Below are 55,963 nucleotides of genomic sequence, written 5' to 3'. Positions count from 1 at the left end.
CCGGAGGCGAGCGCCGCGGCGTGCGCGCCGATCGCGACGAGCGACTTCCCGGTGCCGGTGGGCGTCGAGAGGATCAGGTTGGAGCCGGAGGCGATCTCGAGCATGGACTCGTCCTGCGCCGGGTAGAGCGGGAGGCCGCGCGACTCCGCCCACTCGGTGAAGGCCAGGTAGACCGCGTCGTCGTCGACGCGCCCGTCCGCGTCGGGCGTCGGCATCCGGTCGAGCAGCGTCGAGGTCATCCCCCCATCCTCCCAGCCCGCGGCCCGTCGCTCAGGTGCGATCCGTCACGGACGGCCCGTGCGCCCCCGCGTCACGGGCCGCGGGTGACGGATCGGTCCGCCGGAGCGAGGGCCCCGTCGACGAGTCCGACGACGCGGTCGGCATCGGCCAGCACGGAGGGGTCGTGCGAGACGCAGACCACGGTCGCGCCGCGGTCCGCCTCCGCGCGCAGGACCGACCGGATCCGCTCCGCGCTCGCCGAGTCGAGGCCGGTGGTGGGCTCGTCCAGGAGCAGCAGGCCGGCCCCGCGGGCGAGCCCCTGGGCGAGGAGCGCCCGCTGCCGCTGACCGCCGGAGAGCACCGCGAAGGGCTCCCGGGCGAGCGCGACGATCTCCATCCGCTCGAGCGCGGTGGCGATCGCGTCCGCCGCGCGCGCGTCGCTGCGGCGGAGGCGGCCGAGCCGACCCCAGGTGCCCACCGCGACCACGTCGCGCACCGTCACCGGGAGGCGGTCCGGGATCGACGCCCGCTGCGGCACGAAGGCGATCGCTCCGGTGACGTCCCGCGTGCCGGACGTCAGTGGACGCACTCCCGCGATCACCTCCAGGAGCGTCGACTTGCCGGCGCCGTTCGGCCCGGCGATCACGGTGAGCGAGCGCGCGGCGACGTCGAGATCGACCCCCGCGAGAGCGCGGCGGGAGCCGAAGTCGACGTGAGCGCCTCGGAGGCGGACCGGGGGCTCGGGCAGGGGTGAGACGTCCATCCCGACGAGCGTACAGGAGTGATAACTGTTCTCATTATCGTGTACGGTCGGGCACCATGCCCAGCCTCCTCGCCGGAATCCTCGAGCCGTTCGCTCTCGACTTCCTCCAGCGCGCCCTCCTCGGCGGCGTCCTCGTCGCGGTCCTCTGCGGCGTCGTCGGCACCTGGGTGGTCCTCCGCGGGATGGCCTTCCTCGGCGAGGCGCTCGCCCACGGGATGCTCCCCGGCGTCGCCCTCGCGACGGTGCTCGGCGCGCCCGTCCTCGTGGGCGGCGCAGCCAGCGCGGTGCTGATGAGCCTCGGCATCGCGGCCCTGCAGCGGCGCGGACGACTGTCCTACGACACCAGCATCGGCCTGCTCTTCGTCGCCATGCTGGCGCTGGGGGTCATCGTGATCTCGCACTCGGGCAGCTTCGCCACGGACGCGACCTCGATCCTCTTCGGCGACATCCTCGCGATCACTCCCGTCGACATCGGGCTGCTCGCCGCCGCCGCCGGAGTCGGCCTCCTCGTCGCAGCGGCCTTCCACCGCCCGCTCGTCGCCCTGGCGCTGGATCCGCGCATCGCCGCGGTGCTCGGCCTCGGTCCGCGCTCGGCTCAGGCCGCGCTGGTCGGCCTGGTGACCCTCGCCGTCGTCGCCTCCTACCAGGCGGTCGGCTCGCTCCTCGTCGTCGGGCTCCTGCTGGCTCCCGCGGTGGCCGCCGGGCACTGGACCACCCGCATCCCGACCCGGATGCTGCTCGCGTCGATCCTCGGCGCGGCCTCCGTGCTCGTCGGCCTGCTCGTCTCCTGGCACGCGGCCACGGCCGCGGGCGCCTCGGTCGCCGGCACGGCCATCGCGGTCGCCGCGGTGTCCTGGGCGGTCCGCTCGGCCGCGTCGGCCCTCGCGTCCCGGTCGGGCCCTCAGCCGGTCGCCGCATGAGGCCCTGCCGGCACCGCTCCTCCCCCGCTCACCCTCGAAAGGACTCCGTGCACTCCCGAACCACCGCCTCCACCGTCCTCCTGGGCGCTCTCGCGCTGGGCCTGGCCGCCTGCTCGACCGATGCCTCCGCGCCGGCCGCGGACGACACGGGCTCCGGCCACGGCGCCGTCGCGAACGCCGCCGAGCTCGCCGAGCCGCGCCTGGGGCTGACGACGATCGACCCGTCGGGCGCCGTGTCGCACCTCGACCTCCTCGACGAGACGGTCACCGGCCTCGGCACCATCGGCGCACCGAGCGCGATGACGACCGACGGCCGCTACCTCTTCGCCCAGACCGATGCGGGCGTCGAGATCGTCGACAGCGGCGTGTGGACCTGGGACCACGTGGACCACTTCCACTACTACCGCGCGGACCCCCGCCTGATCGGCACGGTCGAGGGCTCCGGGACGGCCGTCGTCGCCACGACGAACCTCTCGACCACCGGCGGAACCGGACTCTTCTTCCCCGACACCGGCGAGGCGGTCCTCCTCGACACCGAGGCGCTGTCGAAGGGCGCGATCGTCGAGCGGTTCCGGAAGGACGTCGAGCCCGGACCCGGGATGGTCGTGCCCGTCGGCTCGTCCGCACTGGTGACCGAGGGGTCCGGATCCGGAGCGGCCGTCGCCGGCTACGACTCGGACGGCGAGCCGACGGGCCTCCGCGAGGCCTGCCCCGACCCCGCCGGGACGATCACCACCCGCGTCGGCGCCGTCATCGGCTGCTCCGACGGCGCACTCCTGGCGTCGATCGAGGACGAGGAGCTCATCGTCGAGCGGATCCCCTACCCCGCCGGCACCACCGCGCCACCCGCCGCCTCCTTCGACAACCGCGAGGGCCGCCCCACGGTCGCCGGCCTCGCCGGGGACGCGGGCATCTGGCTCCTCGACACCCGGGAGCGCTCCTGGAGCCTCCTCCCCTCTCCCGCCCCGCTGGCGCAGGTCACCGCGGTGGACGACGCGGACGAGACCGTCCTCGCCCTCGCCGCCGACGGCCGCGTGCTGGTGCTCGACGGCTCCGACGGTGCGGTCCTCGCCGAGACCGCGCCACTCGTCGCGGACACGACCGCGGACGGCTCGCGGCCCGTCCTGATCGCCGACCAGCAGCGGGCCTACCTCAGCGCGCCCGCCGAGCGGAAGCTGCACGAGATCGACTACGCGGACGGCGCGCGCCTCGCCCGCACCTTCGAGACCGCCACCGAGCCGGCCTTCACGGCGGAGACGGGCCGATGAGGCGCCGCTGGGCCGTCGCGTCCGCCGCGGCGGTCCTGCTCCTGTCGGGCTGCACGTCCGCGGAGGAGGACGAGAGGCCCCTCGTCATCGTCTCCACCAACATCCTCGGCGACGTCGTGGGCGAGCTCGTCGGCGACGAGGCGCAGGTCGTCACGCTGATGAAGCCCGACGCCGACCCGCACTCGTTCGAGATCTCGGCGCAGGAAGCGGCGCGCCTGCGCTCCGCCGACCTCGTCGTCTCGAACGGGCTCGGACTCGAGGAGGGCCTGCAGCAGCACCTCGACGAGGCCTCCGGTGAGGACGTCCCCGCGTTCGTCGCCGGCGACGCCGTCGACGTCCTCGACTACAGCGAGGGCGACGCGGAGGGGAGCCCGGACTCGCACTTCTGGACGGACCCCGGCCGGATGATCGACGTCGTCGACTCCCTCGGGCCCGTGCTCGCCGCGCTCGACGGCGTCGATCCGGCCGCCGTCCGGGACCGGACGGCCGGCTACCGCGCCGAGCTCGAGCGGCTCGACTCCGAGATGGCCGCGGCGTTCGCCGCGATCCCCGCCGAGCGCCGCGCCCTCGTCACCAACCACCACGTCTTCGGGTACCTCGCCGACCGCTTCGACTTCGACGTCGTCGGCGCCGTCATCCCGGGAGGCACGACCCTCGCGGCGCCGTCCGCCTCCGACCTCGCCGATCTCGTCGACGCGGTCGAGCAGACCGGCGTCCCCACGATCTTCGCGGAGTCCTCGTCTCCCGACCGCCTGGTCCAGGCGCTCGCGAGCGAGGCCGACATCCGCGTGGAGGTGGTCGAGCTGTTCACGGAGTCCCTGACGGGGCCCGAGGGCGGCGCTCCCGACTACCTCGCCATGATGCGCGTCAACACGCAGCGCATCGCCACCGGGCTCTCCCCGTGAGCCCTCCGATCCACCACCAGGAAGAAGAAGCACCCATGCAGAATCAGCACGTCCGGCGGGCGGGCCTCGGCCTGATCGCCGCCTGCTCGATCACGGTCCTCGCGGCCTGCTCGTCGAGCTCGACCCCGGCCGCCGAGTCCTCCGCGTCCACCGCGCCGGCCACCGAGGCCGCGGCGGCCGCCGGCGCCCGCGTCGCCGTCGCCTACGAGGGCGGCATCCTCGTCCTCGACGGCGAGACCCTCGAGACCGTCGCGGACCTGGACTCCGAGGAGTTCACCCGCCTCAACCCCGCCGGCGACGACCGCCACGTCATGGTCACCATGAGCGAGGGGTTCCAGCTCCTCGACACCGCCGCCGGCACCAGCGGCGAGCCGGAGCTGACGGACATCGTCTTCCCCGCGGACACCCCGGGCCACGTCGTCCGGCACGCCGGGAAGACCGTCCTCTACGCCGACGGCACGAGCGACACGACCGTCCTCGAGACCGCCGACCTGGCGTCCTCGGACGGGATGCCCGGGACCGAGACCATCCCGGGAGTCGAGGCGCACCACGGCGTCTCTATCGTCCTCGAGGACGGCACCTTCCTCACCACGGTCGGTGACGCCGACGGGCGCACCGGCATCGAGGTGCGCGACGCCTCCGGCGCTGTGACGGCCACGAACGACCAGTGCCCCGGTGTCCACGGAGAGGGCACGGCCGAGAACGAGGTCGTCGTCTTCGGCTGCGAGAACGGCGCCCTGGTCTACGACGGCGGCGAGATCACGAAGCTCGAGGCGCCGGACCAGCCGTACGGCCGCATGGGCAACGCCTGGGTCAGCGAGACCAGCCCGATCATCGTCGGCGACTACAAGGACGACCGCGACGCCGAGGGCTACCTCCTGCACCGCGTGGCGCTGATCGACACCGAGGCGAAGACCCTCGACGTCGTCGACCTGCCCGAGGGCGTCGAGTACACCTTCCGCGGCGTCGCCCGCGGCCCCGACGACCTGGCGTACATGATCGCCTCGGACGGCGCGGTCCACGTCCTCGACCCCGAGACCGGCGAGCTGACCGCCTCCTACCCCGTCGTCGACGCCTGGGAGAGCCCGGTCGAGTGGCAGGACCCGCACCCCGCGATCACGGTCGCCGGGGACATCGCCTACGTGACCGACCCGGCCGCCGACAGCATCCACGCCGTCGACCTCACCACGGGAGAGGTCGTCGCCACGGGCGAGCTCGACGTCACGCCGAACGAGATCGCCGTCGCCGCGAGCTGACCATCGGCACGGAGGAGGGGCGCGGGGCCGTGGGCTCCGCGCCCCTCCTGTTCACCTCGAGGGGCCAGGATCTCCGCATGACGACCGACTTCGATCTCGACCAGGTGGTGCGCGACGTGACCGCGAACGTGCGCAAGAAGTTCCCCGACCACTCCGAGGAGCAGGTCGCGCCGCTCGTGCGCGAGGAGCTCGCGGACCTGCAGGACCGGCCCGTGCAGGACTACCTGACGGTGCTCACGGAGCGAGCGGTCAAGCGCCGCCTCAAGCGCGAGGCGCGCGGGGAGTAGACCGGGTCAGGCGAGCGCCCGCTCGATCGACGCCCGCAGCGCCGGAGCCGGCCGGAGCGCACCCGCCTCCTCCGCTTCGAGGAGCGCCTGCGCGTCCGCCGGGCTGTGCTCGCGGTACCAGCGGTCGACCGGGACGCCGTGCCCGGGCCGGCTCAGCACCTCGACGGCGTCGCCCGCCTCCACCGATCCGCGGTGCAGCACCCGCAGGTACGCGCCGGTACGCCCCTCGTCGGCGAAGCGCTTCACCCACTGGTGCTCTCCGAGGGCCCGCTGGAACGTCGCACACGGCGTCCGCGGCATCGTCACCTCGACCTCGACCGCCTCGCCGATCCGCCAGCGCTCGCCGATCACGGCTCCGCTCACGTCGAGGCCCGCGATCCGCAGGTTCTCGCCGAACATCCCCGCGGCCACCGGCCGCCCCAGGCGCTCCGCCCACCAGAGCGCGTCCTCGTCGGAGTAGGCGTAGAGCGCCTTGTCGAGGCCGCCGTGGTGCGCGCGATCGGCCTGCACGTCGCCGTAGAGGCCCAAGTCGCGCACTCCGACGGGACCCTCGACCGGCCGCTTGTCGATCGCGGTCACGCCGACCGTGCCGGAGTCGGGCAGGAGGCGGGCGACGCGGCACACGGCGAGCAGGCGGGGCATGCCGCCATGGTGCCAGCACTAGGCTCGCCGCGTGCGCGACGCGACCGCTCCTCCCCGGCTCGACCCCCTCCTCCTCGACGGCCTCGCCGAGGGGTACGCCGGGGACACGGGCGCCCGGGAGCACGCCGAAGGACTGCGCTTCGCCGGCACCGACCTCACCGGCGCCGATCTCACCGCGGCCTCCTTCAGCGAGTGCGTGCTGGAGGGAGTGGTCCTGGACGGCGCCCAGCTGCGGGCCGCGTCGATCGCGGAGTCGCGGCTCGAGCGGCTGGACGTCCCCGGGCTCTCGGCGCCGCGGAGCCGGCTCCGATCCGTCGAGCTGCTCGCCTCGCGGCTGGGCTCGGCCGAGCTCTACGAGAGCACCTGGGAGCAGGTGCGCGTGGCCGACTGCAAGCTCGGCTACCTGAACCTCCGCGGAGCCGCGGTGCGCGACGTGCTGCTCGAGCGCTGCACGATCGACGAGCTCGACCTGGCGGGTGCGACCGGCACGCGGCTGCGCCTGGTCGACTGCGACGTCCGCTCCCTCGATCTCTCCCGGGCCCGGATCGAGCACCTCGATCTGCGCGGCGCCGAGCTGCACGTGCTCACCGGGCTGGACGGCCTCCGCGGCGCCACCCTCTCCGAGCTGCAGCTCAGCCTGCTGCTGCCGCTGTTCGCGGAGCACTTCGGGGTGCGGGTGGGCTGAGCCGCCGGTCCGCCTAGCGCCGGCGGGCGATCAGCCGCGTCAGAGCGCGGCGGCCGAGGAGGAACACGGCCAGCACGACGGCCGTCACGATCACGAAGCTCCACTGCACGCCCTGCCCGGAGGCGATCCGCAGGAGCATCCCGCCCGCGACGGTCACCGCCCAGACGACGAGCCCGGCGGGCACGATCCGGTCCGGGGAGCGCCACGAGCGCGTGACGACCCAGCCGAGCAGGAGCGCCGCCAGGAACGGCCAGAGCGTGGTGAGCAGGCCGATCAGCGCCGACCCCTCGTCGTGGCTCCCGCGGCCGATCAGCACGAAGACCAGGACGAGCACGGCGTCGAGGGCGAGGCCGAGGCCCGCGTGCCGGGTCATGCGGGCTCCGTCACGAAGTCGATGAGCTGCTCGACCCGGCCCAGCAGCGCCGGCTCCAGGTCCTGGAAGGTGCGCACCCGGCCGAGGATGCGCTGCCAGGCGCGCGCGATGTCGGCCTGCTCCTCGTGCGGCCAGCCGAGCGCCTCGCAGATCCCGTGCTTCCACTCGGTTCCGCGAGGGATCTCGGGCCAGCGCTCCAGGCCGATCCGGCCGGGCTTCACGGCCTGCCAGACGTCGATGTAGGGGTGGCCGACGACGAGGACGTGGGCGCCGTGCGGACCGGCGGCGACCTGCTCGGCGATCCGCGACTCCTTCGAGCCGCGCACCAGGTGGTCGACGAGCACGCCGATGCGGCGCCCCGGACCGGGCCGGAACTCGCGCACCAGCTCGTCGAGGTTGTCGACGCCCTCGATGTACTCGACGACGACGCCCTCGACCCGCAGGTCGTGGCCCCAGACCTTCTCGACCAGCTCGGCGTCGTGCCGGCCCTCGACGTAGATGCGGCTGGGCAGGGCGACCCGCGCCTTCGCGTCGGCGACGTGGAAGGAGCCGGAGGCGGAGCGCGCGCGACCGAGGCCGGCGTCGCGCTTCAGCCCGGGCGCCTTGAGCGACACGGGCTTCCCCTCGAGGAGGAACCCGGGCCCCAGCGGGAACACGCGGACCTTGCCGAACCGGTCCTCCAGCCGCACCATCCGCAGCTCCACGCCGAGCACGGCACCCACGAAGCCGGAGGCGACCTCCTCGACCACCAGATCGCGCTCGGCCTCGACCACCGCCACCTCGACCCTGCCGCGGGCGCGCCAGTCGCCGGCGAGCACGTCCTGCCCGTACCTGTCCTCGTCCATCGCACCGAGGGTAGCCGGAGGCGCGCGGGGCGCCGCGCGGACACGGCGCATGCGCCTCTGCTTACATGAGCAGATGACCGAGGACCTCGAACCCGCCGCCGAGCTCTTCAAGGTGCTGTCCTCCTCCTCCCGGCTGCGCCTGCTCCGGGCCCTCGCCGAGGAGACGTCGACGGTCGGGCGGCTGGCCGAGGTGACCGGGCTCTCGCAGCCGCTGGTCTCGCAGCACCTGCGGATGCTCCGCACCGCCGGGCTGGTCGCGGTCGAGCGCGTGGGCCGCGAGGCGCACTACTCCGTCGCCGACACCCACGTCACGCACATCGTCGACGACGCTGTCCGGCACGCCCTGGAGGGGTGACCTCCGTCCTTGTCGGGAACGATGATCGCTCTCGATTAGGCGCATCCATTGCAATGCGTTTATGGATCTGGTCGACTGGAGCCCGTCGCGTCCGCGGCCCCCGCATCCGGAAAGGCAGCACCATGAGCACCACCGATCGCCACGCCGAGCACCCCGTCACCGAGCACGGGCACGGCGAGGGCTGCGGCCACCCGGCCGTGCAGCACGAGGACCACGTCGACTACGTCCACGGCACGCACCACCACGCCCTGCACGGCGACCACTACGACGAGCACGAGTCGGAGGCCGAGCACTCGACCGCCGACCACGAGCACGGCGACGCCTGCGGCCACGAGACCGTGCAGCACGACGACCACGTGGACTTCGTCCACGACGGCCACAAGCACGCCGCTCACGCCGGCCACTACGACGAGCACTGAGGCCGTGCGCGACGGGAGGGCTCGCACCCTCCCGTCGGCGCTCAGCCCTGACGGGCCTTGAAGCGCGGGTTCAGCTTGTTGATCACGAAGACGCGGCCCCGGCGGCGGACCACCTGCGAGCCGGGCTGCGCCTTCATCGACCTGAGGGAGTTGCGGACCTTCACGGATGCTCCTGTCGTTAATGAGAACTGTTATCGATAGAGTAGCGGTCCATGGAGCCCCACCACCCCGCACCCCCCGTCCTCGCCGTCACCCTCGTCAGCGCGACCGACCCCCAGGACGCCGGGCGGACCGCCGCACTCCTCGCCGGCAGGCCCGAGTCCCGGATCGCCTTCGAGGTCGATCCGCCCGGCGCCGACGGTCCCGCTCTCGCCGAGGAGCTCCACCGGCGCCTCGCGGCCGACGCCGACGACGGCCACCGCGGTCACACGGTCGTCGCCCTCGATGGCCAGGCCGACCCGCTCGAGATCGGACTCGTGCTCGAGCACCTCTGCGCGCAGCGGCATCCCGCCGACACCCGCATCGCGATCCTCGACGTGGTCGCCGTGACGTCGACGGAGGAGATCCTGCGCGTGCTCTGCGGCGGCGCGGGCCCCTCCTTCGACTCGGCGGAGCGCCTCGCCGCCCGCCTGGAGTTCTCGAGCCTCGTCGCCCTCGCCGAGCCCCTCTCCGAGAGCGACCCCGAGCGGACCGCACTCGTCCGCGACCTCCTGCGAGCACTCGCCCCCACCGCCGATCTCCTCCCCGCCGGTGAGCTCCCGGCGGCGCCACGGAGGCTCCACCCCCGGCGCGCGCACGCGATCGCCTCCTCGATGGGCTGGCAGTGCGCCCTCAACGGGACCTCGCGGCGCCGCGCCTCGGGCACGACCGTCGAGGAGTTCGTGTTCCGCGATCCGCTGCCCTTCCACCCCGGCCGCCTGAGCACGGCGGTCCACGGGGAGCTGGTGGCGGAGAAGGTGGGCCGCATCCTCCGCTCGCGCGGCCTGGTGCGCCTGGCGACGCGCGCCGACCGGGTCGGCTCGTGGTCGGTCGCCGGCGACGTGCTGACGCTGGACCCGACCAGCCTGCTCAGCTGGGACGAGGATGCGCCTCTCGGCCAGGAGCTCGCCTTCTTCGGGACGGGCCTGGACACCGTGAGGCTGACCGCCGTCCTGCAGAGCTGCCTGCTCACCCCCGAGGAGCTGCTGGCCGGCCCCGCCGCCTGGGCGGAGTACGCGGACCCCTTCCCGCGCTGGGTGGACGAGCACCGGCACTGAGCCGGGCGTGCTTTGCCGCGCGGGACTCGACGAGCGCGACCCGGCCCCTGCGTCCGAGCGCCGCCCGCCCGCGCCAGCCGACCGTGCGCCGGGAGTGTGACGCGCGGAGGCTCCCGCCGGGCGGCGGGTGGGTAGGCTGACCGGACAGCACGTGCTCCGGGGTCGGTGGGAATTCCGAACCGGCGGTCACAGTCCGCGAGCCGCAGCCCCTCGAGAGGGGCGGCGGTTGACCTGGTGGAACTCCAGGACCGACGGTGAAAGTCCGGAGGAGAGGCAGCACGAGCGTCGCGCATCACCGCGCGATGCTGAGCGACGGTGCCCGCGCACCGTCGATCGAGACCCCGGAGTTCGGCGACGAACGGAAGAACCGGGAATGACGATCGACTACGAGCACGCGATGCGCTGGGCGCTGGCGCTCGCCGAGCGCGGGCCCGCCCGCGGACCCAACCCGCGCGTGGGCTGCGTGATCCTCGCGCCCGACGGCACCGTCCTCGGCGAGGGCTGGCACCACGGAGCCGGCACCGCGCACGCCGAGGTCGACGCCCTGTCGCACGTCGCGGCGGGCGCCGCCGAGGGCGCGACGGCCGTCGTCTCGCTCGAGCCGTGCGACCACACCGGGCGCACGGGTCCCTGCAGCCGCGCCCTGATCGAGGCGGGCGTCTCCCGCGTCGTCTACGCCGTGCCGGACCCGGGCGAGCGCTCGGCCGGCGGCGGTCGCACCCTCCGCGAGGCCGGCGTCGAGGTGATCGAGGGCGTGCTCGCCGAGGAGGGAGAGCAGTTCCTCCACCCGTGGCTCACCGCGACCCGCCTGCACCGCCCCTTCGTCACGCTCAAGTGGGCCTCGACCCTCGACGGCCGCACCGCGGCGGCGGACGGCAGCAGCCGCTGGATCACCGGAGCGGCGGCCCGGCAGCGCGTGCACGAGCAGCGTGCCGCGCACGACGCGATCCTCGTCGGCACCGGGACCGTCCTCGCCGACGATCCCGCGCTCACCGCCCGCGGCGACGGAGGCGAGCTCCTCGCCCACCAGCCGGTGCCCGTCGTCGTCGGCATGCGCCCCGTGCCGCCGGGCGCCCGCCTGCACGAGCACCCCCGCGCCGTCGTGGTCGAGCGCACCCGCGACCTCGCCGCGGTCCTCGCGCACCTCTACTCCGCCGAGATCCGCAGCGTCTACGTCGAGGCCGGACCGACCCTCGCCTCCGCGCTCGTCGCCGCCGGACTGGTCGACGAGTACCTCGTGTTCCTCGCGCCCGCGCTCCTCGGCGGCCCCCGCCTCGCGCTCGGCGACCTCGGCGTGGAGAGCATCGGCGGGGCCCGGCGCCTCTCCCTCCGCTCGGTCGAGATCCTCGGCGACGACCTCCTCGTGACCGCGCGCCCCGACGTCCTCCCCGCGGGCGGTGCCGGCACCCCGGCCCGCCTCCCCCACGCCCTGCAGATGGAGACCCACTGATGTTCACCGGAATCATCGAGGAGAAGGGCGTCGTGACCGCCGTCGAGGCGGGCGCCGACGCGATCCGCCTCAGCATCCGCGGGCCCCTCGCCGTCGAGGGCGTGCGGCACGGCGACTCGATCGCGGTCTCGGGCGTCTGCCTCACCGTGGTCGAGCACACCGACCAGGGCTTCACCGCCGACGTCATGGCGCAGACCCTGCGGATGTCGACCCTCGACACCGTGGGCGTCGGCGACCCCGTGAACCTCGAGCGCGCCGCGCTGGTCGGCGACCGGCTCGGCGGCCACATCGTCCAGGGCCACATCGACGGCACGGCGACGCTGCTCGCGATCGCACCGGGCGAGGCCTGGCGGGTGCTGCGGTTCTCGCTGCCGACGGAGATCGCCCCGCTCGTCGTCGACAAGGGCTCGATCGCGGTCGACGGCGTCTCGCTGACCGTCTCGGCGATCAGCCCCGCCGCCGAGCCGGAGCAGTGGTTCGAGGTCTCGCTGATCCCCGAGACGCTCGCCGTCACCACGCTGGGCGCGCGCGCGATCGGCGATCACGTCAACATCGAGACCGACCTCCTGGCCCGCCACGTCGAGCGGATGCTCGCGCTGCGCTCGATCGCGGAGGCCCGCTCATGAGCCTCGCCACCATCCCCGAGGCCGTCGAGGCGCTGCGCGCCGGGCGCCCGATCATCGTCGCGGACGACGAGGGCCGCGAGAACGAGGGCGACGTCATCGTCTCGGCCCAGCTCGCCAGCCAGGAGACGATCGCCTGGATGGTCCGCCACTCCTCCGGGTTCATCTGCGCGCCGATGACCAACGAGATCGCCGACCGCCTCGCCCTGCCGCTGATGGTGGTCGAGAACGAGGACCCGCGCGGCACCGCCTACACGCTGTCCGTCGACGCGGCCGACCGGCTCTCCACCGGCATCAGCGCCTCCGACCGCGCGCACACCCTCCGCGTGCTGGCCGACCCCGAGGCGACCCCGTCCCGCCTGAACCGCCCCGGCCACATCCTGCCGCTGCGCGCCGTCGACGGCGGCGTGCGCGAGCGCGACGGGCACACGGAGGCGGCGGTCGACCTGATGAAGCTCGCCGGCCTGTACCCCGTGGGCGCGATCTCCGAGATCGTCGCCGAGGACGGCGAGATGATGCGGCTGCCCGGGCTGATCGCTCTCGGCGAGCGCGAGGGCGTGCCGGTGACCACGGTCGCGGCCCTCATCGCGTACCTGCAGGAGTTCCACTGCGACGCGGAGGTGCCCGTCACGGTCGCGGTCCCGGAGAGCGCGCGGGTGAGCTTCGAGGTCGAGACCACGGTGCCGACCACCCACGGCCCGTTCCGCATCCGCGCCTACCGCGACCGGCAGACCGGAGCGGATCACGTCGCGATCCTCGCGGGAGAGGTCGCCGCGGGGCGGCCCGCCCTGGTGCGCGTGCACTCCGAGTGCCTGACCGGCGAGGCGTTCGGCTCGCTGAAGTGCGAGTGCGGACCCCAGCTCGACGCCGCCCTCGACACGATCCAGCGGGACGGCGGCGTCGTCGTCTACCTCCGCGGGCACGAGGGCCGGGGCATCGGCCTGATCAACAAGCTGCGCGCTTACCGCCTGCAGGAGGACGGACTCGACACCCTCGACGCGAACCTCGCCCTCGGGCTCCCCGCCGACGCGCGGGACTACGGAGCGGCGGTCGGGATCCTCGAGGACCTCGGCCTCACCGAGGTGCGCCTGCTCACCAACAACCCCGAGAAGGTCCGCCAGCTCACCGACCGCGGCATCGTCGTCGCCGAGCGCGTGCCGCTCGTCGTCGGGGTCGGCGCCTTCAACGAGGGCTACCTCGAGACCAAGCGCGACCGCATGGGCCACACCCTCGACAGCGTCCTCGACCACGACCCCCTCGACGCCGGGATCTCCGGCCTCGCCCTCGACGCCGGGATCGCCGGCGCCACCACGAAGGAGTAGCAATGGCCGGTAGCGGCGCCCCCACCACCTCCCCTCTCGACGGCGCGGGACTGCGCGTCGTCGTCATCGCGGGGACCTGGCACGAGCAGATCAGCGACGGTCTGATCGCCGGAGCGGGCCGAGCCCTCGACGAGGCCGGAGCGTCCTGGTCGCTCGTGCGCGTGCCCGGCTCGTTCGAGCTGCCCGTCGCCTCGAAGGCGGCCCTGGAGGCGGGGGCCGACGCGGTCGTCGCCCTCGGCGTGATCATCCGCGGCGGCACCCCGCACTTCGAGTACGTCTCGGACGCCGCCACCTCCGGGCTCACCACCGTCTCGATCCTGACGGGCAAGCCGGTCGGCTTCGGCGTGCTCACCCTCGACACCGAGCAGCAGGGCATCGATCGCGCGGGCCTTCCCGGCTCGAAGGAGGACAAGGGGCGCGAGGCGGCCGAGGCGGCGGTCTCGACCGCTCTGCTCCTCCGCTCGCTGCGGAGCTGAACCACTGCGGGCGGCCCCCGTCCTGGGGCCGCCCGCACACGAACCTGGGAGAACACGGAGTAAAGTGGTCGGGTCGTCACGAGCGACCCCTCTCTCCTCCCCCTCGCCCCAGCGGTCCGCGACGCCCGATCGACGCCCCGCCCCGCCGGCTCAGGGGGAGTCGCCGTCCACACGGAGCCCCTCCCTCATGTCCTCTCCCGCCGTCTCCGACGCGCCAGCAGCCGCCCCGCAGAACTCCCGCGGCCGCGTCATCCTCGCCAGCCTCATCGGCACCTCGATCGAGTTCTACGACTTCTACGCCTACGCGACCGCCGCCGTCCTGGTCTTCCCGTCGCTCTTCTTCGTCAACGAGGACCCGGCCACGGCCCTCCTCGCCTCCTTCGCCGTCTTCGGCGTCGCGTTCATCGCGCGCCCGATCGGGTCGATCATCTTCGGCCACTTCGGCGACCGCGTCGGCCGCAAGGGCACCCTCGTCGCCTCGCTGCTCACCATGGGCGTCGCGACCTTCCTGATCGGCTGCCTGCCCACCGCGCTCACGCCCGGCTGGGAGTTCCTCGCTCCGTTCCTGCTCGTCGTGATGCGCTTCTGCCAGGGCCTCGGCCTCGGCGGCGAGTGGTCCGGAGCCGCGCTGCTCGCGACCGAGAACGCACCGGCCGGCAAGCGCGCCATCTACGGCACCTTCCCGCAGCTGGGCGCACCGATCGGCTTCATCGTCGCCAACGTCCTGTTCCTGGTGCTCGCGAGCACGATGAGCGACGAGACGTTCGCGGCCTGGGGCTGGCGCGTGCCGTTCCTGGCGAGCGCCGTGCTCGTGATCATCGGGCTCTACGTGCGGTTCAAGCTCGTCGAGACGCCCGCGTTCCAGAAGGTCGTCGAGAAGGGCGAGGTCGCCAAGCTGCCCCTCGCCCGCGTCTTCGTCACCAGCTGGCGCCCGCTCATCCTGGGCACCTTCATCATGCTGGCGACCTACGTGCTCTTCTACCTCATGACCACGTTCACGCTGACCTACGGCACCTCGCCCGTCGACGGCGCGGTTCCGGGCCTCGGCTACACGCGCAACGACTTCCTCGTCATGCTGATCGTCGGCGTCGTGTTCTTCGGGATCTTCACGCTCGTCTCCGGCCCGCTCGCGGAGCGCTTCGGCCGCCGGCGCACGCTGCTCGTGGTGACCGCGGCGATCCTCGTCTTCGGCCTGCTCTTCGTGCCCCTGTTCAGCGCCGGCTTCGCGGGCGTCATGGCGGTCCTGATCCTCGGCTTCACGCTGATGGGCCTGACCTTCGGCCCGATGGGCGCCGTCCTCCCCGAGCTGTTCCCGACCAACGTCCGCTACACCGGCTCGGCGATGGCGTACAACCTCGCATCGATCCTCGGAGCGGCCCTCGCGCCGATCATCGCGGTCGCGCTGTGGAGGGCGGCGGGCGGCAGCACCGTGCTGGTCGGCCTCTACCTCAGCGCCGCGGCCGTGCTGACGCTGATCGCGCTCCTGCTCTCCAAGGAGACGAAGAACGCGTCGTACCACGACAACGTCTCGTAGGACTCCCTGCAGAGGACGGCCCGACGGGATCCCCCGGCGGGCCGTCCGCGTCTCCGCTCCCTCCCTGAGCACCGGGCCCGCCCTCTGGCGGCCTGCTCGCAGCGACGACGGGGCAGAATGGACGGCGATGAGCACCACCACCTCCCGGCGCGGCGGACGACGACCCTCCCGCGACGACGGACCCCGCGCCTCCTTCTCGCAGCTCGTGCCCTACCTGCTCGAGCACCGCGGCATCCTCTCGGTCGTCGTGGTCCTCAGTCTGTTCGGAGCGGCGGCGAGCCTCGGCCAGCCCCTGCTCGTCGGCCAGGTCATCACCCGGGTCCAGTCCGGTCTCGATCTCGGCCCGCTCGTGTGGGCCCTCGTCGGCCTGGTCGTGGCCTCCGGGCTCATCTCGGGCTTCGCGCACTACCTACTCCAGCGCACCGGCGAGGGGATCGTGCTCTCGAGCCGCCGCCGCCTCGTCGCGCGGCTGCTGCGCCTCCCCATCCGGGAGTTCGACGCGCGCCGCACCGGCGACCTCGTCTCGCGCGTCGGCTCCGACTCCACGCTCCTGCGCGCGGTGCTGACCCAAGGGCTCGTCGACTCGATCGCGGGCTCCCTCGTCTTCGTCGGCGCGATCATCGCGATGGCCGTCATCGACTGGGTGCTGCTGCTGATCATCGTGGCGGTGGTGGCGGTGGCCCTCGGGCTCGCGCTGACCCTCGGCCGCGGCATCCGCACCGCCAGCCGCAAGGCCCAGGAGAAGGTCGGCGATCTGGCCGCGGCCGTCGAGCGCGCCATCAGCGCCGTCCGGACGATCCGTGCCGCCGGAGCCACCGATCGCGAGATCGCGGTCGTCGACCAGCACGCGACGGAGGCGTACCGCCTCGGGATCCGCGTCGCGCACGTCTCGGCCCTCGTGGTGCCGGTGGCCGGGATCGCCATGCAGGTCGCCTTCCTCGCCGTCCTCGGCGTCGGCGGCTACCGCGTCGCGTCCGGCGCGATCGACATCGCCCAGCTGGTCTCGTTCATCCTCTTCCTCTTCATGATGGTGATGCCGCTCGGCAACTTCATCGGCGCCATCACCTCGGTGAACTCGGCGCTGGGCGCCCTCGGCCGCATCCAGGAGATCATCGATCTGCCGATCGAGGGCGACGGCGACGCCTCCGCGGGCGGCCTCGGCGCCGGCGTGGCGGAGGAGGCCATCTCCTTCGAGGACGTGGTGTTCTCCTACGAGGAGGGCGCCGTTCCCGACGCGGCGGCCGTAGCGGACGAGCGCGACCGCACCGTCCTGCGCGGCGTCTCCTTCACCGTGCCGCGCGGCAAGCGCACCGCCCTGGTCGGGCCGTCGGGAGCGGGCAAGAGCACGATCCTCGCCCTCATCGAGCGGTTCTACGACCCGGAGGCCGGCGTCGTCCGACTCGGCGGTGTCGACATCACGGCCATCGACCGCGACGCGCTCCGCGCGCAGATCGGCTACGTCGAGCAGGACGCCCCGGTCCTGGCCGGCACCATCCGCGAGAACCTCGTCCTCGGCCGCCCCGACGCCGACGACGCCGACTGCCTCCGGGTGCTCGAGGCGGTGAACCTGACCGACGTGCTCGAGCGCAACCCGCTCGGCCTGCACGCGCCGGTGGGCGAGAGCGGAGTGATGCTCTCGGGCGGTGAGCGTCAGCGCCTTGCGATCGGCCGCGCGCTCCTGGCGGCCCCGCCGATCCTGCTGCTGGACGAGTCCACGTCGAGCCTCGACGGACTCAACGAGCAGCGCCTGCGCCTGGCGATCGACGCGGTCGCCGAGAACCGGACCCTGCTGGTGATCGCGCACCGCCTGTCGACGGTGGTCGATTCCGACCGCATCGTCGTGCTGCAGAAGGGCGAGGTCGTGGGAGTCGGCACCCACTCCGAGCTCGTCGAATCGACGCCGCTCTACCGGGACCTCGCCAAGCACCAGCTGCTCGTCTGACGGACGCCGCAGCGGCGTCTCGCGACCGCCGCCGCCTCATGCCGGTCGACCAGCCGCGCAGCGGCGTGTCGAGACGCCCGCACGTCTCGACCGGCAGCCTGCGCCCGCTCGTCCCTCAGCGCGGCGGCAGCCGCAGAGCCCCGTCGAGCCGGATGGTCTCGCCGTTGATCATGGGGTTCTCGACGATGTGCCGCACCAGGGCCGCGAACTCCTCGGGGCGTCCGAGGCGAGCCGGATGCGGCGTCGCCGAGCCGAGCGCCTCGCGGGCCCTGTCCGGCAGCCCGGCGAGCAGGGGCGTGTCGAACGTGCCCGGTGCGATCGACACCACGCGCACGAGCCGGGCCGCGAGCTCGCGCGCGAGCGGCAGGGTCATCGCCGCCACGGCTCCCTTCGACGCGGCGTAGGCCGCCTGTCCGATCTGCCCCTCGAAGGCGGCGACGGAGGCGGTCGTGACCAGGACTCCCCGCTCCCCGTCGACCGGCTCCCGCTCGGCGATCGACGCCGCGGCGAGGCGCAGCACGTTGAGCGTCCCGGTCGTGTTGATCCGCAGCACCCGGTCGAACTGCTCGAGCGGCAGCGGCCCGTCGCGTCCGAGCAGCCGCCCGGGTGTGGCCACCCCCGCACAGCTCACGGCGACGCGCAGCTCCCCCGCCGCCGCCACGGCGCGCGAGACGGCGTCCGGATCGAGGACGTCCCCGGCGATCAGCTGCACGGAGGCGGGCAGACGCGCGGCCTCCACCGCGTGCGGCAGGTCGAGCACGACCACGTGCGCTCCTGCGGCGTCGAGCGCCGTCGCCGTCGCGGCTCCCAGTCCGGATGCTCCCCCCGCGATCAGCGCGGACGTCCCCTCGAGTCGCACGGTCAGCCCGCCGGAGCGGGGGTGGAGTCGGCGTCGGGCTCGTCGGTCGGCTCGCTGCCGGGCTCCCCCGTCGGATCACTGCTCGGCTCTCCGGACGCGAGCGCCTGCGCCGAGCAGTCGGTCAGCGTGGCGTCGTAGGCGTCACGGGCGCGCTGCGCCGCCAGGCGGACCTCCTCCTCCGCGAGCGGGCTCGCGAGCGGCGGCCGGTCGCTCAGGCCGTAGCGGGCGAGGCAGTCGCTGATCAGGCGGGTCATGCGCGCGCCGCTCTCGGGATCGGCTGTGCCGGTGGGCGCCGGGGCGGCGGTCGCGACGGAGCCGGAGTCGCGGACGGACCCATCCGGCACCTCCGCGGCGGGACCGGAGCAGGCGGTGAGGCTCAGTGCGAGCGCGACTCCGACGAGCAGCGCGACGGGCGGGCGGAGCGTCGTGCGCAGGAGCATGGACGACCTCGTTCGTGACGGCTGCGGGCGGGAGTGCGGCCACGGTAGCGCAGTCGATGCTTTCGGCGAGCGCTGGGCGCGCTCTCACGCCCCAGTGGCACCCCCAACGGGGCACAGGCGCGCCTGTCAGGAGGGCTCGGCGAGCGCCCACATCGCGACCGCCGACGCCGCAGCGACGTTGAGCGAGTCGATCCCGTGCCGCATCGGGATCTGGACGGCGACATCGGCGGCGGCGAGCGCGTCGGCGGTGAGACCCTGCCCCTCGGTGCCGAGCACGAGGGCGACGCGCTCCGGAGCGCGGGCGGCGAAGTTCCGCAGGGGCACCGCCTCCGGGGTCAGAGCCATCGCCGCGATCGTGAAGCCCGCTCCGTGCAGGAGCCGCTGCGTCGACGGCCAGTCGCCGACGCGCGTCCAGGGCACCTGGAGGACCGATCCCATGCTCACGCGGATGGCGCGGCGGTAGTACGGATCGGAGCAGCGCGGCGTCACCAGCACGGCATCGGCTCCGATGGCCCCGACGGAGCGGAAGATCGCGCCGACGTTCGTCGGGTCGACCACGTCCTCGAGCACGACGACGCGGCGCGCTCCCGCGAGCAGGCCGGCCGGGTCGGGCAGCACGGGCCGGTCCATCGCCGCGATCAGGCCGCGGTGCAGGGTGTACCCGGTGAGCTCGGCCAGGAGCTCACCCGGGCCCGTGAGGACGGGGACGTCGAAGCGGCCGACCAGGCGCTCGGCCTCGCCTGCCGACCCGCCGAGGGCGAGCACCGAGCGCGGCCGGTGCCCGGCGGCGATCGCGCGCTCGAGCACGAGCGCCGACTCCGCGATGTACAGGCCGTGCGGGCCGCGGGCGTTCTTCAGCGCGACGTCGGTCGCGTGCGCGTAGTCTCGCAGCCGCGGGTCGTCGAGCGCGGTGACCTCGATCCGCTCCACCGGATCAGGCGAAGGGGTCGGGGGTGAGCGTGTACTTGGTGCTGAGGTACTCGTGGATCCCCTCGAGTCCGCCCTCGCGGCCGAGGCCCGACTGCTTCACCCCGCCGAAGGGCGCCGCCGCGTTCGAGACCACCCCGACGTTGAGGCCCATCATCCCGGTGGCGAGCCGCTCGATCATCCGCTGACCGCGGGCGAGGTCGCGCGTGAAGACGTAGGACACCAGTCCGTACTCGGTGTCGTTGGCGAGCGCGACGGCGTCGTCCTCGTCGGTGAACGGCACGATCGCGAGGACCGGGCCGAAGATCTCGGTGCGCAGGATCTCGCTCTCCCGGTCGACCCCCGCGAGCACGGTCGGCCGGTAGAAGTGGCCCGCCCCCTCGATCCGATCGCCGCCGGTGAGCAGGCGCGCGCCGCGGGAGATTGCGTCCTCCACCAGCGCGGACGCCTTCTCGACCGCGCGCTCGTCGATCAGCGGGCCGATGGTCACTCCGTCCTCGGTGCCGCGGCCGACGCGCAGAGCGCGCACGCGCTCCACGATCCGCGCGGCGAACTCCTCGGCGATCGACTCGTGCACGAAGAAGCGGTTGGCGGCCGTGCAGGCCTGGCCGATGTTGCGGAACTTCGCGAGCATCGCGCCCTCGACCGCCCGGTCGAGGTCGGCGTCCTCGAACACGACGAAGGGCGCGTTGCCGCCCAGCTCCATCGAGGTCCGCAGCACGTTCTCGGAGGCCTGCTGCAGCAGCGTGCGCCCGACGGGCGTGGAGCCGGTGAAGGACACCTTCCGCAGGCGGGGATCCGACAGGATCGGAGCCGACACGGCTCCCGCCGAGGACGTGGTGACCACGTTGAGCACGCCGTCGGGGAGCCCCGCCTCGGCGAGCAGTGCCGCGAAGGCGAGCGTGGTGAGCGGAGTGAGCTCGGCCGGCTTCACGACGACGGTGCAGCCCGCCGCCAGCGCCGGAGCGATCTTCCGCGTCGCCATCGCGAGCGGGAAGTTCCAGGGGGTGATGAGGTAGCAGGGGCCCACCGGGTGCTGCGAGACGATCATCCGGCCGCTGCCCTCGGGCGAGACACCGTAGCGTCCGCTGATGCGCACCGCCTCCTCGCTGAACCAGCGGAGGAACTCGCCGCCGTACACGACCTCGCCCCTCGCCTCCGCGACCGGCTTGCCCATCTCGAGCGCCATCAGGAGCGCGAACTCCTCGGTGCGCTCCTGCAGGAGGTCGAACGCCCGCCGGAGGATCTCGCCCCGCTTCCGCGGCGCCGTCGCGGCCCACGACGGACCGGCGGCGACGGCGGCGTCGAGCGCCCGGACCCCGTCCTCCGGAGTCGCGTCGGCGATCGAGACCAGGACCGCTCCGGTGGCCGGGTCCTCGACGTCGATCGAGCCGCCGCCGGAGGCGTCCACCCACTCACCGCCGATCAGCAGCTGCGTGGGGATGCGGGCGAGCAGAGCGGTCTCGGCGGCGCGGGACGCGACGGAATCAGTCACAGGAGGGAACCACTTCTTCGGATCGGAGCGCGCAGACCGCGCCGGGAGGAGCTTCTCGTCCTCCCAGTGTAGGACGGGCGATCGCTCCGGGGGCGTGGTCGCCGGGAGCCGCGAGGACCTGCGCCTCCCTGAGCCCTGTGGAGGGACGAGCGCTCAGACGGACCGCTCGACGCGGACTCCCGCCTCCGTCAGCTCGCGCAGCGCCGCGGCACTCGCCTCCTTGGAGACGCCTGCGACCAGGTCCTGGAGCACGCGGACCTCGAGCCCCGCCCGTCGCGCGTCGAGTGCCGAGGCGCGCACGCAGTGGTCGGTCGCGAGTCCCACGACGTCGAGCGCGGTGACGCCCCGCTCCGCGAGCACGGCGCCGAGCTCCTCGCCCGCCTCCGTCGTGCCCTCGAAGGCCGAGTAGGAGGGACGGCCCTGTCCCTTGAGGATCTGCACGTCGATCCGAGCGGTGTCCAGGGCCGGGTGGAACCGCGCGCCGTCCGTGCCGGCGACGCAGTGGACGGGCCAGCTGTCGACGAAGTCCGGCTCCACCGCGAAGTGGCCGCCGTTGTCGGAGTCGCCCTCGTGCCAGTCGCGGGAGGCCAGCACCGCGGAGTACCGGTCGGCGTGCGCCGCCAGATGCGCGGTGATGCCCTGGGCGACGGCCGCGCCGCCTGTGACGGCGAGCGCGCCGCCCTCGGTGAAGTCGTTCTGCACGTCGACGATCAGGAGTGCGGTGGTCATCGTGGGCCTTCCGGGAGGAGGTGGAGAGGAGGAGCGGGAGGTCGACCCGCCCGCGTCAGGAATCGGAGAGCGAGGATCCGCAGCGGTAGACGCCCGTCACGAGGGTGTCGATCGCGGTCTTCGCCGAGTCGGAGACGTCGCCGAGAGCGTAGACCGCGAAGGTCAGCTCGGTGCCGTCCGCCGCGGTGACCACGCCGGCCAGTGTGTAGCCGGTGTCGATCCAGCCCGTCTTCGCGCGCACCGCGCCGTCGGCCGCGGCGTTGTCGCCGGCGAAGCGGTCGGAGTAGGAGAGCGAGCCCGTCCGGCCCGACACCGGCAGGCCGTCCAGGAGGATCCCCAGCTGCCCCTCGCGGGCCTGCACCTTCCGGAGCAGCTCGGTGAAGTACGCCGGCGCGACCGCGTTGTCGTCGCTCAGGCCGGAGCCGTCGACGATCGCGATCCCGGACGTGTCGACGCCGTAACCGGCGAGCCCCTGCAGCACACCGGCCTGCTCGGCAGCGAAGTCGCTGCCCGCGCCGGTGCGGATCGCGACGAGCCGCGCGAGCATCTCGGCGATCGCATTGTCGGAGACGAGCAGCATCTGCTGCACGAGCGTGCCGACCGGAGCCGACTCCACTGTGCCGAGAACCGCGGCGCCCGCGGGAGCGGTCCCGGTGGAGACCACGGGCGAGCCGTCCAGCTCGTCGGCGAACGCCTCTCCGGCCCGGCCGACCGGATCCGTGCCGCGCTCGGAGGTCGAGGCCGTGGGGTCCTCGCGATCGCCGTCCACCTGGAGCGCCGTGATCTCGGGCATGTAGCCGTCGACCTGCTCCTTGCGGTTCCAGCTCGGCTGCCAGGTCTCGCCCGAGTAGAGGGAGGAGTCGAGCACCAGCGACGTGATCGGCGTCCCGGCGGTGGACGGGTCCGCCTCCCAGGCGCTCTCGACCTGCGCCGCGAGGTCGTCGAGGTGGGCCGCTCCGGCGTAGGTCGACTCCCGGCCGGTCGGGAGCCGGGTCAGGGTGAGGTCTCCCCCGCCGACGAGGACGACGCTTCCGGGCTCGCTCCCGCGGACCACGGTGGTGGCGATGCGCGTGTCCGGGCCGAGGACCGCGAGCGCCGACGCGGCCGTGAGGATCTTGAGGGCGGAGGCGGTGCGGGACGCGGTCCCGCCCCCGCGGTCGAACAGGACCTCGCCCGTCGCGGCGTCGACCACACGCGCCTGCATCGAGCCCAGGCGCGGGTCGGCGGCGAGCCCCGCCACCGAGCAGGTGCGGAGCGCCTCGGCCGCCGCTTCGGCGGTGGGCCGCGCCGTGGCCGTCGGCGTCGGTGCGGGAGTCGCGGTGGCGGTCGGGGTCGAGACGACGGGCAGCGCCCCGGGCTCCGCGGCGCTGCCGAGGGCCGTCCCCACGCCGAAGGCGCCGCCACCGAGCACGGCGGCCACGAGCACCGCGGCGACCACGAGAGTGCGGCGACGGCGGGGAGGAGGCGTGTCGGTCATCCGCAACAGGGTAGCGACGCGAGTTCGACGCGACCTGGACGCCGCGGATGAGGCCGGGAACTCGCGGATCCGGCCGGGACGTCGCGGATGACGGGAGAGGGAGCCGCCTGTGGGAATCGAACCCACGACCTTCTCATTACGAGTGAGACGCTCTGCCGACTGAGCTAAGGCGGCGTGCACGCGGGGCCTGAGCCCCGGACACGATTACACAGCATAGCCTGCTCGCGCCCCCGGGCGTGAATCAGGACGGTGCGGTCGAGCAGAGGCTCCGCGACGGCGGCGGCGACCGCCGCACTCGGCTCAGGCGAGCGCGCCGCGGAGCTCCTCGAAGGAGCGGGCGATGCGTCCGGGCAGGGCCTCCCGGCCGTCGTGATCGACCCAGGCCGCCCAGGCGTGGCGGACGGCGGCGAGCCCGAGGAGCGTCAGCATCCGCGCCCGGCTGCGCACCCGCTCCGCGTCGTCGTCCTCCTGGCCGAGACGCTCGGCGACGAGCCCCTCGACCGCGAGCTCGAACTCGCGCATGCCCGCGATCTTCAGACCGACCAGATGCGGGTGCTCGCGGAAGAGCGCGCGGCGGAGGACGTGCAGCTCCCGGTCCTCCTCGAGCGGCTCCTCCATCGCGGCGACGAAGACCCGCTGCAGGTCCTCGAGCACGGCGCCCCGGCCCGCGACGAACGCCGCCGCCGTCTCGTCGGCGATGACCGGGAGCCCGCCGACCAGCGCGTCCTCCTTCGAGGCGAAGTAGTTGAAGAAGGTGCGCGTGGAGACGTCGGCGGCGCGCGAGACGTCGTCGATGGTCACGCGCTCCGGCCCGCGCTCGCTAGCGAGGCGAAGGACGGCGATCTCGATCGCCCGCCGCGTGGCCAGGCGCTTGCGCTCGCGGAGCCCGGGCTGCTGCTCGCGGGACCGCTCCTGCTCGGTCAGCACTGCGGATCCACCTCCGGGACGGTCCCCTCGAGCAGGTACGCGTCGACCGCGTCGTTCACGCAGGACGTCGACTTGTTGTAGGCCGTGTGGCCCTCGCCGTCGTAGGTGACCAGGTGACCGGCGGAGAGCTCGCCCGCGAGCGCCTGCGCCCATACGTAGGGCGTCGCGGGATCGTTCGTGGTGCCCACGACCAGGATGGGCGCCGAGCCCTCCGCGGTGATCGGCTCGCGGGAGCCCTCGAACGCCGCCGGCCACTCGCTGCAGAGGATGTCGCCGTAGGCCATGTAGCGGCCGATCGTCGGCGCGGCCTGCTCGAGAGCGGCCTCGTCGGCGCGCATCGAGGCGGTGTCGGCGTCGTAGGAGTAGTCGACGCAGTTGATCGCGAGGAACGCCTCGGTGGTGTTGTCCGCGTACCGGCCGTCCGCGTCGCGCCCGTTGTAGGCGTCCGCGTACTGGAACGCGACCGCGGGGTCGCCCCGGCGGACGCCGGCCAGCATCTCGCTCAGCGCTCCCCACGCCGTGGCGTCGTAGAGCGGGTAGACGATCGCGGTGAACAGCGTGCTCGCGCCGAGCTCCCGGCCGTCGGCGGCGCGGATCGGCGAGGCGTCCACGTCCTCGAGCATGCGCTTCAGCTGGGCCATCCCCGCGTCGACGGTGCCGGTGAACGGGCAGTCGTCCGAGCGGAGGCAGTCGGCGAGGTAGGCGCGCAGTGCGCTCTCGAACCCCTTCGCCTGCTCGCGCACCACGTCGAACGAGGTGGCCGCCGGGTCGATCGCGCCGTCGAGGACGAGGCGGCCGACCCGGTCCGGGAACAGCCCGGCGTAGGTCGCTCCGAGGAACGTGCCGTAGGAGTAGCCGAGGTAGTGCAGCGTCTCGTCGCCGAGCGCCGCGCGCAGCACGTCGAGATCACGGGCGGCGCTCGGGGTGCCGACCTCGGGCAGCAGCGGCCCGCTGCGCTCCTCGCAGGCGGCGGCGAACGCGGCAGCGGTCGTGCGCTGCGCCTGGATCCACTCGTCGCTGCCCCGCTCCCCCGGCGTGATGTCGTAGAGGTAGGAGTCGAGCCCCGCGGCGTCGAGGCAGGAGACCGCGGTGGAGGCGCCCACTCCGCGCGGATCGAAGCCGACGACGTCGTACCGGGCGGCGAGCGCGGAGTCGACCGCGTAGTCGGCGCTGTCGCGGATGAAGTCGACGCCCGACGCTCCCGGCCCGCCCGGATTCACGAGCAGGGACCCGATCGCCGGGCCCTTCGTCGCGGGTCGGCGCACCAGAGCGATCGACGCGGTCTCCCCCGAGGGGTCGTCCCAGTCGAGCGGGACGGTCGCGTCGGTGCAGAGAGCGCCGTCACCGCAGTCGTCCCAGACCAGCACCTGCGAGTAGTAGCGCTCCAGGGAGTCGTCGACGGTCTGCGGGTAGGGGGTGGAGGTCCGGTCGACGCTCGGGCCGGGCGCGAAGCAGCCGGTCAGGAGGGACGCGGCCGCGACGAGCGCGACGACGGCGGCCGACCGGCGCCCCCGCCTCACGCGGCCACCGGACGGCGCGCCGCGACGACGAGCAGCGCCTCGAGAGCGAGGACCGGGGAGACGTTCGCGTCGATCCGCTGCCGGGCTGTCGCGATCGCGTCGAGGACGGCGAGCGTGCGGTCGGGCGGAGTCGCGTCGGCGAGCGCGGTCATCTCGGTCCGGACCTCCTCGTTGATGACGCCGCCGGGCGCCCCGAGCTGGAGGCGCACCACGTCGCGGTAGAGGGAGAGCAGGTCGACGAGGATCCGGTCGAGGCCGTCGCGGAGGCTCCGCGTCGCGCGTCGTTTCTGGTCCTCCTCGAGCGCCCGCAGCTGCGAGCGGAGCTGCGCGGGCACGGTGCCTCCGGGCTCGACGCCGAGCGAGCGCAGCGCCTGCTGCCGCTCGGCCTCGTCGCGCTCGAGGGTGATCGCCTTGGCGTCCTCGGTCGCGACCTCGATCATCCGCGCAGCGCCGAGGACCGCGTCCGAGACGCCGCGGAGGCGCAGGGCGATGCGGAGCGTCTCCTCGCGGCGCTCGCGCGCGTTCGCGTCGGTCGCCAGGCGGTGCGCCATCCCGATGTGGCTCTGAGCCTGGCGGGCGGCGCGCTCAGCGGTCTCGGGGTCGACCCCGTCGCGGCGCTCGAGGAGACCGGCGACGTCCTCGATGCTCGGCACGCGGAGCCGCACGGAGCGGACGCGGGAGCGGATGGTGGGGAGCAGATCGGCCTCGCTCGGGGCGCACAGGATCCAGACCGTGCGCTCCGGCGGCTCCTCGAGCGCCTTCAGCAGCACGTTGGACGTGCGCTCGCTCATCCGGTCGGCGTCCTCGATGACCATGACGCGGTAGCGCGACACCGAGGGCGAGTACTGCGAGCTGCTGACCAGCCGCCGCACCTCGTCGATCGAGATGATCACGCGCTCGGTCGTCAGCACGGCGAGGTCGGGATGGGAGCGGGCGGCGACCTGGCGGCAGTCGGGGCACTCCCCGCAGCCGCCGTGGCGGCAGAGCAGTGCGGAGGCGAACGCGTAGGCGAGGTTCGAGCGGCCGGACCCGGGAGGGCCGGTGATGAGCCAGGAGTGCGTCATCGACGACGACTCCCGGCCACGGTCGTCCCGGGGCGTCGAGGCGTCCTGCAGGGCGCCGATGGCGTGCTCCTGCCCGACGAGCTGGCTCCAGACGGTCATGCCACCAGGCTAACCGCGAGCACCGACAGCCGACGCGCCGTCGAGGAGCGCGGCGACCCGCTCCCGCACCGCGGCCGCGATCTCCTCGACCGGGAGACCGGCGTCCACGACGAGGAAGCGCTCGGCGTCCGTCTCGGCGATCGCCAGGAACGCCTCGCGCACGCGCCCGTGGAACTCCGCCTTCTCGGCCTCCAGCCGGTCGAAGCGGGTGCGGGCCGCGTCGAGCCGGCCCCGCGCGACGGCGGGGTCGAGGTCGAGCAGGACGGTGAGGTCGGGCCTCAGGTCGTGGGTGGCCCACTCCGAGAGCCGCCGGACCTCGACGGCGTCGAGGACCCGCCCGGCTCCCTGGTAGGCGACGGAGGAGTCGATGTAGCGGTCCTGCACGACGACCTCGCCACGCTCGAGCGCCGGTCGCACGAGCGTCCCGATGTGCTGGGCGCGGTCCGCCGCGTAGAGCAGGGCCTCGGCCCGCGGATCGATCTCGCCGCGGTGGTGCAGAACGATCTCGCGGATCTGCAGGCCCACCTCGGTGCCTCCGGGCTCGCGGGTGCGGACGACGGTCTCGCCGCGCATGCCCAGCCACTCCTCGAGCAGCCGGGCCTGCGTGGTCTTGCCCGCGCCGTCCCCGCCCTCGAGGGTGACGAACAGCCCGGTCACGACTCCGTCGCGTCCGACGTCTCGGCGGCAGCCGCCGCAGCCGCGCGGCTCGCGGCGGTGGCGCGGGGCGCGGCGGGCTTCTTCGCTGCGGTCGTCTTCTTGGCGGCCGCCGTCGTCTTGGCCGCCGTCGTCCTAGCCGCCGTCGTCTTGGCCGCCGTCGTCTTGGCCGCCGTCGTCTTCGCCGCGGGCTTCCTGGCCGGCGCGCGCTTGGCCGGAGCCTTCTTGGCCGGGCCCTTCGCGCGCTTGTCGGCGAGCATCTGGACCGCCTGCTCGAAGTCGATCTCCTCGATCGTGAGGCCCTTGGAGATCGTGACGTTGGTCTCGCCGTCGGTCACGTAGGCGCCGAAGCGTCCGTCGCGGATCCGGATCGGCTTGCCGCTGACGGGGTCCGCCTCGAACTCCTTCAGCGCGCTCGACGCGCGTCGCGCCCCGTACTTCGGCTGGGCGAAGATCTCGAGCGCCGTCGGCAGGTCGACCTCGAAGATCTGGTCCTCGCTGGTGAGCGACCGGCTGTCGGTGCCCTTCTTGATGTACGGGCCGTACCGGCCGTTCTGAGCCGTGATCGGCTCGCCGCTCTCGGGGTCGTCGCCGACCGTGCGCGGCAGGTCGAGCAGGCGCAGCGCCGTCGCCAGGTCGATCGACGCGACGTCCATCGACTTGAAGAGGGAGGAGGTGCGCGGCTTCACGACAGCGGGCTTCTTCGCGCCGCGCTTCGCGGGCGCGGGCTCGACGACCTCCCCGGTGGCGGGATCCGCCGTGGTCTCCGGCTCCGGATCGACCTCGGTCACGTAGGGGCCGAAGCGCCCGTCCTTGACGACGACGGTCTTGCCCGAGTCGGGGTTGCTTCCCAGCACGCGGTCGGTCTGCACCGGGGCGTCGACGAGCTCCTGCGCCTTGGCGGGCGTGAGCTCGTCGGGAGCCAGCTCGAGCGGCAGGTTGACGCGACGCGGCGTCTCCTGCCCCTCCTCCTGGGCCACCTCGAGGTAGGGGCCGTACTTGCCGATGCGCAGGGTGATGTCGTCCGTGATCCGGACGGAGTTGATGCTCTTCGCATCGATCTCGCCGAGGTTGTCCACGACGTGTCGGAGCCCGGGGTGCGTGCCTCCGCCGAAGTAGAAGCGGTTGAGCCAGGCGACGCGGTCCTCCTCGCCGCCGGCGATGCGGTCGAGGTCGCCCTCCATCTCGGCGGTGAAGTCGTACTCCACCAGGTCGGAGAAGAAGTCCTCGAGCAGCCGGACCACCGAGAAGGCGATCCAGTTGGGCACGAGGGCGGTCCCGCGCGGAGTGACGTAGCCGCGGTCGACGATGGTGGAGATGATCGACGCGTAGGTCGAGGGCCGGCCGATGCCGAGCTCCTCGAGCGCCTTGACCAGGCTCGCCTCCGTGTAGCGCGGGGGCGGCGAGGTCTCGTGGCCCTTGGCCTCGACCTCGGCGACGACCAGGCTCTGGCCGACCTCGAGCACCGGCAGCTTGGCGTCCTTCTCGTCGCGGGCGCCGTGACGCTCCTCGTCGTGCCCCTCCTCGTAGGCGAGCAGGAATCCGCGGAAGGTGATGACGGTTCCGGAGGCGGTGAACTCGGCGGTCTTCGCGACGTCGCCGGCCGGCTCGGCGAGCAGCGTCACGGTGGCGGTCGAGCCCTTGGCGTCGGCCATCTGCGAGGCGACGGTGCGCTTCCAGATGAGCTCGTAGAGGCGGAGGTCGTTGCCGCGGAGGGTGCCCGAGAGCTGGTCCGGGGTGCGGAAGGTCTCGCCCGCGGGCCGGATGGCCTCGTGCGCCTCCTGCGCGTTCTTGTTCTTGCCGGAGTACAGCCGGGGCTTGTCCGGGACGGTCTCGGCTCCGTAGAGGGACGCGGCCTGAGTGCGTGCGGCGTTCAGCGCCTGCTGCGAGAGCCCGGGCGAGTCGGTCCTCATGTAGGTGATGAAGCCGTTCTCGTAGAGCGACTGCGCGACGCTCATCGTCTGGCGCGCCGAGAAGCGGAGCTTGCGCGCCGCCTCCTGCTGGAGCGTGGACGTGGTGAACGGGGCGGCGGGGCGGCGCGAGTACGGCTTGGACTCGAGGTTCGAGACCCGGACCGTGGTGGCGGGGTCGCGCAGCGCCTCGGCGAGGGCACCGGCGGTGGACTCGTCGAGGACGGTGACGTCGCCCTTCAGCTGACCGCGGTCGTCGAAGTCGCGGCCGCTTCCGATCCGCTTGCCGTCGAGCCGCGCCAGGCGGGCGTCGAAGCCCGCCGCGGCGTCCGACTCGGGTGCGAGCACGGTGGCGAGGTCCCAGTAGCTCGCCGACACGAACGCCAGGCGCTCCCGCTCGCGGTCGACCACCAGGCGGGTCGCGGCCGACTGCACCCGACCGGCCGAGAGCCCGGGGCCGACCTTGCGCCACAGCACGGGCGAGATCTCGTAGCCGTAGAGGCGGTCGAGGATGCGGCGGGTCTCCTGGGCGTCGACCAGGGAGGTGTCGATGTCCCGGGTGTTGTCGCGCGCCTTCTGGATCGCGTCCTTCGTGATCTCGTGGAAGACCATGCGGTGCACGGGGACCTTGGGCTTGAGCTCCTCGAGGAGGTGCCACGCGATGGCCTCGCCCTCGCGGTCCTCATCAGTGGCGAGGTAGAGCTCGTCGGCGTTCTTCAGCGCGCGCTTGAGGTCGGCGACCGTCTTCTTCTTCTGGTCGGACACGACGTAGTAGGGCTCGAAGCCGTTGTCGACGTCGACGGAGAACTTGCCCAGCGGGCCCTTCTTCAGCTCCGGGGGGAGGTTCTTCGGCTCGATGAGATCGCGGATGTGCCCGACGGAGGCGAGCACCTCGTAGCCGTCGCCCAGGTACTGGGCGATGGTCTTGGCTTTCGCCGGCGACTCGACGATCACCAGCTTCTTCGTGCCGGACACAGTTCTCCTCGATTGGTGCTGTCGGGTCGGACGACCAGTGGTCCGACGTCCCCTGCTGCGGGGAGACGGTGCGCGGCGACGTGGTGCGGGGAACGGCGACGCGTCCCCATCGGCGGGGGCGCCCGACAGGCACACCATACACACTGACCCCGGACGTGCTGCCCCCTCCCGAGGACACGGGGACCTCGGGAGGACGCTGGACACGGCCTCGGAGCCGCCTGCCCGGCCTGCCGTCGACGGGGGTGACGCGCGGCGCCGATCGGCGCATGATGAGGCATGGCAACGACGCACACCACCACGACCTCCGCCTACACGGCCAAGCTCCTCGACGGACCGCTGGAGGGCAAGACCCTCCGCCGGGGATACGGCGACGATCAGGCCCCCGCCGCACGCCTCGAGATCCCCGGGGCGAGGGCGGGCTCCCGCTACATCTACCTCCTCGCCGGCGGCCTCGAGCACGACGAGGGCGCGGGCGCCCTGCCGACCGCCGCCGCGTACCGGTACCAGCGACTCTCCTCCGACTGACGCGCTCCCGCGGCGTCGTCCGAACCTCGGTCCGGACGACGCCCGCTGCTGCCCCCGCCCTCAGGGCGGCGGGCCGGCCCTCGACCGCGCCGTGAGGGAGAGCGGACCCGCGGCGACGGCCGCCTCCGTTCTCGCGACGCCGCCGTCGACGTCGCAGAGGACGAGCTCGGCGCCGTTCGCGCGGGCCACGGCGGCGGCACGTCCGCACGGATCCCCGGCCAGCAGGCCGGAGGCGACGTCGGCCGCTGCCAGGGACGAGGCGTCCGCGGCGGCGACCGCTCGCTGGTGCCCGACGACTCCTGCGCAGCCGGCGAGCACGGCGGCCGTCACCAGGATCGTGCCCGCGACGACTCCGATCGCCACGACCGCGGCCGAGCCCTCCTCCCGGTCGCGGACAGCCCCGGGGAGTCGGCGGATCATCCGCCCCCGCCCAGCGCGCAGGACCGGACCGAGACCGGGAGCGACACCGCCGGGAGCGGGCGCAGCCGGGCCGCGACGTCGACGCAGACCAGTCCGTCCTGCTCCCCCGCCGTGAGCGACGCCCCCGTCACCCGGGCGAGCGGCGCGCGGGGGTCGTCGCCCCGGGCCGCGGACCGGGCCGCGTCGGCGGCCGCGTCGACGAGCCGGACGTACTGCGCCGAGGCCGCCACCGACCCCAGGCACAGCGCCAGCACCGCGACCACCGCCGGGAGCACGAGCGCGAGCTCGGCAGTGGCCGAGCCCTCCTCCTGGACGAGCCGCCCGCGCAGCAGCGGAAGGCCTCTCATCCCGCCGCGGTGAGCGCGCGGGTCACCAGGTCGGTCAGGATGCTCCGCACCTCGTCGCCCTTGAGGATGACCACCAGCAGCCCGGCGAAACCGACCGCGGCCATCGTCGCGATCGCGTACTCCGCCGTCGCCGACCCCTCATCGTGGCCCAGAGCGCCGAGACCTCCCCACCCGGGTCGGCACCACTCGACGCGCCCCGCGGAGACGTCGATGCCCGTTCCTCCGCCGGACGCCGCACCTCCGCCGCTCCTCGAGCCCCGGCTCGTTCCGGGCACACCACTTCCCGCATCCCTGCTCCTACCGAGTCCTCGACTCCGGGAGACTCCCCCGCCGCTGATCGCCGTGTCACTTCTCATCCGTCCTGCTCCGTTCCGCCCCGCTCCGTGCCCCTCCTCCGAGGATCGCTGACTCCCGATCCCACCGATCGACCCTCCGGCCGATCCGTGGAGACGCCTCCCGATCCCGCCCCTGTGGAGGAGCGGTCGACCGCGTCACGGCGCCACCGAGAACGTCGAGAGCAGCACCGAGACGACCATCGGAGCCACTCCGAGCAGCAGGAACGCCGGCAGCACGCAGATCCCGAGCGGCAGCATCAGGGTCACGCCGAGCCGAGCGGCTCGCTCCCGCGCCCCGGAGGACGCCCGTGCCCGGACCAGAGCCGCCTCGCTCCGGAGCAGGCGTCCGGCCGGCACGCCCGCCGCCGCGGAGAGGGCGAGCACCGGGTCCGCGTCGGAGAGCACGCGCTCGCCCGAGTCGAGCCCGCACTCGGCGAGCGCCGCCACGACCCGGGCGCGCGACGACTCGATCGAGCCGCCACCGGCCAGCGCCACCGAGAGGAGGTCGAGCGCGAGCCCGGGCGCCGGATCGGCCGGGGCCGCGCTTCGGACGAGGCGCCGCGTCCACGCGTGCGCGGCCGCCATCAACCCGGCTCCCCCCACCAGGCAGACCGCACCGGGCACCGTCCCGAGGAGCACGCCGACCACGTCGAAGCCCAGCAGTGCCCCCAGACCCAGCGCCGCCAGCGGCAGCGCGCTCACGACCCTCCCGGTGGCGGAGGGACCGGCCAGAGCCACCTCGATGTCCCGGCGGGCGCGCGCCAGCTCGCGCAGGGACTCCGCCAGCTCGCCGAGAGCGGCGGCGACCGGCGCGCCGGAGTCGGCGGCCACCCGCCACGCGGCGGCCAGCGCCGCCCACGCGGTCGCCTCACCGGTGTCCGGCGCTCGCCGTCGCGGCCGCTTCCGCTCCGAGCCGCTCCGCCGCGAAACCGGCGTTCCGCGCAGCAGCGCCTCCGTCACGTCGCCCCCGCGGCCGGCCTCCTCCGACACCGCCCGGAGCAGTCGCCGCCGCCGCGCGTCCCCGCTGTCCGCCCCTTCCGCCCCCGCGAGATGCCCGAGGGCCGACGCGGGAGCCACTCCCGCCGCGAGGAGGACGGCCAGTCGGTGCACGACGGCCGCGACCTCGTCCAGCCCGTCGCGGCCCGTCACGCGCTCGACCTCGAGGCGCTCGGGAGCGACCCGTCCTCGACCCTCAGGCGGCCGGCCGCGTCGAGCGCGAACGTCCCGGATGCCGCCAGCCGCCGCCGCCCGGCGCGGCGCTCGAGGTGGAGCACCAGGTCGATCGCGCTGACCGTCTGGCGGGCGATCGCCTCGGGCCCGAGCCCTGCGAGGACCCCGAGCGCCTCGAGACGCGCGGGCACGTCCTCGAGGGAGTTCGCGTGGAGGGTCCCCGCACCGCCGTCGTGCCCGGTGTTCAGCGCGGACAGCAGCTCGCGCAGCTCGACGCCGCGGCACTCGCCGAGGACCAGGCGGTCCGGACGCATCCGCAGCGCCTCCCGCACGAGCCGGTCCAGGCCCACGGCACCGGCGCCCTCAAGGTTGGGCTGCCGCGCCTCGAGCGAGACGACGTGCGGGTGCGCCGGCCGGAGCTCGCCGACGTCCTCGATGGCGACGATCCGCTCGGTCGGCGCCGCGCACCCGAGCAGGGCGCCGAGCAGGGTGGTCTTGCCCGATCCACCCGCTCCCGTGATCAGCAGGTTCCACCGCTCGCGGACCGCCCGGCGCAGAAGCCGCACTCCGTCGTCGTCCAGCATCCCCGCTGCCTGCAGCTCCCCGAGCGTCCAGGAGTCCGACCGCGGCACCCGCACCGACACGAGCGCTCCCCCGGTCGCCACCGGCGGCAGCACGACGTGCACACGGACCCCGTGGCGGAGCCTGACGTCCACGCACGGGCTCGCCTCGTCGACGTGCCGTCCACCGGCCGCGACCAGCGCGACGGCCAGCCGCCGTGCTCCGGCGGCGTCGAGCGTCCACTCCGGCACCCGCTCGGCACCGCCGCCCCGGTCGATCCAGAGGCCCGCGCCGCCGTTCACGAAGAGGTCGGTCACCGCGGGGTCCGCGGCGTGCGGCGCGAGCAGCCCGAGGCCGGCGGCGGCGGGCCGCACCGGCAGCGGGTCGCGGCGGTGCTCGGCGGGGACGAGGGGGACGAAGTCGCGGGTCATCCCGGCACGCTAGGAGCCCGTTCCGCGCGCCGGGGCGCTCCCTGCCCGATTGGAGGAGAGACGCCCGCGTCGGCGCCTGTGGAGGAACGACCCGGGCCGGACGCGCGCGCAGGAGCGGCCCGGGGCTCTCGGCAGGGAGCCCCTCCGAGGAGGGTCCCCACGGCGCAGAGAAGCCCAGTCGACGAGGAGACGTCCCGGCATCGCGGAAACGCCCCCGCGAGCAGGGCTCGAGCGGGGGCGTCCCTCCGCCGGATCCGGCGGGAAGAAGGGGGCGGCACCCATTGGGGGGAACAGGTGCCGCCTCGGCGGCGCTGGATTGGGGGGAATCACTTGCGCCGCTGGGCCGAAGTTCATTCGGCCGTATGCAACTGTAGGGGACGGATCGCGATTCGCCAAGCCCGGATCCTGTTCTCTGCGGACTCTTATCCGACACCCGCCCCGCACCCAGCTTGCGGCGCTCGGCGATCCGCGCTGGAGGCGGGCGCTACGGTGGTGCGACGCCGACCGCGCGGGCCGGCGAACGTCTCACTCGCGAAGGAGCGAATCGCAGATGTCCACTCCCCCCGACGCCCCGGCCGCCGACCGGAACGCCATCGACAATCTCCTCCACGAGACCCGCCGGTTCCCGCCGCCGGCCGATCTCGCCGCCGGAGCGGTCGCGACCGCCGCGCTCTACGACGAGGCCGCGGCCGACCGCCTCGCCTTCTGGGCCGACCGGAGCCGCGAGCTCCTGCACTGGCACCGGCCGTTCACGCGCACCCTCGACTGGAGCGAGCCCCCGTTCGCGAAGTGGTTCGACGACGGCGAGCTGAACGTGGCCTACAACTGCCTCGACCGCCACGTCCTGGCCGGCCACGGCGACCGCGTCGCCCTGCACTGGGAGGGCGAGCCCGGCGACTCCCGCTCGATCACCTACGCCGAGCTCACCGCCGAGGTGAAGCGCGCCGCGAACCTGCTCACGAGCCTCGGCGTCCGCGCCGGCGACCGCGTGGCGATCTACCTGCCCATGATCCCGGAGGCGGTCATCGCGATGCTCGCCGTCGCCCGGCTGGGGGCGGTCCACTCCGTCGTCTTCGGCGGATTCAGCGCCGAGAGCCTCCGCGCGCGGATCGACGACGCGGAGGCGACACTCGTCATCACCGCCGACGGCGGCTGGCGCAAGGGCGCCGTCTCGCCCCTGAAGCCGGCGGTCGACGCCGCGCTCGCCCTCGGCGGCGAGTCCAGCGTCCAGCACGTCCTGGTCGTGCGCCGCGGAGGCAACGAGGTCGCCTGGCACGAGGGGCGCGACCTCTGGTGGCACGAGGAGATCGTGGCGGTCGACGCCGACCACGTCGCGAAGCCGTTCCCCGCCGAGCAGCCCCTCTTCATCCTCTACACGAGCGGCACGACCGGGAAGCCCAAGGGCATCCTGCACACCAGCGGCGGATACCTCACCCAGGTCGCCTTCACGCACCGCGCGGTCTTCGACCTGCACCCCGAGTCGGACGTCTACTGGTCGACCGCGGACGTGGGCTGGATCACCGGGCACAGCTACGTCGTCTACGGCCCGCTCGCCAACGGCGCCACCCAGGTGATGTACGAGGGCACTCCCGACAGCCCGCATCCCGGCCGCTGGTGGGAGATCGTCGAGAAGCACGGCGTGACGATCCTCTACGCGGCTCCCACGGCGATCCGCTCCTTCATGAAGCTCGGCCGGCAGATCCCGCAGCGCTTCGACCTCTCGAGCCTGCGCCTGCTCGGATCGGTCGGCGAGCCGATCAACCCGGAGGCGTGGGTCTGGTACCGCGACGTCATCGGCGGCGGCCGCACCCCCATCGTCGACACGTGGTGGCAGACCGAGACCGGCGCGATGATGGTGTCCCCCCTGCCCGGGGTGACGACTCTCAAGCCCGGGTCCGCGCAGGTCGCTCTGCCGGGGATCTCGATCGACGTGGTCGACGACGCCGGGACGCCGGTCGGCGCCGACGAGGGCGGACTGCTCGTGATCACCGAGCCCTGGCCGGCGATGCTGCGCGGCATCTGGGGCGACCCGGAGCGCTACGTCGAGACCTACTGGTCGAAGTTCGGCGACCGCTACTTCGCGGGTGACGGAGCGCGTCGCGACCAGGACGGCGACCTCTGGCTCCTGGGGCGCGTGGACGACGTGATGAACGTCTCCGGCCACCGCCTCTCGACCGCCGAGATCGAGTCGGCCCTCGTCTCCCACCCGGTCGTCGCCGAAGCGGCCGTCGTGGGAGCCGCGGACGAGACCACCGGCCAGGCCGTGGTCGCGTTCGTGATCGCGAAGGCGAGCCAGGCCGAGGCGCTGGCCCACGGACACGACGAGCTCGAGGCCACCCTGAAGGCGCACGTCGCCGAGCACATCGGCGCGATCGCCCGCCCGAAGCGGATCTTCGTGGTGCAGGAGCTGCCCAAGACCCGCTCGGGGAAGATCATGCGCCGGCTGCTGCGCGACGCGGCGGAGGGACGCGCCGTGGGCGACACGACGACGCTCGCGGACACGCAGGTGATGGCGGTGATCTCCTCCGCGATCGCCGCGGACTGACCGGGCACCGCACGCCCCCTCCCGCCGCGTGGGCAGGAGGGGGCGGTGCGTCAGTCGAAGGCGACGATCAGCTCGACCTCGAGGGGAGCGCCGAGGGGCAGCTCCGCCACCCCGACGGCCGATCGCGCGTGACGGCCGGGCTCGCCGAACACGTCGCCGAGCAGCTCCGAGGCGCCGTTGATCACGCCGGGCTGCCCGGTGAAGCCGGAGGCGGACGCGACGAAGCCGGTGAGCTTCACGATCCGCGTCACCCGGTCGAGCGATCCGATCGCGTCGGCGACGGCCGCGAGCGCGTTGAGGGCGCAGGTGCGGGCCAGCTCCTTCGCCTGCTCGGGCGACACCTCGGCGCCGACCTTGCCGACCATCGGCAGAGAGCCGTCGACGAAGGGGATCTGCCCGGCCGTGTAGACGAGGCCGCCGTGCACGACGGCGGGGACGTAGGCGCCGGCGGGGACCGCGACCGCCGGCAGCTCGACGCCGAGCTCCGCGAGACGCTCGGCGATCACGCGCCGGCCTCGGCGACGGGGCGCTTGAGGTACGCGACGAGGCCGCCCTCGGGACCGGTCACGATCTGGACCAGCTCCCAGCCCTCGGATCCCCAGGTGTTCAGGATCGCCGTGGTGTTGTGGATCATCAGCGGGGTGGTGATGTACTCCCAGCGCGGGACGGACATGGCTCTCCTCGGGTGCGGCCGGTGCGGGACGACTGCTGAGCGCCGCGCGTCGGCGGGATGAGCGCCGCGGCTCGTCCGAGCGCGGCGACTACGCTGATTCTATGTCGGGGCAGGGCGGGACCAGAGTCGTGAAGACCATCGGGGGCGCCGTCGGCGGTCTGATCGGCATCGTCGCCATGAGCGTCGTCGCGGGAGTCCTGGTGGCCGCCTCGGTGACGCCGGCGATCGCGCTGAGCGGCATGGCCGCCGGCAACACGGTGGAGATGTTCGACAACCTCCCCGAGTACCTCGAGATCGGCACGCTCGCCGAGAAGAGCGACGTGTACGCGAAGGACTCCTCCGGCGGCGACGTGCTGCTCGCCTCCTTCTACGCCCAGAACCGCGTCGAGGTGGGCTGGGACGAGATCTCGCCGTTCGTGAAGGATGCCGTGGTCGCCTCCGAGGACCCCCGCTTCTACGAGCACGGCGGCATCGATCTGCTCGGCACCGTCCGCGCGGCCGCGACGACGGCCATGGGCGGGGACGTCCAGGGCGGCTCCTCCATCACGCAGCAGTACGTCAAGAACGTGCTCGTGCAGAAGGCGGAGGCGCTCAGCGATCCGATCGAGCGCGACGCGGCCTACCGCGAGGCCACGGAGACCACTCCGGAGCGCAAGGTCGCGGAGATGCGGCTCGCCATCGGGCTCGAGAAGGAGTATCCGAAGAACGACATCCTGCTGGGCTACCTCAACATCGCCCTGTTCGGCGGCACCGTCTACGGCGTCGAGGCGGCTGCCCGCTACTACTTCGGAGTGAGCGCGAAGGACCTCTCGCTCGCGCAGTCCGCCGCGCTCGTCGCGATCGTGAACAACCCCGAGAAGTTCCGCTTCGACCGGCCCGGCGACCCGGCGAACCCCGCCGCGGAGGGCTACCCGCAGACCCGGGACCGGCGCGACTACATCGTCACCCGCATGGACCTCGAGTCGAAGGTGACGTCCGAGCAGGCGCAGGCGGCCGTCGCCGAGCCCGTGACGCCGGACATCACCGAGCCGAGCACCGGCTGCCAGACGGCCGGAGTCGCGGCCTTCTTCTGCGACTACGTCACCTGGGTCATCAAGAACGACGACGCGTTCGGTGCGAGTCAGGACGAGCGCGACGCCACGTTCAAGCGCGGCGGCTACCGGATCTACACGACCCTCGACTCCGACCTGCAGCAGGCCGCCGTCTCGGCCACCGACGACTGGGTGCCCAAGTCGATGGCGAACGTGAACATCGGCAGCGCGAGCGTCTCGGTCGAGGTCGGCACCGGCCGCATCCTCGCGATGACCCAGAACAAGGACTACTCCAACGATCCGGACCTGACGGGCCCCAACTACACGAGCGTCAACTACAACACCGACTTCGGGTACGGCGGCTCCTCGGGATTCCAGGTCGGCTCGACCTACAAGGTGTTCACCCTGGCGGAGTGGCTGCAGGAGGGGCACTCGCTCGGCGAGAGCGTCGACGGCACCCGCCGCGCCTACACGACCTTCCGTGACAGCTGCGAGCCCGACGGCGTCTACTACGGCGAGTCCTGGAACCCCGGGAACGACGAGGGCGGCAACGGAGGAGTGACCACGGCTCTGCAGGCCACGACCGGCTCGATCAACACCTCGTTCGCCGCCATGGCCCAGCAGCTGGACCTCTGCGGCATCCGCAACACGGCGCTGGCGATGGGCGTGCACCGTGCCGACGGGACCGAGCTGCAGAAGCTCGCGCCGACCATCCTCGGCACCAACGAGATCGCTCCGCTCACGATGGCCACGGCCTTCGCCGGCTTCGCGAACAAGGGCACCGTCTGCACGCCCATCGCGATCGACCGCATCGTCGACCGCACGGGCGCCGACGTCGCGCCGCCCGCCTCCGAGTGCAGCCAGGGGATGTCCGAGGAGGTGGCCGCCACCGCCGGCTACGCCCTGCAGCAGGTGGTGACGGGCGGCACCGGCGCCCCCTCCAACCCCCGCACCGGGGTGCCGCACATCGGCAAGACCGGCACCACGGACGACGCGCTGCACACGTGGATGGTCGGCGCGAGCACCGAGGTCGCCACCGCCACCTGGGTCGGCAACGTGACCGGCTTCACCTCCATGCGCGGATTCAGTCTCAACCGGGTGAACGCCGGTCAGGTGCGCCACCAGATCTGGCCGCGCATCATGCGCGTCGCCGACGCCAAGTACGGCGGGACGGCGTTCCCGGCTCCGGTCCGCTCGCTCGTCGACGCTCCGCAGGAGGCCGTGCCCCAGGTCACCGGCCAGAGCCCCTCTGCGGCGGCCTCACGCCTGCGCTCCGTCGGCTTCACGGTCCGCGTCGACACTTCTCCGGTCCCCTCCGACCGCCCGGCAGGGACGGTCGCGCAGACGAACCCGCCCGCCGGGTCGCGCGTCTCCCGGGGCGCGGAGATCACCCTGCAGATCAGCGCCGGACCGGGCGCCCCGCCCCGCGCGGGCTGAGCCCCTGCACCCCCGGCTGCTCCCGAGGGAGCGTCCGGCAGAATGAACGCGGCCGCGCTCGCGGCCGACGTGCGAGAGAAGGACCCATGACCGGACGCACCCGTCGCCCCCTCACCACCGCCCTCGCGACCGTCGCCGCGGCCGGAGCCGTCGCCGCGGCCTGGGGCATCGGCGTCGAGCGGACGCTGTTCACCGTCCGGCGCACGTCGTTCCCGGTGCTGCCCGCCGGTTCCGAGCCGATCCGCGTCCTGCACGTGTCGGACCTGCACATGGCCCCGTGGCAGACGAAGAAGCAGGAGTGGATCCGCTCGCTCCTCGCCCTGGCGCCCGACGTCGTGGTCGACACCGGCGACAACCTCGGCCACCGCGACGGCGTGCTCGGCATCCGCCGGGCTCTGGAGCCCTTCGCCGGGATCCCCGGCGCCTTCGTCAACGGATCCAACGACTACTTCGGCCCTCGGATCAAGAACCCGCTCCGCTACTTCGTCGGCCCCTCCAAGAACCCCAAGCAGCACGAGGCCGATCTCGACACCGACGGGCTGACCGGCTTCTTCTCGGACGGGCTCGGCTGGGTGGACCTCAACAACCGCGCCGAGAGCATCACGGTGAAGGGGACGCGCATCGAGTTCTTCGGCGTCGACGACCCGCACATCGGCCTCGACCGCATCGACCTGGTCGCCGGAGCCGTGGACGAGCTGCGCGGCGCGGAGGACGGACCGGCCGGGGTCAGCATCGGCGTGGCGCACGCGCCCTACCAGCGCATCCTCGACGACTTCGTCGCCCGCGGCGCCGAGGTGATCCTCGCCGGGCACACGCACGGCGGGCAGGTCTGCGTCCCGGGCTTCGGCGCCCTCGTCACCAACTGCGACATCCCGCGCGACAAGGTCGCCGGCTCGACGACGTGGGACAACGGACTGCGCAGCTCGTACCTCAACGTGTCCGCCGGAGTCGGCACCTCGATCTACGCACCGGTGCGCTTCGCCTGCCGGCCCGAGGTGACCCTCGTCACGCTCACTCCGGCGGCCTGACGAGGGGTGTCCGACGGCGGTCCGGAAATCGGCTACTATTGTCGAGGCTCGTGAGCGGTTCTCCGTGATGAGCACACCGGGGTGTGGCGCAGCTTGGTAGCGCGCCTCGTTCGGGACGAGGAGGTCGTGGGTTCGAATCCCGCTACCCCGACCGGTGAGAAGCCCGGCCAGGATCGATGATCCGGCCGGGCTTCTTCGTTCCCGGGGCGTTCTCGGAATTCTGCTGTGGCGGGGCTCGCCCGCAGGCGGATGCTCGCCCGGGCCGGAGCCTGGTCGACGACGGAGCCGGCGCGATCACCGCCCCGCGCTCTCCGGCTCGAGCACCCCTGACGGCGTCCCGAGCGTCCTGCGCACGGGCGTGCCTCCAGCCCACTCCCCCGCGCCTCCCGGCCCGATCCCAGCAGCCGGGAGCGAGACTGTTCTTCCGCCGTCGTCGCCGCCCCCGCCCGACGACCGACGAGAGGAGCACCGTGACCCGGTCGCTCACCCGCCTCACCCTCGCCATCAGCGTGCCCTACGTGGTCGCGCTCGCAGCGATCGCCTTCTGGCCGACGCCCGTCGATGCGGGAGTGCGGGGGGATCTCGGCCGGGTGACCTCCTGGTTCGCCCGGCACGGCCTCCCGATGGTCGACTACGCGTTCATCGAGTCGACCGCCAACATCGCCCTGTTCGTGCCCCTGGGGCTGCTCCTGGCCCTCAACCTGCGGCTCCGGAGGGCGTGGGTCGCTGTGGCCGTCGGCGCCGTCGTGAGCTCGCTGATCGAGGCGGGCCAGCTGCTCTTCCTCTCGGCGCGCTTCGCGACCGTCGACGACGTCGTGATGAACACCTCCGGCGCGCTTCTCGGCGCGGTCGCCGGCGTCCTGCTCCGGATGGTCGTCCGCGCACGACGACGCCGGAGGGCGGCGGAGTGGGACGACGCCTTCGCGCACATCCCCCTCCGCGGCACCTCCGGCGTGGTGGCGGATCAGCCGAGCCGCGTCCGCTGAGACGACGGCTCCGCCGCGTCAGCGGCCGAGGCCGCGGTACTCCCAGCCGGCCGCACGCCAGGCGGCGGGGTCGAGGCAGTTGCGACCGTCGACGAGGAAGGTGTTGGCCACCTTCGCCGCCGTGGCCGCGGGGTCGAGGGCGCGGAACTGCTTCCACTCCGTCACGACGACCACGGCGTCGGCACCGGCCAGCGCCTCGTCGACGTCGGTCGTGTAGGTGATCTCGGGGTAGCGGCGGCGCGAGTTCTCGATCGCCTCGGGGTCGGTCGCGACCACGGTCGCACCGAGGTCGTGCAGGCGAGCGGCGACGTCGAGCGACGGCGAGTCGCGGATGTCGTCCGACTCCGGCTTGAACGCCAGACCGAGCACCGCGATGCGGCGGCCCTCGACGGAGCCGCCCAGGCCCTCGGTGACGAGGTCGACGACGCGCTGACGGCGACGCAGGTTGATCGCGTCGACCTCTTTGAGGAAGGCGACGGACTCGCCGACGCCGAGCTCGTCGGCGCGGGCAGAGAAGGCGCGGATGTCCTTCGGGAGGCAGCCGCCTCCGAAGCCGATGCCCGCGTTCAGGAAGCGGCGGCCGATCCGCACGTCGTAGCCGATCGCGTCGGCGAGCTGCGTGACGTCCGCGCCGGTGACCTCCGCGATCTCGGCGATCGCGTTGATGAACGAGATCTTGGTCGCGAGGAAGGCGTTGGCCGAGACCTTCACCAGCTCGGCGGTGGCGTAGTCGGTGACCACGAGCGGGGTCTCGGCCGCGAGCGCCGTCGCGTAGACCTCGTCGAGGGTCGCCTTCGCCGCTGCTCCGGCCTCGCCCGCGGGCACGCCGTAGACGAGCCGGTCGGGGCTGATCGTGTCCTTGACCGCGAAGCCCTCGCGGAGGAACTCGGGGTTCCAGGCGAGGGTCGCACCGGAGGAGGCGATGCGGTCGGCCAGGCGGGCGGCGGTGCCGACGGGGACGGTCGACTTGCCGACGACGAGGGAGTCCGCCTCGAGGTAGGGCAGGAGACCGTCGATCGCCGAGTCGACGTAGGTCATGTCCGCGGCGTTCTCGCCCGGCTTCTGCGGGGTGCCGACGGCGACGAAGTGCACGGCCGCACCGGCGGCGTCGGCCATGTCGGTCGAGAAGCGCAGGCGCCCGGAGGCGACGCCGGAGGACAGCAGCTCCGGGAGGCCGGGCTCGAAGAACGGCGCGGTGCCGGCGGCCAGGGCGTCGATCTTCTTCTGGTCGACGTCGATGCCGATGACGTCGTGGCCGAGCTCGGCCATGGCGGCAGCGTGGACGGCACCGAGGTAGCCGCAGCCGATGACAGAAAGCTTCACAGGGGTTCTCCGAATCGTGGCGGGTTCGTGTCGCGGTCGCGACGGTGAGGAGGAGCGATGCGATGCGGCGAGGCGTCAGCGCGCCCGCGGACGCGCGACTACCGCCGCGCCAATGCTCTCAGATCGCGGGAGACGTCGGCGACAGCCGCCGCGATCTGCGCCGCCACGCGCTCATGCACGGCCTCGCTGCGGCCGATCGGGTCCTCGATGTCGTCGCCGCCCTCGCCCCGCGGGGCGCGCCCGCGGTGGGCGGCGGCGAGCCGCACGACGGCGCGGAGCCGCGCGGCGGGGTCCTCGACCGTCGGCAGCGGCACCTCCCGCAGCACGAACGGCAGCACGCGGGCGAACTCGAGCAGCGTGAAGCCGCGGAGGAGGAGCGACGGGAAGCGCCGGGAGGCGTCGACCAGGTGGTCGCGCGTCATCGTGAGCAGGAGGTCGGCGTCGCCGACGATCGCGTCGCCGAGCACCGCGCTCGTGTGCGCGGCCGGGTCTCCCCCGTGCTGAGCCGAGAAGCGGGCCGAGACCGGGTCCATCGGCAGTCCGTCGCGCGTCCTCACTCCGGCGCTCGTGAACGCGAAGAGCGGACCTCCCGCGGGTGATGTCGCGTCGGCGAGTGCGGCGCGCAGCAGCTGCTCCGCCATCGGCGACCGGCAGATGTTGCCGGTGCAGACCGAGAGCACGGTGAAGACGGGGGCGGCGGTGGCGGCGACCGGTTCGTCCGGTCGCCAGCTCCGGCGGGCGGGGCGGGCGGAGTCGTCTCCCGGGAAGATCATCGCGGGGCGCTCAGGCCGAGGTCGACGCGGGCTCGGGCTCGACGGCCGTGTCCGGGCGGGCACCCGATCGCTCGGAGCCGTAGTAGCTCGTGTAGTAGTAGCCGTAGCCCCGGCCGACCTGGCCGCGCGCGGGCACGCGGTTGAGGATCACGCCGAGGGTGTGGCCGCTGACCCGCTCGATGTTCTGGATCGCCTTGCCCAGCTCGTCGGTCGTCGTCCTGCCCGCGGAGATGACCACGAGCGCGCCGTCGGTGCGGGCGGTGAGGATGGCGCCGTCCGTGACGGGCAGGAGCGGCGGCGCATCGACGATCACGATGGCCTCGCGAGCGATCTCGTGCAGGAGGATGTCCATGCCGTTGGAGCCGAGCAGCTCGGACGGGTTCGGCGGGATCGACCCGGCTCCGAGCACCCAGAGGTTGCCGGACGGGCCCCACGGCTGCAGGACGTCCTGCAGTTCCGCCTTGCCGATCAGCAAGTCGGTCAGGCCGACGCCGGGAACGAGGCCGAACGACTTGGCGACGGTGGGCTTGCGGAGGTCGCCATCGACGACGACGGTCCGCTGGCCGGAGGCGGCAAGCGTCACCGCGAGGTTCGCGGTCACCGTCGACTTGCCGTCCGAGGGCAGCGGGCTCGTCACGACGATGATGCGCGGCGGGCTGTCGATGTTCATGAACTGCAGGTTCGTGCGGAGCTCGCGCAGCGCCTCGGCGAGTGCGTGCTTGCCGTCGGCCTTGATGTAGTCGGTCGTGTCGGCCTCGGGGACGATGCGGTTGGTCTCGCTGAGGCGCTTGTCGACGGGGAGGGTGCCGACCACGGGGAGGTCGAACAGGCGCTCGACCATCTCGGCGGTGCGGATGCGCCGGTCCAGCGTGTTGCGGACGAACGCGTAGACGAGACCGAGGACGAGGCCCGCGAGCGCGCCGACCGCGAGGACGAGGCGCAGGTTCGGGAACGCCGGCGAGGACGGGAGCGCCGCGGCCTGCAGAACGGTGAGGGAGACCGTGTCGCCGACGCCCGTCTCCTGGTTGACCTGCTGCACCTTGGTGGCGATGGCCGCGACCCAGGCGTCGGCGAGCTTCTGCGCGCCCTCGGGGGTGGAGGCGGTGGCGCTGACCTTCATCACCGGGGCGACCGTGTCGGCCTGCACCGTGATCGCCGAGATCAGCGTGGCGGGCGAGACGTCGAGGCCGAGGCTGTCGATCGCGATCTGCGCCACGTCGCGCGAGGTGGCGATCGGGACGTACGTGGCGAGGCTCGACTTGGCGACGGACTGCGCGATCTGCTGCGTGTAGATCGCCTGGCTGTCGTCGGCACCGGTGGTGGCGACGGAGACCAGGCCCTGCGAGTCGGCGACGTACCGCGGCTTCTGCGTCAGCGACCAGCCGAAGGCGACGAGAGTGCCGAGGAGGATCGCCGCGACGATCGGGATCCAGTGGTCGCGCAGCAGCCGGAGGACGTCTCGAAGTTCCACAGAGTCAGATTTCCTTCGCTGGTACGGATCACGCGGCGGGCGCCGGCGACGGGTTCTTCCGAATTCTGACACAGCGCTTCCGCGCCCTCGGCGCCAGGCGCGTCAACCGTGCCACCCGTCGGGGGTGGGCTCCGGCGGAGTCCCTCTCCTGATCACTCCGAGGCCCTCGAGCTCGACGACCGCCGACTCGACGACCGCCTCCGCATCGACGCCGGCGGGCGGCGGGCCCGCCTCCTCGAGCACCGCGGCGACGAGACCGGGCAGATCGGAGCCCCGGCCGGCGTGGCGCCAGATCGTCGGGCCGATGCCGGACAGGCGAACGAGGGTGCCGCCGCAGAACACGAGCAGCTGGCCGTCGGCGAGCTCCACCGCGTCGTCCGCAGGGGTGCGCAGGACGGTGCCGGGCAGGGCCTCGCCCACAGGGTCGAGCTGCACGGAGACCACCTCGGACCAGGCGGACGGGGCCCCGGCGCCGAGGGACGCGAAGACCTCCTCGACCAGGTGCACCACGCTCGCGGCCTCGGAGTAGACCAGTCGCCGGACGCCGCCCAGCGCCGAGAGGGTGCGGACGAGATCGGCGATCGGCCGCGGTCGGGCCGAGAGGTACGAGGTCTGCGGCACCAGATCCTCGATCGCGTCGACCGGGTCGACGTGCTCGAGGAAGGGCGTCCCGACGCCGTCGCGGCGCTCGAGCAGGAGGACGCCCGCCAGACGCAGGGGCGCCTCCGGGACCGGTCGGAGGGCGAGCGACCCGGGGGCCAGCTGCGCCTTCGGCGCCGATCCGGTCAGCGGCTTCACCGACAGCGGCTTGGGATAGGGCAGGACGCGCCCCTCCGGGGTCACGCCGACCGTCTCGTCGGTGACGTAGCCGAAGCGGGACCCGAGCGTCCGGGCGATGGTGGTCTTGCCGGTCCCGGAGGCGGCGACGAAGGCCAGCACGCGGCCGGACTCGTCGGAGATCCCGCAGGCGTGGAGCATCAGCAGGTCGGCGCGCCGGGCGCCGATCGCCTCGAGGGTCAGGGTCGAGGTCAGGGACTCCTCGAGCTGCGCGAGCGTGGCGCTCGAGACCCGGGGCGAGCCGTCGACCGGGACGGAGGGATCGTGCCCCACCTCGGCGAGGACGTCGCGTGCTCCCGCGTCGGGCTCGGACGCGCAGGCGGCCCAGCTGTCGGCGATCCGCGCCGCGTCCTCGTCGCCGACGCCGCGTCCGAAGACCACGCGGAACGGGGTCTCGAGGACCGAGACGGACAGGGTGCGGGGCTCGGCGCCCCTCCCCCCGGCGATCAGTACGCCCCGTCGCGGGCGAGGACGGCGCGCGCGGTCTTGAAGAGGATGACGATGTCGCCGGTCATCGACCAGTTCTCGACGTAGTACAGGTCGAGGCGGACGGTGTCCTCCCACGAGAGGTTCGAGCGTCCGCTGACCTGCCAGAGCCCGGTGATGCCCGGCTTCATCAGGAAGCGGCGGTGCACGTGCTCCTCGTACTGCTCGACCTCGCGGGCCAGCGGCGGGCGGGGGCCGATCAGGGACATGTCGCCGCGGAAGACGTTCAGGAACTGGGGCAGCTCGTCGAGGCTGAAGCGCCGGAGGATCGCACCCACCCGGGTGACGCGGGGGTCCTTCGCCATCTTGAAGAGGATCGAGTTCCCCTCCGCACGCTGCTGCGACGCGAGAGCCGCCAGTCGCGCCTCCGCGTCGACGACCATCGAGCGGAACTTCAGCATCTCGAAGGTCGCGCCGTTCAGGCCGATGCGCTCCTGCCGGAAGAGCACGGGCCCGGGGCTGGTGACCTTGACCAGCACGGCGACGACGACGAGCACCGGCGCGCTGAGGATGATCAGCATGGTCGACGCCAGGATGTCGAAGAGGCGCTTGGCGAACCGCTGGCGGCCGTCGAAGCGCGGGGTCTCGACGTGGATCAGCGGAAGGCCCGCGACGGGGCGGGTGTGGATGCGCGGACCGCCGATGTCGGTGAGGCTCGGCGCCACGACGAGGTGCTCGCGCCCGGGCTCGAGCGTCCAGCTCAGCTCGCGGATCCGCTGCGGCGCCAGCTCGTCGGAGCTCGTGACGACCACCGTGTCGGCACCGGTGGCGTCCATCACGGCGCGGACGCCGTCGATCCCGGTGAACCCGTGGACCGCGAGGCCCGAGAGCTCCTGCTCGCTCCGCAGCGCGTCCGCACCGCCGACCGAGGTCGAGACGGCGCCGACGAGCTTGTAGCCGGCCTCGGTGCCGCGACGCAGCTCGCGCGCGGTGTGCAGGACGCTCGCGCGGGAGCCGAGGAGCACGACCTGGCTCGAGAAGCGGCCCGCCCGGCGCTGCCGGGTGAGCCAGGAGCGCCAGACCAGGCGGCCGACGCAGATCAGCACGATCCCGGCGGGGAACGCCGTGATGATGTAGCCGCGCGCGAGCAGGATCTGGAGCAGGTAGGCGATGATCGCGACGATGCCGAAGAGCCAGATGGAGGCGTCGACGACGCGGCGGTACTCGACGTAGCCGGTGCCGACGATCCGGCGGTCGCGCGTGTCGAAGACCTGGAGGGCGAGGAGCCAGCCGACCGACAGGGCGACGGACACCCAGGTGTAGCTGACCGCGATGTCGGCGGGGTTCTTGAACCCCAGATCCGAGTTCAGGTTCAGGTCGAACCAGAAGAGCTGCGTGCCGAAGACGGAGAGGACGATCGCGACGACGTCCGTGATGAGCAGCCGTCGCCGGTAGTCCTGCTCCCACGACGGCCGACGCCTCAGCGGTGCCCCTTGCGCCGTCATCGTTTCCCCCGACCTTTCCTGCTGCTTCGAAAGGCGTAATTCCGTTTCCGGTGTTGTCACGTCGTCAGGCTACCCACTTCCTCGTTTCGGAGGGGTGTCGCACCGGTGAGGAACGCTCGACCGGTCAGCCGCGGAGCCGGCCGCGGCTCTCCTGGAGGTAGCACGCGCCGCACAGCGACTCGTAGGTGACCGCCGTTCCGTCGATCGCGACCTGATCGCCGTCGAAGACGAAGCGGCCGTCCACGACGCGCCCGTTGAAGATCGCTTTGCGCCCGCACCGGCAGATCGTCTTCAGCTCCTCGAGGCTGTGGGCGATCTCCAGGAGCCGCCTGCTGCCCGGGAACGCGGCGGTGCGGAAGTCCGTGCGGATGCCGTACGCCAGGACGGGCACGTTCTCGAGGATGGAGATCCGGAGCAGATCGTCGACGTGCGACTCCGGCAGGAACTGCACCTCGTCGACGAGCAGAGCGCTCACGTCGCGCTTCGACTCGGCCAGGACGCGGGCCCGGGCCGCGGTGAAGACGGCCATCGGGTCCCCGTCGGGCTCGAACAGGATGTCCACCGGACGGGTCACGCCGAGCCGCGACACGATCAGCTCCTCGCCCTTCGTGTCGACGGCCGGCTTGGCCAGCAGCACCCGGTGCCCGCGCTCCTCGTAGTTGTGCGCGGCCTGCAGGAGCGACGTGCTCTTCCCGCTGTTCATCGCTCCGTAGCGGAAGTACAGCTTGGCCATCAGGTCTCCTCGGGGCGGGTCCGGAGGCGGGGCCCCCGGGGTGAGCAGGGGCCGGTCACGGGAGGAACCCGTCCTCGCCGGCGCGGCGGATCAGATCGGCCCGGCGGCTCGCGGGCCTGCCGACGGCGACGTACTTGCGGCGCACGCGCTGCAGGTAGGTCTTCGCGGTCTCGAACTGCACGTTCATCTTGGCGGCGACCTCGGGGGTGCTCGATCCGGACGCGTAGAGGCGCAGCGCCTCCAGCTCGCCGGCGCTGAGCCGTGGGCGCTGCTGCGCCGCGACCCCGGACGGCAGGGGCCGCCACTGCGCGGACGAGACGTCGGCCGAGCGCATCTCGAGAGCGGCGCGGGTCTGCTCCATCACCTCGGCGAGCGGGCGCGACTTCGCCAGGTGCCGCACGGCTCCGGCCTTCAGGGCGCGCTCGCGGACCTCGTCGTCCTCGCTCGCGGAGAGCGCCACGACCGCGGCTCCCGCCGCCCGGCAGGTCCGGATCCGCGCCTCGATCGAGATCGGCTCGCGCAGCTCGACGTCCATCACGACCACCTGGGTGGGGAAGACATCGCTCGTCACCAGGTCGTGCCAGGTGGAGGCGGCCACGACGACCTCGAAGTCCGGGGCGTGGGTGCGGATCCACGCGCTCGTCGCCGCGAGCAGGTCCTCGCGCGGGTCGAGCAGGCCGAGCCGGACCGCACGGGGTGCCGCGTCGCGGGCGCTCCAGGCGGAGGAGCCCGAGGGCTCACCGGAGCGGGTGACCATGCGGACGATCCTAGCCGCGGCCGGGCCCGCCCCCGGCTCAGAACAGCGTCGGCTGCCCGACGCCGGGCAGGATCGCGGCGCGCTCCGGCCCGAGCTCCCCGACCAGCAGCCCGTCGTGCTGGAGGGAGCGCCGCTCGCCGCCGAGGGTCCGCAGCGTCCCGAGCGAATTCAGGGCGGAGGACTTGACGGAGCCGGTGGCCGGGTCCTCCTCGCCGCGCTCGAGCCCGTGCGCGCGCATCAGCGGGCGGATGCGCGCGGAGAGCCAGCGCCGGTACTCGAGAGGCGCGTAGGCGTCGCGGCCCGGGTAGAGCGCTCGGTACTTGTCGACCAGCTCGGGGTGCTCCTGCCCGAGCCACTGCAGGAACCACTCCTTCACCCCGGGCTTGAGGTAGAGGGTCGAGTACATGATCGTGCTGGCGCCCGCCTCGCGGCAGGCCCGGAGCGACTCGTCGAGGTGCGCCCGTGTGTCGGTGAGGAACGGCAGGATCGGCATCAGGAACACCGAGCAGTCGAAGCCGGCCTCCCGTGCCGCGGTGACCGTCGCCAGCCTGGCCGCCGCGGTCGGCGCACCCGGCTCGACGGAGCGCTGGAGGCCCTCGTCGTAGACGGCGATCGACACGCCGAGGTCGACCGGGACGTGCTCGGCGGCCTCGCGGAGCAGCGGCAGGTCTCGCCGCAGCAGCGAGCCCTTCGTGAGGATCGAGATCGGGGTGCCCGAGGCGGCGAGCGCGGCGATGATGCCCGGCATCAGCCGGTAGCGGCCCTCGGCGCGCTGGTACGGATCGGTGTTGGTGCCGAGTGCCACGGGGTGCCGCTCCCAGCTCGGCTTCGCGAGCTCCCGGGTGAGGACCTCGGCGACGTTCACCTTCACGACGATCTGCGAGTCGAAGTCGCGGCCGCCGTCGAACTCGAGGTACTCGTGCGTGGGCCGGGCGAAGCAGTAGGTGCAGGCGTGGGTGCAGCCGCGCATCGGGTTGATGCTCCAGCCGAACGGCATCTTCGAGGAGGTGTGCACGCGGTTGAGCGCCGACTTCGCGAGCACCTCGTAGAAGGTGATGCCCTCGAACTCCGGCGTGCGCACCGTCCGCACCAGGTCGGTGAGCTTGACGAGCCCGGGCAGCGCGGCCTCGTCGGCCGTGCCGATCGACTGCCCGCTCCACCTCATGGGGCCATTAGAACATACGTTCGAGCGGGTCGCAGCCGATCAGACCGAGGCGGACAGCTCCAGCGTCTCGGCGGTCGCGGTGACCGTCTGCTCGGCCTTCTCGGGCGCGTCGTTGAGCGTCGAGCCGTAGCTCGGCACCAGTGCGCGGATCCGCGGCTCCCAGGCCTTCATCCGGTCGGGGAAGCACTTCTGCACGATGTCGAGCATGATCGGCACGGCGGTCGAGGCTCCGGGCGAGGCGCCGAGCAGGCCGGCGATCGTGCCGTCCCCTCCCGTGATGACCTCGGTGCCGAACTGCAGCACGCCGCCCTTCTTCTCGTCCTTCTTCATCACCTGGACGCGCTGGCCGGCGGTGATCAGGTACCAGTCCTCGTCGCGGGCGGTGGGCAGGAACTCGCGCAGGGCCTTCATCTTCTTGCCACGGCCGGCGAGCACCTCGCCGATCAGGTACTTCATCAGGTCGAGGTTGTCGCGGGCGACCGCGAGCATCGGGCCGATGTTGTGCGGCCGGATCGACAGGGGCAGGTCGAGCCACGAGCCGCGCTTCAGGAACTTGGGCGTGAAGCCCGCGTAGGGGCCGAAGAGGAGGGACGACTCGCCGTCGACGACGCGCGCATCGAGGTGCGGCACCGACATCGGGGGCGCGCCGACCGCGGCCTTGCCGTAGACCTTCGCCTTGTGCCGGGCGACCAGCTCGGGGTTGTCGGTGCGGAGGAACTGGCCCGAGATCGGGAAGCCTCCGAAGCCCTTGATCTCGGGGATGCCCGACTTCTGCAGGAGGTGCAGCGCACCGCCGCCGGCGCCGACGAAGACGAAGCGGGCGGTCACCGACTGGGGCGTGCCCCCGACGACCTGCTTGAGGTCGAGGCGCCAGGTGCCGTCCTTCTGCCGGGTGATGTCGGTGACCTCGCGGCCGGTGTCGAGCGTGCCGCCGTGGGCGACGACGTGGTCGAACAGCTGGTGGGTCAGCGAGCCGAAGTCGACGTCGGTGCCGGCCGGCATGCGCGTCGCCGCATAGGGGCCGCCGCCGGCGGGACGCTGCTCCATCAGCAGGGGCGCCCACTCGTGGATGGTCTTGACGCTCTCGGTGAACTCGATGCCGGCGAACAGCGGCTGGTCCTTGAGCGCCTCGTAGCGCTTCCGGAGGTACTCGACGTTGGCCTCGCCGTGCACGAAGGTCATGTGCGGCGCCGGGTTGATGAAGCTGGAGGGCTCGCGGATGTCGCCGGACTCCACCAGGCTCGACCAGAACTGGCGCGAGATCTGGAACTGCTCGTTGATCTGGATCGCCTTGGCCGGGTCGACGGAGCCGTCGGCCGCCTCGGGCATGTAGTTCAGCTCGCAGAGGGCCGCGTGACCGGTGCCCGCGTTGTTCCACGGGTTCGACGACTCCTGCGCCACGTCGCCGAGGCGCTCGTAGGCGGCGATCGTCCAGTCGGGCTGCAGCTGGGTGATGAGGGCGCCGAGCGTGGCGCTCATGATGCCCCCACCGATGAGGGCGACGTCGACCGGTTCCGAGGAGTTCACGAGAGTCGAGTTTACGCTCGCCCGAGCACACCGCGGCGGGGAGGGGCCCCGCTCCCCCATCAAATTCGCGGCTTTTCCACCCGGAAGGGGCCGGAGCGCTCGGCGCCGGCCCCGTCCACGGAGGTCAGGAGACGGGCTGCTTCGCCGCGATGAGCTCGGCGATCTGCACGGCGTTCAGGGCCGCGCCCTTGCGGAGGTTGTCGTTGCTGATGAAGAGCGCGAGGCCGCGTCCCTCCGGAGCGCCTTCGTCGGCGCGGATGCGGCCGACGAAGCTCGGGTCCTTGCCCGCGGCCTCCAGCGGAGTCGGCACCTCGCGCAGCACGACGCCGGGCGCGTCGGCCAGCAGCTCGCGAGCACGCTCGGGGCTGAGGGCGGAGGCGAACTCGGCGTTGACGGAGAGCGAGTGGCCGGTGAACACGGGGACGCGCACGCAGGTGCCCGAGACCAGCAGCTCCGGGAGCTCGAGGATGCGGCGGCTCTCGTTGCGGAGCTTCTTCTCCTCGTCGGTCTCGTTCGAGCCGTCCTCGACCAGGCTCCCCGCGAAGGGGATGACGTCGAAGGCGATCGGGGCGACGTACTTGTCCGGCGCGGGGAAGTCGACCGCCGAGCCGTCGTGCACCAGGTCGAGCAGGTGCTCGTCGGCGACGGCGGCGCGGACCTGGCCGGCCAGCTCGTTCGCTCCGGCCAGTCCGCTGCCGGACACGGCCTGGTAGGTGCTGACGATCAGGCGCGTGAGCCCCGCCTCGCGGTCGAGGACCTTGAGGATCGGCATCGCGGCCATCGTGGTGCAGTTGGGGTTGGCGATGATGCCCTTGACCGCCTGGTCGATGGCGTGGGGGTTCACCTCGCTGACGACCAGCGGGACCTCGGGGTCCATACGCCAGGCGCTGGAGTTGTCGATCACGGTGACGCCGGCCGCGGCGAAGCGGGGCGCCTGCGCGCGCGATCCCGTGGCTCCGGCCGAGAACAGGGCGATGTCGAGCCCCGTCGGATCGGCGGTCTCCACGTCCTCGACCACGACGTCCTCGCCGCGGAACGGCAGCGTCGTGCCCGCCGAGCGGGCGGTGGCGAAGAAGCGGATGGACGCGATCGGGAAGTCGCGCTCCTCGAGGAGGCGGCGCATCACCTTCCCGACCTGGCCGGTCGCGCCGACGACGCCCACGTGGAGGGGGGTGCTGCTCATGCTGTGCTCTTTCGTCCGTGCGGCGCGCGGGCCGCTCGTGGCGGGGGGATCGAGGGAGAGAGTACCGGTCGGTCCGGCCGCTCGGGAGGAACGGCCGGATCGCGAGGGTGTCCGGCCGTCAGCGGCCGGTGCCGGCGTAGACGACGGCCTCGTCCTCGGCGTCGAGCCCGAAGGCGGTGTGCACGACGCGCAGAGCCTCGTTCACGGTGTCGGCGCGGGTGACGACCGAGATGCGGATCTCGCTCGTGGAGATCATCTCGATGTTGATCCCGGCCTCGTAGAGGGAGCGGAACAGCTTCGCGGAGACGCCGGCGTTGGTGCGCATCCCGGCGCCCACGAGCGCGAGCTTGGCGATCTGGTCGTCGTACTGCAGGGACTCGAAGCCGACCTCGTCCTTCTCGGCGTTGAGAGCCATGAGGACCGTCTGGCCGTCGGCCTTGGGCAGGGTGAACGAGATGTCGGTGCGGGCGGTGGCCGCAGCCGACACGTTCTGCACGATCATGTCGATGTTGGAGCCGGTCTTGGCCACGATCGTGAAGATCTGAGCGGCCTTGCCCGGGATGTCGGGGACTCCGACGACGGTGATCTTCGCCTCGTTCAGGTCGGCGGCGACTCCGGCGATGATGGGCTCTTCCACGGCTTGTCCGTTCTGCTCGGCGCCGGCGGTCTCGGCGTTGTAGACGATGGTGCCCTCGTTGGGGCTGAAGGAGGAGCGCACGTGGAGCGTGACTCCGTGGCGGCGGGCGAACTCGACGGCGCGGATGTGCAGCACCTTCGCTCCCGCGGCGGCCAGCTCGAGCATCTCCTCGCTGGTGATGCGGTCGAGCTTGCGGGCCTTCTTGACGACCCGCGGGTCGGCGGTGAAGACGCCGTCGACGTCGGTGTAGATCTCGCAGGTGTCGGCGCCGAGTCCCGCGGCGAGCGCGACGGCGGTGGTGTCGGAGCCGCCGCGGCCGAGGGTGGTGATGTCCTTCGTGTCGCGGTTGAAGCCCTGGAAGCCCGCGACGATGACGACGGCGTTCTCGTCGAGCGCCTCGCGGAGGCGGACCGGGGTGATGTCGACGATGCGGGCGGCGCCGTGCTGCGCGTCCGTGATCATGCCGGCCTGGCTGCCGGTGAAGGAGCGGGCCTCGAAGCCCATGCTCTTGATCGCCATCGCCAGCAGCGCCATCGAGATGCGCTCGCCCGAGGAGAGCAGCATGTCGAGCTCGCGGGGGGCGGGGATGGGAGTGACCTGGTGGGCGAGCTCGAGCAGGTCGTCGGTGGTGTCGCCCATGGCCGAGACGGCGACGACCACGTCGTTGCCCGCCTGCTTGGTGGCGACGATCCGCTTCGCGACCCGCTTGATGCTCTCCGCGTCGGCGACGGAGGACCCGCCGAACTTCTGGACGATCAGGCTCACGTGCTGCTCCCGTGTCGGTGGCTGGACCGCCGTCGCGACCCGACGGGCGAGTCTACCGGTCGACCGCATGCCGGAGCGGTCATGCGACTCCGGCGGCCGCGTCAGTTCTCGACGAGCCGGCGGCCCTCGAAGGCGCGGCCGAGGGTGATCTCGTCGGCGTACTCGAGGTCTCCGCCGACGGGCAGCCCGGAGGCCAGGCGGGTGATGCGGATGCCGAGGGTGCTGAGCATGCGCGAGAGGTAGGTCGCCGTCGCCTCGCCCTCGAGGTTCGGGTCGGTCGCGATGATGACCTCCTGCACCTCGCCGTCCGCGAGCCGCTGCAGCAGCTGGCGGATGCGGAGCTGATCCGGGCCGATGCCGTCGATCGGGCTGATCGCGCCGCCGAGCACGTGGTAGAGCCCACGGAACTCGCGGGTGCGCTCGATCGCCGGGACGTCCTTCGCCTCCTCCACGACGCAGATGACGGCGCGGCTGCGGCGCGGATCGCGGCAGATCCCGCAGGTCGCCTCCTCCGCCACGTTCCCGCAGATGTCGCAGAAGTGCACACGGCCGCGCAGCTCGAGCAGGATCTCGGCGAGCCGGGTGACGTCGAACGTCTCGGTCTGCAGGATGTGGAACGCGATGCGCTGGGCGGACTTCGGGCCGATGCCGGGGAGCCGGCCGAGCTCGTCGATCAGCTCCTGGACGATGCCTTCGTACATGCGGTCGCCTCCTCTCGGGTGGGGCGGACGGGGGTGGCGGTGCAGGCGGCGGAGG

Annotated in this window: 56 protein-coding genes, 2 tRNA genes and 1 riboswitch (1 of these 59 cut by a window edge); of the genes, 21 read left to right on the top strand and 37 right to left on the bottom strand. The window is 73.0% G+C overall.

The window, feature by feature from the left end; all coding sequences use genetic code 11:
* Positions 1-239 carry the 5' end (the start) of an RNA helicase gene (locus C5B98_RS11220; protein WP_104327807.1) on the bottom strand. The gene continues 2,287 nt to the left of window position 1, outside the view, so the window shows 239 of its 2,526 coding nt (coding positions 1-239); the start codon lies at positions 237-239; its stop codon lies off the left edge, out of view.
* 71 nt (positions 240-310) lie between these two features.
* On the bottom strand, positions 311-982 hold the full coding sequence (gene aztA, locus C5B98_RS11215; RefSeq protein WP_104327806.1) for a zinc ABC transporter ATP-binding protein AztA: 672 nt from the start codon (positions 980-982) through the stop codon (positions 311-313).
* Positions 983-1,038: 56 nt separating this feature from the next.
* On the opposite strand from aztA, the gene aztB reads away from it, so the two are divergent.
* From aztB to C5B98_RS11190, 5 genes are all read left to right on the top strand, one after another.
* Entirely contained in the window at positions 1,039-1,902 is an 864-nt protein-coding gene (gene aztB, locus C5B98_RS11210) for a zinc ABC transporter permease AztB (RefSeq protein ID WP_104283876.1), read from the top strand.
* Between the two features lie 47 nt (positions 1,903-1,949).
* The gene (locus C5B98_RS11205) at positions 1,950-3,170 is read left to right on the top strand and encodes an ABC transporter (protein ID WP_104327805.1); all 1,221 of its coding nucleotides are present in this window, start codon (positions 1,950-1,952) and stop codon (positions 3,168-3,170) included.
* Positions 3,167-4,075: a zinc ABC transporter substrate-binding protein AztC gene (gene aztC / locus C5B98_RS11200; protein WP_104267523.1), complete on the top strand. Its 909-nt coding sequence runs from the start codon at positions 3,167-3,169 to the stop codon at positions 4,073-4,075. Before C5B98_RS11205 ends, aztC begins: the two co-directional genes overlap by 4 nt.
* Positions 4,076-4,110: 35 nt before the next feature.
* Entirely contained in the window at positions 4,111-5,331 is a 1,221-nt protein-coding gene (gene aztD, locus C5B98_RS11195; RefSeq protein WP_104327804.1) for a zinc metallochaperone AztD, read from the top strand.
* Between the two features lie 77 nt (positions 5,332-5,408).
* Positions 5,409-5,618 (top strand): three-helix bundle dimerization domain-containing protein, encoded by a 210-nt coding sequence (locus C5B98_RS11190; protein ID WP_104262881.1) that lies wholly within the window; start codon positions 5,409-5,411, stop codon positions 5,616-5,618.
* 6 nt (positions 5,619-5,624) lie between these two features.
* Here C5B98_RS11190 and C5B98_RS11185 read toward each other — a convergent pair whose 3' ends face one another.
* Positions 5,625-6,260, bottom strand: coding sequence for an MOSC domain-containing protein (locus C5B98_RS11185; RefSeq protein ID WP_104327803.1), 636 nt, complete (start codon positions 6,258-6,260; stop codon positions 5,625-5,627).
* Positions 6,261-6,291: 31 nt separating this feature from the next.
* Between C5B98_RS11185 and C5B98_RS11180 the strand changes: the two genes are divergently transcribed.
* Positions 6,292-6,945, top strand: a complete 654-nt coding sequence (locus C5B98_RS11180; protein WP_104233714.1) for a pentapeptide repeat-containing protein — start codon at positions 6,292-6,294, stop codon at positions 6,943-6,945.
* 13 nt (positions 6,946-6,958) lie between these two features.
* On the opposite strand, the gene C5B98_RS11175 is transcribed toward C5B98_RS11180, so the two are convergent.
* Together C5B98_RS11175 and C5B98_RS11170 are read right to left on the bottom strand one after the other, a co-directional pair.
* Positions 6,959-7,318, bottom strand: coding sequence for a DUF3054 domain-containing protein (locus C5B98_RS11175; RefSeq protein ID WP_104233715.1), 360 nt, complete (start codon positions 7,316-7,318; stop codon positions 6,959-6,961).
* Positions 7,315-8,163: a DUF3097 domain-containing protein gene (locus C5B98_RS11170; RefSeq protein ID WP_104226898.1), complete on the bottom strand. Its 849-nt coding sequence runs from the start codon at positions 8,161-8,163 to the stop codon at positions 7,315-7,317. Before C5B98_RS11170 ends, C5B98_RS11175 begins: the two co-directional genes overlap by 4 nt.
* Positions 8,164-8,236: 73 nt before the next feature.
* Here C5B98_RS11170 and C5B98_RS11165 point away from each other — a divergent pair, with 73 nt between their 5' ends.
* Complete coding sequence (locus tag C5B98_RS11165) at positions 8,237-8,518, top strand: helix-turn-helix transcriptional regulator (RefSeq protein WP_104222235.1); 282 nt, start codon at positions 8,237-8,239, stop codon at positions 8,516-8,518.
* A gap of 122 nt (positions 8,519-8,640) precedes the next feature.
* Positions 8,641-8,937, top strand: a complete 297-nt coding sequence (locus C5B98_RS17305; RefSeq protein WP_104327802.1) for a hypothetical protein — start codon at positions 8,641-8,643, stop codon at positions 8,935-8,937.
* 41 nt (positions 8,938-8,978) lie between these two features.
* Here the strand turns inward: C5B98_RS17305 and ykgO are convergent, their stop codons facing one another.
* Positions 8,979-9,101: a type B 50S ribosomal protein L36 gene (ykgO, locus tag C5B98_RS11155; protein ID WP_104226896.1), complete on the bottom strand. Its 123-nt coding sequence runs from the start codon at positions 9,099-9,101 to the stop codon at positions 8,979-8,981.
* Between the two features lie 48 nt (positions 9,102-9,149).
* Between ykgO and C5B98_RS11150 the strand changes: the two genes are divergently transcribed.
* From C5B98_RS11150 to C5B98_RS11120, 7 genes are all read left to right on the top strand, one after another.
* Entirely contained in the window at positions 9,150-10,193 is a 1,044-nt protein-coding gene (locus tag C5B98_RS11150) for a GTP-binding protein (protein WP_104327801.1), read from the top strand.
* 149 nt (positions 10,194-10,342) lie between these two features.
* A riboswitch (FMN riboswitch) is annotated at positions 10,343-10,475 on the top strand.
* 91 nt (positions 10,476-10,566) lie between these two features.
* Entirely contained in the window at positions 10,567-11,643 is a 1,077-nt protein-coding gene (gene ribD / locus C5B98_RS11145; RefSeq protein WP_258063500.1) for a bifunctional diaminohydroxyphosphoribosylaminopyrimidine deaminase/5-amino-6-(5-phosphoribosylamino)uracil reductase RibD, read from the top strand.
* Positions 11,643-12,269: a riboflavin synthase gene (locus C5B98_RS11140; protein WP_104327800.1), complete on the top strand. Its 627-nt coding sequence runs from the start codon at positions 11,643-11,645 to the stop codon at positions 12,267-12,269. The genes ribD and C5B98_RS11140 overlap by 1 nt, the downstream gene beginning before the upstream one ends.
* Complete coding sequence (ribA, locus tag C5B98_RS11135; RefSeq protein WP_104222225.1) at positions 12,266-13,588, top strand: GTP cyclohydrolase II; 1,323 nt, start codon at positions 12,266-12,268, stop codon at positions 13,586-13,588. The genes C5B98_RS11140 and ribA overlap by 4 nt, the downstream gene beginning before the upstream one ends.
* A 2-nt stretch (positions 13,589-13,590) precedes the next feature.
* Entirely contained in the window at positions 13,591-14,064 is a 474-nt protein-coding gene (ribH, locus tag C5B98_RS11130) for a 6,7-dimethyl-8-ribityllumazine synthase (protein ID WP_104222223.1), read from the top strand.
* A gap of 187 nt (positions 14,065-14,251) precedes the next feature.
* Positions 14,252-15,598 carry an MFS transporter gene (locus C5B98_RS11125; protein WP_104222221.1) on the top strand — a complete coding sequence of 449 codons (1,347 nt, stop codon included), beginning with the start codon at positions 14,252-14,254 and terminating at the stop codon, positions 15,596-15,598.
* Positions 15,599-15,725: 127 nt separating this feature from the next.
* Positions 15,726-17,540 (top strand): ABC transporter ATP-binding protein, encoded by a 1,815-nt coding sequence (locus C5B98_RS11120; RefSeq protein WP_104233721.1) that lies wholly within the window; start codon positions 15,726-15,728, stop codon positions 17,538-17,540.
* A gap of 115 nt (positions 17,541-17,655) precedes the next feature.
* Here the strand turns inward: C5B98_RS11120 and C5B98_RS11115 are convergent, their stop codons facing one another.
* The 12 genes from C5B98_RS11115 to topA form a co-directional block, all read right to left on the bottom strand.
* The gene (locus C5B98_RS11115) at positions 17,656-18,399 is read right to left on the bottom strand and encodes an SDR family NAD(P)-dependent oxidoreductase (RefSeq protein WP_104327799.1); all 744 of its coding nucleotides are present in this window, start codon (positions 18,397-18,399) and stop codon (positions 17,656-17,658) included.
* A gap of 2 nt (positions 18,400-18,401) precedes the next feature.
* The gene (locus tag C5B98_RS11110) at positions 18,402-18,839 is read right to left on the bottom strand and encodes a hypothetical protein (protein ID WP_104233723.1); all 438 of its coding nucleotides are present in this window, start codon (positions 18,837-18,839) and stop codon (positions 18,402-18,404) included.
* A 126-nt stretch (positions 18,840-18,965) separates the two neighbouring features.
* A complete protein-coding gene (locus tag C5B98_RS11105; RefSeq protein WP_104327798.1) occupies positions 18,966-19,769 on the bottom strand; it encodes an RNA methyltransferase in 804 nt (267 codons plus the stop codon).
* 4 nt (positions 19,770-19,773) lie between these two features.
* Positions 19,774-21,261, bottom strand: coding sequence for an NAD-dependent succinate-semialdehyde dehydrogenase (locus tag C5B98_RS11100; protein ID WP_104327797.1), 1,488 nt, complete (start codon positions 21,259-21,261; stop codon positions 19,774-19,776).
* 153 nt (positions 21,262-21,414) lie between these two features.
* The gene (locus tag C5B98_RS11095) at positions 21,415-21,990 is read right to left on the bottom strand and encodes a nicotinamidase (RefSeq protein WP_104327796.1); all 576 of its coding nucleotides are present in this window, start codon (positions 21,988-21,990) and stop codon (positions 21,415-21,417) included.
* 55 nt (positions 21,991-22,045) lie between these two features.
* Positions 22,046-23,467 (bottom strand): D-alanyl-D-alanine carboxypeptidase/D-alanyl-D-alanine-endopeptidase, encoded by a 1,422-nt coding sequence (gene dacB, locus C5B98_RS11090; RefSeq protein WP_104233727.1) that lies wholly within the window; start codon positions 23,465-23,467, stop codon positions 22,046-22,048.
* Between the two features lie 101 nt (positions 23,468-23,568).
* A tRNA-Thr gene (locus C5B98_RS11085) sits at positions 23,569-23,641 on the bottom strand.
* 126 nt (positions 23,642-23,767) lie between these two features.
* Positions 23,768-24,394 (bottom strand): TetR/AcrR family transcriptional regulator, encoded by a 627-nt coding sequence (locus C5B98_RS17010; protein WP_181027157.1) that lies wholly within the window; start codon positions 24,392-24,394, stop codon positions 23,768-23,770.
* Entirely contained in the window at positions 24,388-25,914 is a 1,527-nt protein-coding gene (locus C5B98_RS11075) for an alpha/beta hydrolase (protein ID WP_104327795.1), read from the bottom strand. Before C5B98_RS11075 ends, C5B98_RS17010 begins: the two co-directional genes overlap by 7 nt.
* On the bottom strand, positions 25,911-27,077 hold the full coding sequence (locus C5B98_RS11070; protein WP_104233729.1) for a DNA polymerase III subunit delta': 1,167 nt from the start codon (positions 27,075-27,077) through the stop codon (positions 25,911-25,913). Before C5B98_RS11070 ends, C5B98_RS11075 begins: the two co-directional genes overlap by 4 nt.
* 9 nt (positions 27,078-27,086) lie before the next feature.
* On the bottom strand, positions 27,087-27,734 hold the full coding sequence (tmk, locus tag C5B98_RS11065; RefSeq protein WP_104327794.1) for a dTMP kinase: 648 nt from the start codon (positions 27,732-27,734) through the stop codon (positions 27,087-27,089).
* Positions 27,731-30,616: a type I DNA topoisomerase gene (topA, locus tag C5B98_RS11060; RefSeq protein ID WP_104327793.1), complete on the bottom strand. Its 2,886-nt coding sequence runs from the start codon at positions 30,614-30,616 to the stop codon at positions 27,731-27,733. Before topA ends, tmk begins: the two co-directional genes overlap by 4 nt.
* Positions 30,617-30,892: 276 nt before the next feature.
* Here topA and C5B98_RS11055 point away from each other — a divergent pair, with 276 nt between their 5' ends.
* Positions 30,893-31,141, top strand: a complete 249-nt coding sequence (locus C5B98_RS11055) for a hypothetical protein (RefSeq protein ID WP_104222197.1) — start codon at positions 30,893-30,895, stop codon at positions 31,139-31,141.
* Positions 31,142-31,201: 60 nt separating this feature from the next.
* Here C5B98_RS11055 and C5B98_RS11050 read toward each other — a convergent pair whose 3' ends face one another.
* The 5 genes from C5B98_RS11050 to C5B98_RS11030 all read right to left on the bottom strand — a co-directional run bounded on the left by C5B98_RS11050 (position 31,202) and on the right by C5B98_RS11030 (position 34,405).
* A complete protein-coding gene (locus tag C5B98_RS11050) occupies positions 31,202-31,561 on the bottom strand; it encodes an Rv3654c family TadE-like protein (protein ID WP_104222195.1) in 360 nt (119 codons plus the stop codon).
* On the bottom strand, positions 31,558-31,908 hold the full coding sequence (locus C5B98_RS11045; protein ID WP_104222193.1) for a TadE family type IV pilus minor pilin: 351 nt from the start codon (positions 31,906-31,908) through the stop codon (positions 31,558-31,560). The genes C5B98_RS11050 and C5B98_RS11045 overlap by 4 nt, the downstream gene beginning before the upstream one ends.
* Positions 31,905-32,060 (bottom strand): DUF4244 domain-containing protein, encoded by a 156-nt coding sequence (locus tag C5B98_RS17475; protein ID WP_374953060.1) that lies wholly within the window; start codon positions 32,058-32,060, stop codon positions 31,905-31,907. Before C5B98_RS17475 ends, C5B98_RS11045 begins: the two co-directional genes overlap by 4 nt.
* 339 nt (positions 32,061-32,399) lie before the next feature.
* On the bottom strand, positions 32,400-33,392 hold the full coding sequence (locus C5B98_RS11035; RefSeq protein WP_104222191.1) for a type II secretion system F family protein: 993 nt from the start codon (positions 33,390-33,392) through the stop codon (positions 32,400-32,402).
* The gene (locus C5B98_RS11030) at positions 33,389-34,405 is read right to left on the bottom strand and encodes a TadA family conjugal transfer-associated ATPase (RefSeq protein WP_104222189.1); all 1,017 of its coding nucleotides are present in this window, start codon (positions 34,403-34,405) and stop codon (positions 33,389-33,391) included. Before C5B98_RS11030 ends, C5B98_RS11035 begins: the two co-directional genes overlap by 4 nt.
* Before the next feature lie 550 nt (positions 34,406-34,955).
* On the opposite strand from C5B98_RS11030, the gene acs reads away from it, so the two are divergent.
* Positions 34,956-36,950, top strand: coding sequence for an acetate--CoA ligase (acs, locus tag C5B98_RS11025; protein WP_104327792.1), 1,995 nt, complete (start codon positions 34,956-34,958; stop codon positions 36,948-36,950).
* 50 nt (positions 36,951-37,000) lie between these two features.
* On the opposite strand, the gene C5B98_RS11020 is transcribed toward acs, so the two are convergent.
* Entirely contained in the window at positions 37,001-37,456 is a 456-nt protein-coding gene (locus C5B98_RS11020) for a RidA family protein (RefSeq protein WP_219814444.1), read from the bottom strand.
* On the bottom strand, positions 37,453-37,623 hold the full coding sequence (locus C5B98_RS17005; RefSeq protein WP_164861113.1) for a hypothetical protein: 171 nt from the start codon (positions 37,621-37,623) through the stop codon (positions 37,453-37,455). Before C5B98_RS17005 ends, C5B98_RS11020 begins: the two co-directional genes overlap by 4 nt.
* Before the next feature lie 101 nt (positions 37,624-37,724).
* Here C5B98_RS17005 and C5B98_RS11015 point away from each other — a divergent pair, with 101 nt between their 5' ends.
* From C5B98_RS11015 to C5B98_RS17295, 4 genes are all read left to right on the top strand, one after another.
* Positions 37,725-40,091: a transglycosylase domain-containing protein gene (locus C5B98_RS11015; RefSeq protein ID WP_104222185.1), complete on the top strand. Its 2,367-nt coding sequence runs from the start codon at positions 37,725-37,727 to the stop codon at positions 40,089-40,091.
* Positions 40,092-40,177: 86 nt separating this feature from the next.
* A complete protein-coding gene (locus C5B98_RS11010) occupies positions 40,178-41,119 on the top strand; it encodes a metallophosphoesterase (RefSeq protein ID WP_104222183.1) in 942 nt (313 codons plus the stop codon).
* A 77-nt stretch (positions 41,120-41,196) separates the two neighbouring features.
* Positions 41,197-41,270: transfer RNA gene (locus tag C5B98_RS11005), tRNA-Pro, on the top strand.
* Between the two features lie 319 nt (positions 41,271-41,589).
* The gene (locus C5B98_RS17295) at positions 41,590-42,105 is read left to right on the top strand and encodes a VanZ family protein (protein WP_258059527.1); all 516 of its coding nucleotides are present in this window, start codon (positions 41,590-41,592) and stop codon (positions 42,103-42,105) included.
* Between the two features lie 18 nt (positions 42,106-42,123).
* On the opposite strand, the gene C5B98_RS10995 is transcribed toward C5B98_RS17295, so the two are convergent.
* The 12 genes from C5B98_RS10995 to recR all read right to left on the bottom strand — a co-directional run bounded on the left by C5B98_RS10995 (position 42,124) and on the right by recR (position 55,908).
* Complete coding sequence (locus C5B98_RS10995; protein ID WP_104222179.1) at positions 42,124-43,428, bottom strand: UDP-glucose/GDP-mannose dehydrogenase family protein; 1,305 nt, start codon at positions 43,426-43,428, stop codon at positions 42,124-42,126.
* A 98-nt stretch (positions 43,429-43,526) separates the two neighbouring features.
* The gene (locus C5B98_RS10990; protein ID WP_104222177.1) at positions 43,527-44,201 is read right to left on the bottom strand and encodes a low molecular weight phosphatase family protein; all 675 of its coding nucleotides are present in this window, start codon (positions 44,199-44,201) and stop codon (positions 43,527-43,529) included.
* A gap of 10 nt (positions 44,202-44,211) precedes the next feature.
* Positions 44,212-45,672: a polysaccharide biosynthesis tyrosine autokinase gene (locus tag C5B98_RS10985; RefSeq protein ID WP_181027156.1), complete on the bottom strand. Its 1,461-nt coding sequence runs from the start codon at positions 45,670-45,672 to the stop codon at positions 44,212-44,214.
* A gap of 102 nt (positions 45,673-45,774) precedes the next feature.
* Positions 45,775-46,890 carry a hypothetical protein gene (locus C5B98_RS10980; protein WP_104222173.1) on the bottom strand — a complete coding sequence of 372 codons (1,116 nt, stop codon included), beginning with the start codon at positions 46,888-46,890 and terminating at the stop codon, positions 45,775-45,777.
* Positions 46,891-46,955: 65 nt separating this feature from the next.
* Positions 46,956-48,440, bottom strand: coding sequence for a sugar transferase (locus C5B98_RS10975; RefSeq protein WP_104222171.1), 1,485 nt, complete (start codon positions 48,438-48,440; stop codon positions 46,956-46,958).
* Positions 48,441-48,564: 124 nt separating this feature from the next.
* A complete protein-coding gene (locus tag C5B98_RS10970) occupies positions 48,565-49,173 on the bottom strand; it encodes a thymidine kinase (RefSeq protein WP_104222169.1) in 609 nt (202 codons plus the stop codon).
* Positions 49,174-49,228: 55 nt separating this feature from the next.
* Entirely contained in the window at positions 49,229-49,930 is a 702-nt protein-coding gene (locus tag C5B98_RS10965) for a LuxR C-terminal-related transcriptional regulator (RefSeq protein WP_104222167.1), read from the bottom strand.
* 37 nt (positions 49,931-49,967) lie between these two features.
* Positions 49,968-51,095 (bottom strand): Rv2578c family radical SAM protein, encoded by a 1,128-nt coding sequence (locus C5B98_RS10960; RefSeq protein WP_104222165.1) that lies wholly within the window; start codon positions 51,093-51,095, stop codon positions 49,968-49,970.
* A 39-nt stretch (positions 51,096-51,134) separates the two neighbouring features.
* Positions 51,135-52,682, bottom strand: a complete 1,548-nt coding sequence (locus tag C5B98_RS10955; protein WP_104222163.1) for a malate:quinone oxidoreductase — start codon at positions 52,680-52,682, stop codon at positions 51,135-51,137.
* Between the two features lie 64 nt (positions 52,683-52,746).
* Positions 52,747-53,805: an aspartate-semialdehyde dehydrogenase gene (locus C5B98_RS10950; protein WP_104222161.1), complete on the bottom strand. Its 1,059-nt coding sequence runs from the start codon at positions 53,803-53,805 to the stop codon at positions 52,747-52,749.
* A gap of 118 nt (positions 53,806-53,923) precedes the next feature.
* Entirely contained in the window at positions 53,924-55,207 is a 1,284-nt protein-coding gene (locus tag C5B98_RS10945; protein ID WP_104222160.1) for an aspartate kinase, read from the bottom strand.
* Positions 55,208-55,308: 101 nt separating this feature from the next.
* Entirely contained in the window at positions 55,309-55,908 is a 600-nt protein-coding gene (gene recR, locus C5B98_RS10940; protein ID WP_104222157.1) for a recombination mediator RecR, read from the bottom strand.
* Positions 55,909-55,963: the final 55 nt, after the last annotated feature.

The sequence above is a fragment of the Rathayibacter sp. AY1A5 genome (assembly GCF_002930875.1).
In the GTDB taxonomy this organism is placed as follows: domain Bacteria; phylum Actinomycetota; class Actinomycetes; order Actinomycetales; family Microbacteriaceae; genus Rathayibacter.
This window is presented reverse-complemented; position numbering and strand designations above follow the sequence as displayed.

Coding starts and splice junctions, on each gene's coding strand:
- aztA (WP_104327806.1), bottom strand. CDS start 982: ATGGACGTCTCACCCCTGCCCGAGCCCCCGGTCCGCCTCCGAGGCGCT.
- aztB (WP_104283876.1), top strand. CDS start 1,039: ATGCCCAGCCTCCTCGCCGGAATCCTCGAGCCGTTCGCTCTCGACTTC.
- aztC (WP_104267523.1), top strand. CDS start 3,167: ATGAGGCGCCGCTGGGCCGTCGCGTCCGCCGCGGCGGTCCTGCTCCTG.
- aztD (WP_104327804.1), top strand. CDS start 4,111: ATGCAGAATCAGCACGTCCGGCGGGCGGGCCTCGGCCTGATCGCCGCC.
- C5B98_RS11190 (WP_104262881.1), top strand. CDS start 5,409: ATGACGACCGACTTCGATCTCGACCAGGTGGTGCGCGACGTGACCGCG.
- C5B98_RS11185 (WP_104327803.1), bottom strand. CDS start 6,260: ATGCCCCGCCTGCTCGCCGTGTGCCGCGTCGCCCGCCTCCTGCCCGAC.
- C5B98_RS11175 (WP_104233715.1), bottom strand. CDS start 7,318: ATGACCCGGCACGCGGGCCTCGGCCTCGCCCTCGACGCCGTGCTCGTC.
- C5B98_RS11170 (WP_104226898.1), bottom strand. CDS start 8,163: ATGGACGAGGACAGGTACGGGCAGGACGTGCTCGCCGGCGACTGGCGC.
- C5B98_RS11165 (WP_104222235.1), top strand. CDS start 8,237: ATGACCGAGGACCTCGAACCCGCCGCCGAGCTCTTCAAGGTGCTGTCC.
- C5B98_RS17305 (WP_104327802.1), top strand. CDS start 8,641: ATGAGCACCACCGATCGCCACGCCGAGCACCCCGTCACCGAGCACGGG.
- C5B98_RS11150 (WP_104327801.1), top strand. CDS start 9,150: ATGGAGCCCCACCACCCCGCACCCCCCGTCCTCGCCGTCACCCTCGTC.
- ribD (WP_258063500.1), top strand. CDS start 10,567: ATGACGATCGACTACGAGCACGCGATGCGCTGGGCGCTGGCGCTCGCC.
- C5B98_RS11140 (WP_104327800.1), top strand. CDS start 11,643: ATGTTCACCGGAATCATCGAGGAGAAGGGCGTCGTGACCGCCGTCGAG.
- ribA (WP_104222225.1), top strand. CDS start 12,266: ATGAGCCTCGCCACCATCCCCGAGGCCGTCGAGGCGCTGCGCGCCGGG.
- ribH (WP_104222223.1), top strand. CDS start 13,591: ATGGCCGGTAGCGGCGCCCCCACCACCTCCCCTCTCGACGGCGCGGGA.
- C5B98_RS11125 (WP_104222221.1), top strand. CDS start 14,252: ATGTCCTCTCCCGCCGTCTCCGACGCGCCAGCAGCCGCCCCGCAGAAC.
- C5B98_RS11120 (WP_104233721.1), top strand. CDS start 15,726: ATGAGCACCACCACCTCCCGGCGCGGCGGACGACGACCCTCCCGCGAC.
- C5B98_RS11110 (WP_104233723.1), bottom strand. CDS start 18,839: ATGCTCCTGCGCACGACGCTCCGCCCGCCCGTCGCGCTGCTCGTCGGA.
- C5B98_RS11095 (WP_104327796.1), bottom strand. CDS start 21,990: ATGACCACCGCACTCCTGATCGTCGACGTGCAGAACGACTTCACCGAG.
- dacB (WP_104233727.1), bottom strand. CDS start 23,467: ATGACCGACACGCCTCCTCCCCGCCGTCGCCGCACTCTCGTGGTCGCC.
- C5B98_RS11070 (WP_104233729.1), bottom strand. CDS start 27,077: ATGACCGTCTGGAGCCAGCTCGTCGGGCAGGAGCACGCCATCGGCGCC.
- C5B98_RS11055 (WP_104222197.1), top strand. CDS start 30,893: ATGGCAACGACGCACACCACCACGACCTCCGCCTACACGGCCAAGCTC.
- C5B98_RS11050 (WP_104222195.1), bottom strand. CDS start 31,561: ATGATCCGCCGACTCCCCGGGGCTGTCCGCGACCGGGAGGAGGGCTCG.
- C5B98_RS11045 (WP_104222193.1), bottom strand. CDS start 31,908: ATGAGAGGCCTTCCGCTGCTGCGCGGGCGGCTCGTCCAGGAGGAGGGC.
- C5B98_RS11030 (WP_104222189.1), bottom strand. CDS start 34,405: ATGACCCGCGACTTCGTCCCCCTCGTCCCCGCCGAGCACCGCCGCGAC.
- acs (WP_104327792.1), top strand. CDS start 34,956: ATGTCCACTCCCCCCGACGCCCCGGCCGCCGACCGGAACGCCATCGAC.
- C5B98_RS17005 (WP_164861113.1), bottom strand. CDS start 37,623: ATGTCCGTCCCGCGCTGGGAGTACATCACCACCCCGCTGATGATCCAC.
- C5B98_RS11015 (WP_104222185.1), top strand. CDS start 37,725: ATGTCGGGGCAGGGCGGGACCAGAGTCGTGAAGACCATCGGGGGCGCC.
- C5B98_RS11010 (WP_104222183.1), top strand. CDS start 40,178: ATGACCGGACGCACCCGTCGCCCCCTCACCACCGCCCTCGCGACCGTC.
- C5B98_RS10990 (WP_104222177.1), bottom strand. CDS start 44,201: ATGATCTTCCCGGGAGACGACTCCGCCCGCCCCGCCCGCCGGAGCTGG.
- C5B98_RS10975 (WP_104222171.1), bottom strand. CDS start 48,440: ATGACGGCGCAAGGGGCACCGCTGAGGCGTCGGCCGTCGTGGGAGCAG.
- C5B98_RS10970 (WP_104222169.1), bottom strand. CDS start 49,173: ATGGCCAAGCTGTACTTCCGCTACGGAGCGATGAACAGCGGGAAGAGC.
- C5B98_RS10965 (WP_104222167.1), bottom strand. CDS start 49,930: ATGGTCACCCGCTCCGGTGAGCCCTCGGGCTCCTCCGCCTGGAGCGCC.
- C5B98_RS10960 (WP_104222165.1), bottom strand. CDS start 51,095: ATGAGGTGGAGCGGGCAGTCGATCGGCACGGCCGACGAGGCCGCGCTG.
- C5B98_RS10955 (WP_104222163.1), bottom strand. CDS start 52,682: ATGGGGGAGCGGGGCCCCTCCCCGCCGCGGTGTGCTCGGGCGAGCGTA.
- C5B98_RS10950 (WP_104222161.1), bottom strand. CDS start 53,805: ATGAGCAGCACCCCCCTCCACGTGGGCGTCGTCGGCGCGACCGGCCAG.
- recR (WP_104222157.1), bottom strand. CDS start 55,908: ATGTACGAAGGCATCGTCCAGGAGCTGATCGACGAGCTCGGCCGGCTC.